Origin of the sequence: Cryobacterium sp., from assembly GCF_026786305.1 — a bacterium.
GTDB lineage: Bacteria > Actinomycetota > Actinomycetes > Actinomycetales > Microbacteriaceae > Cryobacterium.
The window spans coordinates 1-51067 of sequence record NZ_JAJAYI010000074.1; the positions used below are offsets into that span (position 1 = coordinate 1).

Consider the following 51067-nt stretch of genomic DNA (forward strand, 5'->3'; position numbering starts at 1 on the left):
CACATTCCGAACCCGGAAGCTAAGACTCTCAGCGCTGATGGTACTGCAGGGGGGACCCTGTGGGAGAGTAAGACACCGCCGGACTTAACGTCGCAACAAACAGGAAAGCCATCCCTCACGGGGTGGCTTTCTTGCGTTAACCAGCAACGCCGTTCGTCGAGCCTGCCGAGACCACCGCGGGTGCCGGAGCACGATCAAAGGCCACCCGACGTCAGCGGCGGCGAAGACCGTCCAGAGCCACGGCGAGCACGTCTTTAGCGAGCTGGGCGGTATCTTCGGTGCCCTCGGGGCGGTACCACTCGGCAATGGAGTTGACCATGCCGAAGAGCAGACGCGTGACGACCCGCGGGTCGATGTCGCTGCGCAGCGAGCCCTCGTCGCGAGCCTCGACGACGAGCGCCGAGACGGTGCGGTCGAAAGCGCGGCGGCGGGTGAGGGCGAGACGTTCAACGTCGGTGTTTCCGCGCACACGCAGAAGCAGGGTGACGTATGGCAGGCGTGACGTGAGTACGTGCACGCCGCCGCGAAGGACGTAGGCCAGGCGGTCAATCGCGCTGCCGGTCAAGGCCCCCGGTTCCAACAGCACGCCCTCGAGGCCGTTGAGGGCCTCGTCGAGGGCGAGCTGTAGCACTTCTTCCTTGGAGGAAAAGTGGTGGTAAATGGCCGCTTTCGAGAGACTCAGGCGCGTTGCGAGCACTCCCATAGACGTGGCGTCGTAGCCGAACTCGTTGAACGCGGTGACCGCGATTTCGAGAATGGCGCGCTGGTCGTAACCGGGGCGTCCGCGTTTGGGCGTATGTACGTCAGGCATAGATACTGAGTCTCTCACGCAGGCGTGCCGTCTACGACCGCCTAGCGCAGGTCGTAGACGCGCTTGTGCTTGCCGGTGCTGCGTTCCAGGGTGCCCGGTTCGACGATGAGCACGTCGACACTCGAACCGATTCGATCCTTGATCAGGGCGATGAGCAGGGCGCGGGCAGCCGCCGAAGCGGCATCGTCGGCGTGGTCGTGCCGTTCGATGCGCACGGTCAGCTCGTCCATGCGCGACGGACGGGTCAGTTCGAGCACGAAATGCGGCGAAAGGTGCTCAATGCCGAGAACGATCTCTTCGATCTGGGTCGGAAAGAGGTTCACCCCACGCAGAATGATCATGTCGTCATTGCGGCCGGTGATCTTCTCCATGCGGCGCATACCCGGCCGGGCGGTGCCGGGCAGCAGTCGGGTCAGGTCGCGCGTGCGATAACGGATGACCGGAAACGCCTCCTTGGTGAGGGAGGTGAAGACGAGCTCGCCAGTTTCACCATCGGGCAGCGTGACGCCGGTATCACCGTTGATGATTTCGGGCAGAAAATGGTCTTCCCACAGGTGCGGGCCATCTTTCGACTCGATGCACTCATTGCCGACGCCCGGGCCCATGACTTCACTGAGGCCATAGATGTCGAGCGCATCAAAGTCGAGGCGACCCTCAAGTTCGAGGCGCATCTGGTTGGTCCACGGCTCAGCTCCGAGCACACCGGCCTTGAGGCTGGAACGGCGCGGATCGAGGCCGGCAGCGACCATGGCGTCGGTGATGGTGAGCAGATAGCTCGGCGTCGACAGAATGACGTCCGGCTCGAAGTCGGTGATCATTTGCACCTGCTTGTTGGTCTGCCCGCCGGACATCGGGATGGCGCAGGCGCCGAGCGCTTCAATACCGGCGTGGGCGCCGAGCCCGCCGGTGAACAGGCCATACCCGTAGGCGTTGTGGACTTTCATACCGGGGCGCACGCCTGAGGCACGTAGGCTGCGGGCCACCAGGCCAGACCAAATCGCGAGGTCGTTCTTGGTGTACCCGACGACGGTCGGCAGCCCGGTCGTGCCCGAGGAAGTGTGAATGCGCGCTACCTGGTCCATCGGTACCGCGAACATGCCGAACGGATAGGAGACGCGCAGGTCTTCCTTGGTCGTGAAGGGCAGCAGCGCCACGTCTTCGAGCGTGCGAATATCATCGGGGTGCACACCGGCAGCATCAAACTTGCGCGTATACAGGGGAACGTTCTCGTAGGCGTGCCGCACGGTGTGCTGAAGGCGCGTGAGCTGAAGCGCACGGATCTCGTCGCGGGACATCCGCTCGGCCGCATCGAGTTCCGCGAGTGCCGGTGCGTGCAGACGGGTCTTGGTCAGCGTTGACATGATGCCTTCCGGAAGGGCTAGAGGTGGTTGCGGGCGGGGACGGACAGGTTGGTGGTGCGGCTGCGGCCGCGAAATTCGGCCACCGTCACATCGTTATCGACGGTGACGCGTACGTCATAGATGCCGCTCCGGCCGCTTTTCACGCGCAGTATCGCGGTCGCGGTGAGATTCTGGCCGCTCGTTGTCGGCTTCAAGAATGTGATGTCGGCGCCAGCAGCGAGCGTGACGTGGTGCGAATCGTTGCAGGCAATAGCGAAGGCCGTGTCGGCGAGGGCGAAGACGAAGCCGCCGTGGGTCACATCGAAACCGTTGAGCATATCGTCGCGCACGATCATCGAGACGACGGAATGGCCCGGCTCGTTACGGAGCACGATCATGCCGAGAGAAGCGGATGCCCGGTCGCGCTGCATCATGGCCTGGCTGCCGACGGGCAGTGCTTCGGTCATTCGGTTCTCCTCGTTGAGTTGCCGTGCGGTGAGCGATCAGCGTTGCGCTGATGAAGCTCATGTCCTCGGGGGTTGCCCGCCCGATAATGTGACTATATACTAACTGAACGATCGGTTGGTAATAGATTGCCGACCAGTGCGCAAAATTCTCAACGCGCATTACCGTAGCGCCGCCCGCACTCTCCACGACCACCGCAGTCAACGCAGACCAGGAGCCGATGATGACAAGCACCATCACGCCCGATACGAGCGCAACCGTCGCTATCAGCGTCGAAGAGCAGCAGTTCAACGACTTGATCGAAGCGGACTCGCGCATTGAGCCGCGCGACTGGATGCCCGAGGGGTACCGCAAGTCGCTCGTGCGCCAGATCTCACAGCACGCGCATTCCGAGATCATCGGTATGCAGCCCGAGTCGAACTGGATCACTCGCGCCCCAAGTCTCAAGCGCAAGGCCATCCTCATGGCCAAGGTGCAGGACGAAGCCGGTCACGGACTGTACCTCTACTCCGCCGCGCAAACCCTCGGTGCCACCCGCGACGACATGACGGATGCTCTCATCGCCGGCAAGGCGCGATACTCCTCGATCTTCAACTACCCGACCCCGACCTGGGCTGACATGGGCTCGATCGGTTGGCTCGTCGACGGTGCCGCCATCTGCAACCAGGTGCCGCTCTGCCGGGCCTCCTATGGTCCCTACGGCCGCGCGATGGTGCGCATCTGCAAGGAGGAGTCCTTTCACCAGCGTCAGGGCTTCGAGATTCTTCTCGAGCTCATGGCCGGCACCGAGGAGCAGCGTGAGATGGCTCAGGACTCGGTCAACCGTTGGTACTGGCCCGCGCTCATGATGTTCGGCCCACCCGATGACGACTCGCCCAACTCGGCGCAGTCGATGGCCTGGAAGATCAAGCGGCACTCCAACGACGACCTCCGTCAGCGCTTCGTGAACATGCTCGTCCCCCAGGCCGCCGTGCTCGGCGTCACCCTGCCCGACCCCGACCTGCACTTCAACGAGGTGACCCAGCAGTGGGATCTCGGTGAGATCGACTGGACCGAGTTCCACGAGGTGCTCGCCGGTCGTGGCCCGAACAATGCCCAGCGTTTGCAGCGCCGACGCGACGCCCACGAGGAAGGCCAGTGGGTGCGCGAAGCCGCCGCGGCCTACGCCCGCAAGCAGTACGCACTCACCACCACTCTCGAAATGGCAGCCTCATGACCACTCCCGGTGATTCTGCAGCAGAAATCTGGCCCCTTTGGGAGGTGTTCGTTCGATCCAACCGCGGCCTCAGCCACGTGCACGTCGGCTCGCTGCACGCTCCCGACGAGACCCTCGCCGTGCGCAATGCGCGTGACTTGTACACCCGCCGCAGTGAGGGCGTCTCGGTCTGGGTCGTTCCCGCCGCTGCCATCACCACGAGTGACCCCGACGCCAAGGGCGCCTTCTTTGAATCACCCGCTGGCAAGAACTACCGCCACGCGAGCTACTACTCCAAGAGCGAGGGAGTGAAGCACCTGTGAGTGAACGCATCAATTCTGACGCCGACAGCCATGCCGACAGCCACGCCGACGACCACGGCCACGCCGACGACCACGGCCACGTCGACGACCACGGCCACGTCGCGGTCGATGTCACCACGCTCGACGCCGAGCTTATTGAGGGCCCGTCCGTCGCCACGGCGGACGTGGCGGAATACGCCCTGTGGCTCGGCGACGACTCGCTCATTTTGGCCCAGCAGCTCGGCGCCTGGATCTCCCGCGCACCCGAGCTTGAAGAAGACGTCGCCCTCGGCAACGTCGCCCTCGACCTGATCGGGCACGCTCGTTCCCTGCTGCACTACGCCGGCACCGCATCGAACCGGACCGAGGACGACCTCGCCTACTGGCGCACCGAGCCGGATTTTCGGTCGCTGCACATCGTCGAGCAGCCCAACGGCGACTTCGCCCACACGATCGCGCGCCAGTTCATCGTGGCCCATTATCTGTTCGAGCTGTACAGCCGGCTGCGGGCATCCGCTGACGCGACCCTCGCCGCGATCGCGGCCAAAGCGGTGAAAGAGGTCGACTACCACCGCGACCACTCCACCCAATGGGTGCTGCGCCTCGCGCACGGCACCGACGAGTCGCGCCGTCGCATGATCACCGCGCTGTCCGACCTGTGGCCCTACGTGGACGAGGTCTTTCGCGACAACCCGCTCATCGACCGTCTCGAAGGAATCGCGGTTCGCCCGTCGACCCTGCGTTCGGCGTTTGACGCCGCCATCGCGCCGGTGCTGGCCGAGGCCGAGCTCGAAATTGCGCGCGGATTTGTAGCCTCCGGTGGCGGCCGCACCGGCACGCACTCCGAGCACCTCGCCTTTCTCCTCGCCGAAATGCAGGTGCTCACCCGCGCCCACCCCGGAGCATCATGGTGACCACCGACCGCCACTCGTCTGAGCTGCACGAGGCCCTGGCCCGCCCCCGTCCCCCCGACGCGGTGTCGCTCGCCGCATGGGCGGTTGCCGCCCAGGTCGTCGACCCCGAGATTCCGGTGCTCACGATCGAAGACCTCGGCGTACTGCGCTCGGTGAAAGTCAGCAGCGACGCGGTCGCTGTCACCCTGACGCCGACCTACAGTGGATGCCCCGCCATGGATGCCATGCGCGACGACGTTCTCGAGGTGCTCACGGGCGCCGGCTACGAGAATGTGTCGGTGCAGCTCGTGCTCAGCCCGGCCTGGACCACCGACTGGATGAGCGAGATCGGCAAAGCCAAGCTCCGCGAATACGGCATCGCCGCTCCTACCGGGCGTGCGACCGTGCGCGGTTCCGGCCCGGCCGGTCCGATCCGGCTACAACTGGCCGTGAAATGCCCGCGCTGTTCCTCGCTCAATACCCGCGAGCTCGCTCACTTCGGTTCCACCTCCTGCAAGTCTCTCTACGAATGCCGAGACTGCCTCGAGCCGTTCGACTACTTCAAGGTGCTCTAGTGGCTGCAACACGTCTCGAATCCGTCAACCAGAGCGCCACGACCCTGGCGTCGGTCAAGCACCGCGGGCGTTTCCACACCCTCACGGTGGCCGAAGTGCGCCCGCTCACCGCCGACAGCGTCGAGGTCACCTTCACCGTTCCGCCCAAATTGCAGGGCGCTTTCGACTATCTGCCGGGCCAGCACCTCGCCCTGCGCGCCACGGTCGATGGCCAGGAGCTGCGTCGCAGTTACTCGATCTGTCGGCCGGCGACATCGGGTTCGATCAGCGTCGCGATCAAACGTGACCTCGGTGGCGCGTTCTCCACCTGGGCCAACAGTGAACTGCACCCCGGCGACGAAATCGATGTGATGAGCCCGCAGGGCAGCTTCACCTCGACCCTGCAGAGCCTCGACCACAAGCACGTCGTCGGCGTCGCCGCCGGCTCGGGAATCACCCCACTCATGGCCCTCGCGCACACCGTGCTCTCCGCCTCGACGACATCACTGTTCACGCTCGTCTATACCAACCGCACGGCGCTTGACGTGATGTTCCTCGACGAACTGGCCGAACTCAAAGACCGGTACCCGGCCCGCCTCGCGCTTTACCACGTACTGTCCCGCGAGCAGCGCTCCTCGTCGTTGCTGTCCGGGCGCATCGACGAAGAAAAGTTTCGGCGCATGCTCGACACGATTCTGCGCCCGACCTCGGTCGACGAGTGGTTTCTGTGTGGTCCGTTCGAACTGGTGCAGCTGTGCCGCGACACGCTGGAAAGCACCGGAGTCGAGCGTGCGCGCGTGCGCTTCGAGCTGTTCACGACCGGTGAGCCCTCGGCGGCTAGCGGCGACCGCGGACGGCCGGTCATCATCGGCACGGGTGATAAGACCTTCCAGATCGAGTTCACCCTCGACGGCCAGAGCAACACCGTCACCACCCCGGTCAACGCGAATGAGAGCATCCTGAACGCTGCCCTGCGCGTGCGTTCCGATGTGCCGTTCGCCTGCGCCGGCGGAGTCTGCGGAACCTGCCGCGCCAAACTGGTCAGCGGCGACGTCACGATGACCGAGAACTACGCGCTCGAGCCCGAAGAACTCGCCCGCGGTTACGTGCTGACCTGCCAGTCGCACCCGACCACCGACACCGTGGTCGTCGACTACGACGTTTAACACCGTGACGTTTAACACCGTGACGTTTAACACCGTGACGCCTAACACCGAAGAAAGCGGATGCCGTGATTGAGCTCTCGATAAACAAGGACGTCGCGCACGTGGTGCTGAACGCGCCCGACAAGCTCAACGCCCTCGATGAGGCTGCGATCGTGGAGCTCGACTTGGCCTACCAGACCGCCGAGCGGGCCGGCGTGCGCGCGCTCGTGCTGCGCGGTGTGGGCCGGGCTTTCTGTGCCGGCCGAGACATTTCAGCGGTCGATCCGCAAACCGACGACGTGCTCGGCTACCTCGGCGACCTCGTCACCCCGCTGCTGCAACGAATGAACCGGTTTCCGGCGCCGACCTTCGCGGCCGCGCACGGCGCGTGCCTCGGAGTGGGCCTGGGCCTGCTCATCGCCACTGACGTCGTCTACGTCGCCGACTCCGCACAGATCGGCTCGCCGTTCGCGAACCTTGGCGCGACGCTTGACTCGGGCGGGCACGCCCTGTTCGTGGAACGCCTCGGCGCGCACCGCACCCTCGACCTGATCTACAGCGGGCGGCTCATGTCCGGGGCCGAAGCCGTAGCCGGCGGCCTTTTCAGCCAGGTATTTCCGGCCGTGGACCTGACCGAGGCGACCGTGCAGGCGGCCTCGCGCGCGGCATCCGGTGCAACGCAGGCATTTCTCGCGAGCAAGGCGCTCGTGCAGTCGCTGCGCGACGAACGGCTCGGACTCTGGCAGAGCATGAGCGACGAGACCGCCGCCCAGGCCGCGCTCTGCGCCACCGGCGACTACCGTGAGGGGTTTGCCGCGTTCCAACAGAAGCGCAAACCCTCCTTCACCGGCCGCGCCTGAAGCTGGGCGCCGGTCAGACGGATCCCGCTGACCTGCGCGCACGTTCACCAGGTCGCGGATTGTGGGAGCGGCAGAAGGAGTATTTGGCGGTCGACGCGACGTACTCTGGTGAGGTGGAGGTACGAAAGATATGACGACGCGGTGGGCCCGCTTCGCGCGCGGCTGGATAGTTGCCCTGTTCTCGACTTTTGTCGCCGCTCTCTCACACGCTCTCGGTGGCGCATCAGCGCCCAGCCTGCTGGCGGTCGTGATGTCGCTCGCCTTCGCTGGCATGGTGTGTGTCACCCTCGCGGGCCGCACCCTGTCATTCTGGCGCGGCGTCGCATCCGTTTTAATCAGCCAGTTCATTTTTCACGGGCTGTTCTCGCTCGGGGCATCGGGCGGCGCCCTGTCTTCTGAGGCAATCGCCGCGTCGGGCACGCACCAGCATGAGGTGCTGCCCGGCCTGATCAATGCTGCGCTCGTGCCCCCGGCCCCCCACGGTGGGCATGACGGTACCGCCATGTGGCTCGCTCACCTCGGCGCTGCGATCGTGACGGTCCTCGCCCTGCGTTTCGGGGAACGCGCGTTCTGGGGTCTCGTTGACAACCTTCACCTGGGTATCCGTACCCTGTTCAGGTCGGCCCGGTGCAGGGTATCGGTGGCGGCCCCGCTGCGCATCGCGCACGATGCCCCGGTACGGACGCCGCGAGATCTGGCTCTTGTGCTCTCTCCCATGCGCCACCGTGGTCCGCCTGCCGCCGCGCTCGTCGCCTGACCCAGCAGACCAGACCATCTTCCCCGCCGCCCCGAACGAGTACCAGAGGCTTCACTCTGCTCCGGTCGGCTCACGCCGGGCACCCCACGCCGAAGGATCATCATGAAGTTCACGACCCCCATTTTCGCTGCAACTGACCGTACCGCTGCCGCCACGCTCGCGCTCGCCTCCCCGCTCGCCGCGAGCAGTCGGTCGAATACCGTGCGCGGCAACACGACGCTTGGCAGAGTGACTCCCCGCATGGTTCGACGTGCGCATCGCCGGCCGGCCGGTCCGACGGGTCGCCGTACGGCCCGAGCCGTGTTCGCGGTCGTCGTCGTAGCCGGGGCCCTCGGCTGGGGAGCGGCTCCCGCATCGGCTCACAACTCGGCCGTTGGCTCATCTCCAACCGCCGACGCGGTCGTGACCGAGCAACCCGGAGTGTTCTCGGTCACCACCAGTGATCTGTTGCTCGATCTAGGCGGAACAGGCTCGGGCAGTGCGATCGTCATCACCGGGCCCGCCAGCGCGCCGCTGTTTTATGGTGATGGGTGCGCAACCGTCTCCGGTGCCACGGTCGAAACTGCGGCTCAACTTGGCGCGGCCGGGCTGTACACGGTGATCTGGCAAACGGTCTCCACCGACGGCCACTCGATCTCCGACGAGTTCACCTTTGACTGGCAGCCGGCTCCAGACCAGTCGCTTGCCGACGGGGCGGCTACTGCTCCGTCTTGCGGAACCGAAGCGGATGCGGCCACCTCGCCCCCCGCAGCTGCCGGAACGACCGGTTCTGGCGCTAACGACAGCACCCTTCAAACCATCGCCTGGATGGGGGGAGCCTTCGGCGCAGTGCTGCTCGTTGTGGGAGCAACCCTCGTCATACTGCGTCGCAAAACCCGCCCCTGACTCTCGCTGGTGCACACTCGCTCGGTGCGGGAACGTGTCAGGGGGCGCGGGTAAAGTTATGCAGGTGAGTTGGAACGCTGAGCTGCCATGGAACCCTGACGACGTCGAACCACCGAGCTCTACTGAACCACCGAGCTCCTCTGAACCACCGAGCGATTTCGACGCCCCCGACGACTTTGACGCACCACCCCCCGAAGCAGACCCGCAATTCAGCGGGCGGCAGCCCGCGTACGCGGGCGCAGCATCCGCTTCACACCAGACCACCGCGACCCGGCCTGCGACTCGCGCCGCGGCACCGGTTCGCGCCGCGACACGCAAATTCGCCACCGCCGCCGAAGCATTGCACACCGTCTTCGGCTACGACTCATTCCGTGGCGACCAGGCCGAGATTATCGCGCAGGTCGTCGACGGCGAGGACGCCGTCGTGCTCATGCCGACCGGCGGCGGCAAGAGCCTCTGTTATCAGATTCCCGCCCTCGTGCGTGCGGGTACCGGCATCGTGGTGTCGCCGCTCATCGCCCTGATGCAAGACCAGGTTGACGCACTCACCGCCGTCGGCGTACGTGCCGAATTTCTGAACTCCAGCCAAGATTCCGCGACCCGTAGCCAGGTCGAGCGCGACTACCTGAACGGCGACCTGGACCTGCTCTACGTCGCCCCCGAGCGACTCTCCAACGAGGCCACCAAACGGCTGCTTGACCGCGGAACCATCGCCCTGTTCGCCATCGACGAGGCCCACTGTGTATCGCAGTGGGGTCACGATTTTCGGCCGGACTACCTGGCTCTCAGTGAACTCGCTGACCGCTGGCCCGACGTGCCGCGCATCGCCCTCACCGCGACGGCGACCGATGCCACGCACCAGGAGATCACAACCCGCCTGCAGCTGGGCGACGCCAAGCACTTCGTGGCGAGCTTTGACCGACCCAATATTCAGTACCGTATCGTCGGCAAGGCCGAGGTGCGCAAGCAGCTGCTGGCATTCCTGAAGACCGAGCACCCCGGCGACGCTGGAATCGTTTACGCCCTCAGCCGCAAGACCGTCGACCAGACCGCCGAGTTTCTGCGCGCGAATGGTGTGAACGCTCTGCCGTACCACGCCGGTCTCGACGCGGGCTTGCGCGCCCGCACCCAGTCCAGGTTCCTGCGTGAGGAGGGCGTCGTTATCGTCGCCACGATCGCGTTCGGCATGGGAATCGACAAGCCCGACGTGCGTTTCGTTGCCCACATCGACCTGCCCAAATCGGTCGAGGGTTACTACCAGGAGACCGGTCGCGCTGGACGTGACGGCGCCCCGGCCACCGCCTGGCTCGCCTACGGCCTGCAAGACGTGGTGCAGCAGCGCCGCATGATCGACGAATCGCCCGGCGACCTCGGCCATCGGCGCAAACTCTCCGCCCACCTCGACGCCATGCTTGCCCTGTGCGAAACGGTGCATTGTCGCCGCGTGAACCTGCTGCGCTACTTCGGTCAGACCAGCGAATCCTGCGGCAACTGCGACACCTGCCTGGAGCCTCCCGAGGCCTGGAACGGCACCATTCCCGCCCAGAAACTGCTCTCCACCATTGTGCGCCTGCAGCGTGAACGCAACCAGAAGTTCGGCGCCGGTCACCTCATCGACATTCTCCGCGGCAAAGAAACCCCCCGCGCCACCCAATACGGACACTCTGCTCTCAGCACCTGGGGACTCGGCGCCGATCTCAGCGACCAGGCTTGGCGCGGCGTCGTCCGGCAGATGCTGGCCCAAGGCCTGCTCGCCACCTCCGGTGAATACGGCACCCTGGTGCTGACGGATGCCGCGGCCGAGGTTCTCAGCGGCGGCCGCGAGGTGCAGTTGCGGCGTGAACCCGACCGCCCCGCACGTTCAAGCGCCGCACGCCGCCCCAGCGCGGCGAAGGTTGCTGCCGCCGACCTCAGTACGGCTCAGGAAACCCTGTTCGAGGCGCTGCGCGTTTGGCGCTCGGCGGAGTCGAAGGAGCAGGGCGTGCCCGCCTACATCGTCTTCGGCGACGCGACACTGATCGCCGTCGCCGCGGCCGGCCCCACCACCCTCGCGGCCCTCGACGGCATCACCGGCATCGGCGCCAAGAAACTTGAGGCCTACGGAGAAGCCCTGCTCGAGGTCGTCGTCGCGTCCGCCTGATCGCAATTTTAGTTCCCTGGTCCCCGAACCGCCTCATCTCAGCATCTCCCGCTCGCCGAACTGTGAGTATTGATCTAAATAAATCGTTTCAACGTCTCAAGTCTCCCGGGCCGAGCCGGGTGCCAATTGGCTAGGTCCTTGTGGGGGTGCGCAGGTCTGCGCGGCTCTGAGTTGTAGTGAACCTACAAAACGGATGCCGTGGGCGGCATATATCGTTGTCGTCCGGGTACCGGGCATTTCGCGACCGTGACCTGCGGTCCTAACGTTGCGATCACCACTCTCGCGCGAACAGTTAGGACCAACCATGGTTGACACGGCCCTGCGCCTCAGCAGCCGATCGACGACGATCGACCCTCGCCTCGACGTCAGCGTTGACACCGGCCCGATCAAGTCCATCGGCGACCCGACCGCCCCGGCGGTCAATGTTGAGGTACTCGGACGTCAGCTGCTCGGCACCTGGGCCGACGTGCGCCTCGCCGCCCGTGAAGTCACCGCGCGCCCCGACATGCAGCGCATCGAGGGCCTCTCGATGGCTGACCACCGCCTGCGCGTGCTCGAGCAGCTCAAGGTGCTCGCCGCCAACGGCCACGTGCTGCGTGCCTTTCCCAAGCACCTCGGCGGGCAAGACGACCACGGCGGAAACATCGCCGGCTTCGAAGAGCTCGTCATCGCTGACCCGAGCCTGCAGATCAAGGGCGGCGTGCAGTGGGGCCTGTTCGGTGCCGCCGTGCTGCACCTCGGCACAAAGACCCACCACGACAAATACCTGCCCGGTATCATGAACCTGAGCGTTCCCGGGGCATTCGCCATGACCGAGATTGGCCACGGTTCCGACGTCGCGAGCATCGGCACCACCGCGACCTTCGACGCCGACACCGGCGAGTTCGTCATCAACACCCCGTTTCGCGCCGCGTGGAAGGACTACCTCGGCAACGCCGCGAAAGACGGCATCGCCGCCGTGCTGTTCGCGCAGCTCATCACCCAGGGCGTCAACCACGGCGTGCACGCCTTCTACCTGCCCATTCGCGACGCGAACGGCGACTTCCTGCCCGGTGTCGGCGGCGAAGACGACGGCCTCAAGGGTGGCCTCAACGGCATCGACAACGGCCGACTGCACTTCGAGAACGTGCGCATCCCGCGCGAAAACCTGCTCAACCGGTACGGCGATGTCGCCGAAGACGGCACCTACACCAGCCCGATCGGCAGCCCCGGCCGCCGCTTCTTCACCATGCTCGGCACCCTGGTGCAGGGTCGCGTGTCGCTCGACGGTGCCGCCACCGCGGCATCCGCTCTAGCTTTGACCATCGCGATCACCTACGGAAGCCAGCGCCGCCAGTTCACCGCCGGAAGCGACACCGACGAAGAGGTCATCCTCGACTACCAGCGCCACCAGCGCCGGTTGTTCCCGCGCCTCGCCACGACCTACGCGCAGACCTTCGCGCACGATGAATTCCTGGTGAAGTTCGACGAGGTGTTCAGCGGCAAGGCCGACACCGACGACGACCGGCAAGACCTGGAGACCCTCGCCGCCGCGCTCAAGCCGCTCTCCACCTGGCACGCGCTCGACACCCTGCAGGAGGCCCGCGAAGCCTGCGGCGGCGCCGGATTTCTGGCCGAGAACCGCCTCGTCGGCCTGCGCGCCGACCTCGACATCTTCGCGACCTTCGAGGGCGATAACAACGTGCTGCTGCAGCTCGTTGCCAAGCGACTGCTCACTGATTACAGTCGCAAATTCGCCAAAGCGGATGTCGGCGCCCTCGCCCGCTACGTCGTGCAGCACGCTGCTGGTCGCGCGTACCATGGCACCGGTCTGCGAACCCTCGGGCAGACGGTTTTCGATCGGGGGTCCACGGCCCGCTCCGTCGGCGCCCTTCGCGATGCCGATGTGCAGCGCGAGCTGCTCACCGATCGGGTCGAGAGCATGATCGGCGAGGTCGCCGGCAAGTTGCGCGGCGCCACCAAACTGCCCAAGAAGCAGGCCGCCGACCTGTTCAACGCGCACCAGAACGAGCTCATCGAAGCGGCCCGGGCCCACGGGGAACTACTGCAGTGGGAGTCGTTCACACGGGCACTCGAGGCGACGGCGGATTCCGGTACCAAGCAGGTGCTCACCTGGCTGCGCGACCTGTTCGGCCTCAGCCTGGTGGAGAAGAACCTGGCCTGGTACCTCATCCACGGTCGCCTTTCCGCCCAGCGCGCTCAGGCCGTCACGGCGTACATCGACCGGCTCATCGCGCGCATTCGACCGCATGCGCTCGATCTCGTCGACGCGTTCGGCTACTCGCCAGACCACCTGCGGGCGACGATCGCGAGTGGCATTGAGCGCGAGCGGCAAACCGAAGCCCGCGATTACTACGCCGCCCAACGGGCGTCTGGGACCGCGCCCGCCCCCGAGAAGCCGGTCAAGAAGTAGTCCCGCCCGTCGTACTCAGGTACGACACAGGTGGCGCACAATCATCCCCATGGTTGATGCGCCACATTGAGGGGAGACCATACCGTTTGATAGGGGGGCTTCAGAGCAGTGAAACGAGGCTCTCCCACTAACGGAATGAGGCGGTCGTGATCCAGGCACAGTCCCTGACCAAGCACTACGGAAGCAAGACCGCGGTCGACGCGGTCGACTTCGTGGTGCAACCGGGCAAGGTCACCGGTTTTCTCGGGCCGAACGGCGCGGGCAAGTCCACAACGATGCGCATGATCGTCGGCCTGGATCGTCCCAGCGCCGGCTCGGTCATCGTCAACGGCAAACCGTACCACGAGCACAAGGCTCCGCTGCGTGAGGTCGGCGTGCTGCTCGACGCCACGGCCGTGCACACCGGTCGCAGCGCCTACAACCACCTGCGCGCCATGGCCGCCACGCACAACATCCCCACCAGCCGGGTACACGAGGTCATCAATCTCACCGGCCTCGAGTCCGTCGCCCGCAAACGCGCTGGCGGATTCTCGCTCGGCATGGGCCAGCGCCTCGGCATCGCCGCGGCGTTGCTCGGCGACCCGGCCACGCTCATCCTCGACGAGCCGGTCAACGGCCTCGACCCCGAGGGCGTGCAGTGGGTGCGCAAGCTCACCAGACAGCTCGCGGCCGAGGGCCGCACCGTGCTGCTCTCCTCGCACCTCATGAGCGAGATGGCGCTCACCGCCGACCACCTCATCGTGCTCGGTCGCGGCCGGGTGATAGCGGATGCCTCGGTCGCCGATATCATCGCCTCGGCTGCCCAGAATACGGTTCGCGTACGCACCCCGCACACCGCGGCCCTCGCAACCCTGCTGGCGCAGACGGATGTGACCATCACCAACATCGAGCAGGACGTACTCGAGATCAGCGGACTGACCGTGTCCGAAATTGGTGAGTGCGCCGCCGCCGCCCAGATCTCCCTGCACGAACTCTCCGCGGTAAGCGCCTCGCTCGAGGACGCCTACATGAAACTCACCCAGAACGAAGTGGAGTATCGCACCGGCGACGCTTCCTCCCCCACCGAAGCGGAGGCGGCTCGGTGAGCACCGTAGCCCACCCCACCCCGCCATCCACTGCGCGCACATCCTTCGCGTCGACCGGCTCCGGGCTCAGCTTCACCGGCCTGCTCCGCTCCGAATCGATCAAGTTGTGGAGCCTGCGCTCCACATACTGGACCTTCTCCCTCGTTGTCGTGGCCGCGCTTGGCATTGCGGTGCTGATGTCGTTTGCCATGTCGGCCGGGTACGACCCGGCCACCGGTGCTGCCATGGGTATCGACACCGCGCAGATGTTCGTTATCGTCTCAACATCTGGGTTGAGCCTCGGACAGCTGATCGTCGCCGTGCTCGGCGTGCTCTCGATCAGTGGTGAGTATTCGAGCGGCATGATCAAGTCGACGTTCAGCGCGGTGCCGAACCGTCTGCCCGCACTCTGGGCCAAGGTCTGCGTGTTGTTCGGATTCACCTTCGTGGTGGGCCTGGTCAGCGTGATCGGGTCGTACCTCGTGGCCATCCCCATCCTGGGAGCCAAAGACATCACCGCGAACCTATTCGACGTTGACGTGATTCTGCCGTTGCTTGGAAACGTGCTGTTCCTGGCTCTGATCGCAGTCTTCGCCATCGGCATCGGCACGATCGTGCGCAGCAGCGCCGGCGGCATCGCGACGGTGCTTGGAATCATCCTGCTCCTGCCGACCGTCGTTGGCCTTTTTTCGATGCTCGTCGGGTGGGTAGCCGACATCGTGCCGTTCATGTTCACCGTGGCCGGCTCCGAGATGATCACCCCGAACACCATGGAATCCTGGCAGGCGTTCCTGGTTGTTCTCGCCTGGGTCGCTGTGAGCCTCGGTACGGCCGCCCTGCTGCTCAAGCGCCGCGACGCCTGACCCGTACCATCGAAGAATGAGAACCCACACGTCTCCCCCCGAGCGCGCACTCGCAGCGGGGGGAGACGTGCGTCTGCCCACCCCTCCCGGAGTCGTGCGGCGGTTCTGGACCCGGCATCCGCACCTGGCCGACACGCTCATCGCGTTGATCTACGTCGTGCCGATGGCGCTCACCCTTCTTGTAAACCTGCTTGACGCCGAGCCGGCCCCGCTGCGTGATATTCTCCCGAACGCCGCCATCATGCTGCTCCTGGCCGCTGCCCTGTTCTGTCGCCGACGGATGCCGCGGCTCGGTCTGGCCCTGACCTGGGTCAGCCTGCTCACCTTTGCCGACTACGGCGAAGCCCACCTCGTGGCTCAGCTCCTCGCGCTCTACGCTGTCGCGGTGTACTCCGACGTGCGCAGCGCCTGGATCGGCTTCGGTGCGTCGACGGTGCTGACGAGTCTGGCCGCGTGGCACACCGTGAATCCGGCCGAGGTGCCCTGGATCCCCGTGGCCATCCAGGTGGCGATCATGATGTTCGCCGCCACCCTGGTCGGCGTCAACATGGGCAACAGCAAACGCTATGTGGCCTCGCTGCTCGAGCTGGCAGCGCAATTGACCCGCGAACGCGACCAACAGGCGCAGTTCTCGCGTATCTCCGAGCGGTCTCGCATCGCTGCCGAAATGCACGACGTGGTCGCCCACAGTCTGTCCGTTATGGTGGCGCTCGCCGACGGTGCCCATGCCATCGCTGCCAAAGACATCGGGCGATCCCGTGCGGCGATGCTTGACGTTGCTGTCACCGGGCGCCGATCGATGACCGAGATGCGGCGCCTGCTCGGGGTGCTCGACGTCGGTACCGCGCCGGTTCCGCTCGCACCGCAGCCGGGCATCGATCAACTCGCCGACCTCGTCGAATCCTTTCGATCGACCGGGCTCCCCGTCGTGTTGGAACGCAGCGGACGCGAACCCACCAACCCGAGCGTGCAGCTGACCATCTTTCGGCTGGTGCAGGAGTCGCTCACCAACGTGCTGCGCTACGCCGATACGCCGACCCGGGTCGTGGTGCGGCTGAATTCGGCGCCCGGAAGAGCCGAGGTCACGGTCAGCGACAATGGTCGGCTGCGCCGCGAACCGAGCGCTCATGCGTTCGGCCGCGGCCTGATCGGCATGCAGGAACGGGTGTCTATCTACGGCGGAACTTTTGAAGCCGGAGCGGGACTCCACGACGGGTGGCGCGTGCACGCCGCTATGACTTTCGAGAATGAACCGCGACAACCGGCCGTCGACGAGGAGAGATGACGGGACCAGGCATGGCCCCGCTGCCCGATCCGATCCGCATCATGCTCGTCGACGACCAGGCGCTTCTGCGCGTGGGTTTTCGCATGGTGCTTGAGGCCGAAGACGACTTCAGCGTCGTCGCCGAAGCGGGCGACGGCGCTCAGGCGATTGCGCTCGCCGCGAGTGTGCGCCCGCAGGTCATCCTGATGGACGTGCGCCTGCCGGGACTCGACGGCATCGAGGCAACCCGGCAGATTATGGCGGCCCAGCCGGAAGCCCGCATCATCATCCTCACGACCTTTGACCTCGACGAGTACGCGTTCGGTGGGTTGCGCGCCGGCGCGAGCGGCTTTCTGCTGAAAAACGCCGAACCGGGGGAACTGATCGACGCCATTCGCACGGTGGTCTCGGGGGAGGCCTCCGTTTCACCGCGGGTGACCCGGCGCCTGCTCGACCTCTTCGGCACCCAGCTGCCGCAGGCCGGCGCCCATGACGCCGATACTGCGGCCGCCGTCGCGGCCCTCACCGAACGGGAGACCGAGGTCTTTCTGGCGATCGCCGAGGGACTCTCCAACTCCGAACTGGCCGAGCGGTTCTTTCTCTCCGAGTCGACCGTGAAAACCCATGTCGGCCGCATCCTGCACAAACTCGGCCTGCGGGACCGGGTGCAGGCGGTTATTCTGGCCTACGAGCAGGGTCTCGTCGGCCGCTGATCCCGGCGGCCCCATGGGCGGGGCATAGGCTCAGGGTATGCGTACCTTCTACCCCGAGTGTGAACCCTACGAAACCGGCATGCTCGATGTCGGTGACAATCAGACCATCTACTGGGAGGCCTCGGGCAATCCCGACGGCAAGCCGGCGGTATATCTGCACGGCGGCCCGGGCGGCGCATCCGGCGCGGACCAGCGGCGGGTGTTCGACCCGGCGAAGTACCGCATCATCCTGTTCGACCAGCGTGGCTGCGGCCTCAGCACGCCGCACGCGAGCGCGCCCGACGTCGACCTGAGCGTCAACACCACCTGGGCCCTCGTGGCCGACCTGGAAAAACTGCGCGAGCACCTCGGCATCGAGCGCTGGCTGGTCTGCGGAGGATCGTGGGGCAGCACCTTGGCTCTCGCCTACGCCGAGACGCACCCCGAGAAGGTCACCGAGCTCGTCGTGCGCGGCATCTTCACACTGCGACCGGTCGAGCTCGACTGGTTCTACGAGGGCGGCGCCGCCGCGATCTACCCCGACCTGTGGGAGTCGTTCCTCGCGCCCGTTCCCGAAAATGAGCGCGGTCACCTGATTCAGGCTTATGGCCGGCTGCTGCACGACCCCGACCAGTTCGTGCGCGAACGTGCCGGCGTGGCCTGGGCCACCTGGGAATCCTCGACGATCACCCTGCTGCAGGAGCCCGACAAGATCGCACACTTCTCAGACCCTGCCTTTGCGGTGGCATTCGCTCGTATCGAAAACCATTTCTTCGCCAACCGGGGCTGGTTCACCCCGAACCAGCTCATCGACAACGCGTCCCGACTCGCCGACATTCCTGGCGTCATCGTGCAGGGCCGCTATGACATGTGCACCCCCGCGTTCACCGCGTGGGACCTGCACAAGAACTGGCCGGAAGCCGAATTCCAGCTGATTCCCGACGCCGGCCATGCCTTCGACCAGCCCGGCATCCTCGACGCCATCATCGAGGCGACCGACCGCTTCGCCGCCTAGTGCGCTGAGAATTTATCAGGCAATCCTGACCGATCTGCAATACTGACCCCATGACCGACTCGATCTTCGCCTCCCTCGCCGTCGTGGTGGTGAATTTCGGGTCGTCTACGTTGCTCGAAGAGAACCTGCAACCGCTGTCCCGATCGGCACCGGGCCTGCAGGTCGTCGTCGTTGACAACTTCACCGATGCGGCCGAGCAGGCCAGAGTGACGGCGCTCGCCGAACGAGAGGGCTGGCACCACGTGCTGTCGCCAACCAACCGCGGTTTTGGCGGTGGAATGAATCTCGGCGTCGCGCGGGCGCAGCAGACCGGCCGCACCCACTTTCTTCTGTTGAATCCGGATGCCGTCATCCCCGCCGACCAGGTCGCCCGCCTGCTCGAGGTTGTCACGGCGCATCCGCTCACCCTGGTATCGCCGCGCATCCTGCGGCCGGACGGCACGGTGTGGTTTGACGGAAGCGATCTGTATCTCGCCGACGGCCGCGTGCGCGCGACTCGCAGACGTGGGGACTTTGTGAGCGCACGGGTCACGCCGTGGCTGAGCGGCGCCTGCCTCCTGATCAGTTCCGAGCTCTGGCGCCGGGTCGGCGGGTTCAGCGATGACTATTTTTTGTACTGGGAAGACGTCGAGCTCTCGCACCGGGTGTTACAGGCCGGGGGAGCCGTTACGGTCTGTGCCAACGCGCAAGCGACCCACGCACAGGGCGGCACCCAGGGCGCCGGCCAGCACAGCGCCGGCCAGGCCAAGTCGTACTCCTACTACTACTACAACGTGCGCAACCGCCTGGTCTACGCGGCCCGCAACCTCGACGACGACGACCGCCGCCGCTGGCGTCACCGCAGCGTGCAGTCGGCCTGGGAGGTCATCTCCCGCGGGGGTCGACGCCAGTTGCTCGTCTCGTTGCAGCCCCTCATTGCTGCGGCTCGGGGGCTGCGTGACGGCCTGGCCTATCGGCCGGCTCCCGCCGCCAGGCCCACGACGGCCCCGACAGGAACGACTCCGACAGGAACGACTCCGACAGGAACGAACTAGCGCCTGCGCCGCCGAGTGAACCGTTTCGCGTATTCGCGCAGGGTCACAAAGTCGGTGCGTCGCACGCCGTAGAACTGCAGAGGGTTGATGCCGAATTTGCGATACATGAACATCAGATTCAGGTTGCTCGAGATCAGGTTGCCGGCCAGGGTTGCCAGCGCGGCCCCCATCGCCCCGAGCGGTGGTGCCAGTAGAATCAGCAGTCCAATATTCACCAGGCAGGCGATCAGCAACGACATGCTGCGCAGGCCGGGGCGTCCGCGCGCGCTCAGGCCGGAACCGCCGATCGACCCCGGCGTACCGAGCACCACCGCGGTGAGCAACACGACGGCCACCGGCAGCGCCGGCCGAAAATCTTCGCCGAATAGAAACGGCAGCCACCACAGCATGCTGATGCCGAGGAACAGCGCGGCCAGGCCGCACAGCATTGTCGAAATGCGGGCCGAGGATGCGAGGCGTGCGTCGACCGAATCGGCAGCATCCGCCACGAAGGTCACGTCACGAACCGCTTGGTTAATGATCAGCGGAAGCTCGCTCACGCTCACCGCGACCACGTACAGCCCGAGCTGATAGGTGCCGGCGAACGGCGTCATGAGCACTTGGTCCAGCCGGGAGAGCAGAATTCCCGACAGCGAGCCGACCCAGATGCGCAGGCCGTAGCTGAGCAGCCCGGCCGTGCGCGCCTCCCGGGGCACCTCGAAGGCGCGCGGGTCGAGGCTGCGCATGCGCCCGATATAGACGAACAGCCCGGTCACCGGCATAGCCGCCACGGCAATCGTCGCCACGAGCGGGGTCAGGGTGCCGGTGATCCAGAACGGAATCAGCACGGCGAGCCGGAGCGACGAGGTGATGATGCGTTCCAGCGCGACCAGCCGCCAGCTTTGGGTAGCGGATGCCACCCCGCGGAACACGCCGACCAACAGGTTGGGCACAATGGCCAGGCAGGCCACCAGGATGAGCTGCTGCACCGTGGGGTCACCGCCGCTGAGCCAGGCGGCCGACAACACGACGGCGCCCATGGCGAGCAGTCCGGCAACGACCAGAATCAGCAAGCCCCGGTTCGACGCATTGCGGGCCAGGGTGGGGTTGCGGGCGATCGCCCAGGTGACAGCTTCGGGAACGCCGAAGGTCGCGACGGTAACCACGAGGGCCAGTGGTGCGGTTGCGGCGGCCACCGCGCCGCGACCGTCGACACCGAGGGCCTGGGCCAGGATCGGACCGGAGAACAGCGCGACGAGGGGGGGGAAAGCGTTTCCAATCAGCGCAATCGTCATGTTGCGCGACACCGAGTTCGACGCCGCCGCCCGACGCGTGGTCGGGCCGGCCACAGGCTCAGCAGGCCGCTGGGCCGGCGCCGGTCCGCGGGGTCGCCTAGGCACCAACGTCGCTCACCACCGGCACGGCAGACGGCTCCAGCGGAAGACTGGACAACCCACCCGAATCGCGTGGGTCATCGCGCAGTACCCGCTGTCGTTCGAGCGCGCCGACGCACGCCGCGAACTGCGCGTCGTTACCGCCCTCGGTCACGTTCAGCCGATAGAGGGTGCCGCGTTGCGAACCGGGAATCGCCGGATATTCCGCCTGGCTTTCGCCGACCTGTCGCGCGCGAATGCCGTGCCGCACTCCCACCGAGTAGACCCACAGATCGTCGGCCCGCGGGGCGACTCGCAGAAAGGCGTCTCCCTCGGCGCGCAGGGCGTCGAGCAACCCGAGCGGGTAGTAGATGCCGGAGACGCCGGTGCAGAGCGTTCGAAAACTTGCGGCAGTGCCGCGGGCGGCGACCCACTCGGAATAGGGCGCCACCCGGTCGCCGTCGAAGGTGATGGTGTGGGCGCGCTGGCCGGTGATATCCAGCGGATGCCGAGCGGCCGCTTCGAGCAGCTCGGCCAGCCACGTGCGAGGATATAACACGTCGTCGTCGGCGGCGACCAGGGGAAGCGTCGGCCCGGTCAGGGCATACGGATATTGCTTCTTGTGCGGCCCGAAGTCGGGGCAGGAACGAATCTCCAAACCCCTCCGCTGCAAGCGACGAAGCGTGGCCGGCGGGTGTGTCACGGTCGTCGTGTCATCGAGCCAGAGGATCAGCCGTCGGGGGCGAACTCGCCCGGCAGCAATGGTCTCGAGGGCGTAGAACACCAGGTCGATTCGATGGCCGAACGAGGTCAGGTTCACCACGACGGCGCCCGATCCCGTCACGGCTCGGCGGCTGAGCCGGTTGGTCAGTCGCAGGCTGGCGAGGCGTGCCCTGATACCCGCGCGCTGGGCCAAGGCGGCCGGGTCCCGGCGCAGGTCGGCGAAGAGCCGATCGAGTTTATTGATGACCACAGGCTGCTTCCGGTCGCACGATGAAAATCTCTCATGAAATCGCCACTATACAGGGCAGGCCACCCACCCCCGCGCCCCCTTCTCGGGGGGGTGATGTTCTCTCAGTTTGAGTCGGATCGCTCTTGTCGCTACTGCACGGAGCCGTCTATTCTTATGCACGATGTGGCTGCGCAACAGGAGTCGGTGCCCGTACCGTTCCTGTGCGGCCCGGGTGGTGGTGGCTAGTGTCCCCTCAGGTGCGCTCCAACGAAACAGCACTGCGCCCCGCTCCGGCGCCGCCCCCGCGTACCCGCACGGGTCGTTTCGTGTACCGGGCGCCGCCCATCGTCAACAAATTCATCGTCGTGGTTGTTCTGGTCGTCGTCGCGATGCGGCTCGACATCGACCAGGGCGTCACCGTGGGCGCCGTGGCCTGTGTGGCACTGTTTCCCGTGTGGTTTCCGGTGCTGCGCCAGTATTGGGGCGCACGACTGCTTCTGCTCGGCGGAGTGGTCGCGATCGGCTCGGGCATCTGGCTCGCCGCTCTGTCGGCACCCACGCACGACACGAGCCTCGGCCAGGCCCTCGGCGCGATCGCCGGTCTGGTTGGTTTGCTGGCCGGCGTTGGATTCGTGCTTTGGGCGCGCACGGTTCTGCCGGATTCCCAGATCGCAATTTGGTACGGCGTCGGAATTCTGCTCGGCGTCTCGCCCTCAAGTGAGCTGTACGCGGCCAACCCGTGGCGGTTCGGATACTCGGTGGCCCTGACCATTCTGCTGCTCGGAATCACCCTGCAGCTGCGCCGTCGCTGGCTGGAACTAGCCGTCGCGCTGCTGCTCACCGTCGTCGCCACCGTGACGGATGCCCGATCCACGTTCGCGTTCATGCTTCTGACGGTGCTGTTGGTCGCTTGGCAAATGCGCCCCACCCGACCCACGCGCGGCAAGTCGGCACTGCGCGCCCTGCTCGGACTCGGCGTGCTCGCCCTCATCGTTTTCAACGTGATCCAGGCGCTCATCCTCGACGGAGCGCTCGGGGAAGCCACCCGGCAGCGCACCCTCGCCCAGCTCGAGGAGACCGGTTCGCTCATCCTCGGCGGCCGTCCTGAACTCACCGCGACGATCGCGCTCATGCAGCATCAGCCGTGGGGGTTCGGCGTGGGTACCGCACCCAATCCGCAAGATATCCTGGCCGCCAAAACCGGTATGGCGGCAATCCACTACGACCCGAACAATGGGTACGTCGATAACTACATGTTCGGCGGGCACGTCGAACTGCACTCGATCATCGGCGATTTCTGGGCAGGTTTCGGCATTCCCGGGCTTCTCCTCGCCCTCATCATTCTCGTACTCATCGTGCGCAGCATCGGCAAGCACGTGTCGTCCAATACCGCCAGTGCCGTGCTGCTCTACCTCGGCATCAAGGCCGTCTGGTTCATGTTCTTCGGCCCGTTCTTCAGCTCCTCGGTCTTGCTCGTGCTCGTGCTCGGACTGCTCATCACCCGCAAGGCGCCCGCCGCAACGGATGCCGCGCTGCTGCGCCCCGCAGCCCTCCGCCCCGCGCTGGTTCGGCTCCGACGATGAGCGGCACGAGGCCGTCGACCGAACGCATCGGTTGGGTTGACACCGGTCGGGGTATCGCCATCCTGCTCGTCGCCCTGTTCCACTCCGTGAATTGGCTGCTCGGCGCCGGTTTCGATATTCCGTACTGGCGAGAAATCAACGACGGGCTGTCGTCGATGCGCATGCCCCTGTTCTTCGTCTTATCGGGCCTGTTCGCCCCTAAATGGCTTCTCAAGCCCTGGCGCGATCTGTGGACGGTCAAGGTGCGTCTCTACCTCTGGGTCTTCCTGCTCTGGGAGGTGGTCGGCTCGATCGTGTTCCTGCTCGGCCAGACCATGAAGGGCGAGGGCTTCGGCTTGCGCCAGGCAGTGCTGGGCCTCGTGATGTCGCCGGTACTGCCCCGGTTTGAGCTGTGGTTCATCTGGGCGTTGTCGATCTTCTTCGTCGTCGCCAAGCTCAGCCGCCGGGTGGATCCTCGGCTGCAACTCGTGATCGCCGGCGCCGTGTCACTCGTCGCCCTGAGCGGACTGGAGACGGCCAACGTGGGCTGGTCCGGCTCGCTCAAGTATTACTTCTTCTTTCTGGCGGGCATCTACCTGCGCAGCTGGATCATTCGCATCGGCACGGTCGACAGCCGGCTGCTGATCGGTGCGGCGATACTACTGTGGGTGGCCGTCACCGCCACCGTCGCGCTGCTCGAGCTGCGCGACGTATTCGGCCTGTACTTTCTCAACTGCCTGGTCGGTGTCATCGGCGGCATCGCGTTCAGTCGCACCCTGCGCGGCGCGCGCTGGTTCGGTGCGATCGGGCGGGTCACCCTGCCCATCTACTTGGCGCACACACCCATCGTCATCCTGATTTCCTTCGTGCTCTCCCTGCCGAACTTCTTTCCCGCCCTCGCCGGTATCGCGCCCATACTCCCGCCCATTCTCGCGGTCACGGCCGTTCTGCTCGCCCTCGCGCTCAACCGATTCGCATCGCGCAGTTGGCTGCGCTACGCCTACGAGCCGCCGCCGTTTGTCACCGAGCTCGGGCAGCGCCGCCGCCGCATTCGCCCCGCCCGATCGACCGAAGAGTCGACATGACCGGGGTGCCGGCAATAGTCCCGGGCCGAGACGCCTGGATCGACGTCGCGAAGGGAATCGCGATCACCCTGGTCGTGCTCTATCACTCCATCATGTACTTGGACGAGGTTGGGCTGGCCGGCGCACTCGCCCCGCTCAATCCGCTGTTCGACACGTTTCGCATGCCCCTGTTTTTCTTCATGTCTGGAATTCTGGCCGCGTCGGCCATCCGCTTGCCGTACTGGCAGTTGTTTCGCAAGCGTATGTCGCTGCTCCTGTATCTCTACGGTGCGTGGGTCACCATGCAGACGCTTTTTCTGCTCGCTCTGCCGCCGATCAGCCCGTCGGGAACGCCGAACGCCACGTGGGCCAGCCTTGTCACCCTGTTCCTTCGGCCCAGTTCCAATCTGTGGTTCATCTACGCGTTGCCCCTGTTTTTCACCCTGTCCTGGCTGATGCGGCGGTGGCCTCCGCTCCTGCAGGTCGCGCTCACCATGGTCATCGCGGTGCTGTTCGGTGCGCAGCTGCTGCACACCGGCTCGCCCTGGGACAAGATGGGCAAATACCTCGTGTTTTTCATCGCCGCCATCTACGTGGGGCCGCTCGTACGTCGCCTCGTGCCATCCGTACGGTGGTGGCATGTTGCGATGTTGTGCCTCGGGTACGCCGCACTCGTCGTCATCACCACGAAACTGACGCTGACCCGGGTTCCGTTCGTGCTGCTGGTGCTGAGCACGCTCGCTGTCATCGTCGGCATCACCGTGGCCGTGCTGCTCGCCAGGATGCCCGCTTTCGATTTCGTGCGCTCACTCGGCTCCCGCACCCTGCCGATTTATCTCCTGCACACCTTTCCGATGACGGCGCTCGCGGCTATTTTGGTCGCCTTCGACGTGCGCGTTCCGGCGATGATTGCGACAGCGTTGCCGCCGCTGCTCTGCGCCGGAGCGATAGTGGTTGCTCTGGCGCTGCACCGGCGGTTCCACGCGGTTCCGGGTGTCTTCACGGTGCCGGTCGCATCCTGGGTCATTACGCCGCAGCGCGCCGTGATTTCGACGAGCCCGCCAGGTTGATTTGACGTAATTTCATTTTTGGGTAACACTCTAAACACTATCGGTGACTCCCTGCGGTTGCCTCAACCGCATACCCGAACGTGCACCACCCGAAATGAATTCATGACCGATCGTATCTCGCGTACCCATCGTCGACCCTCAAGCCTCAGTCACCGCAGTACCCATCCCACCAATGTGCACCACCCGGACGTCCACCGTTTTGATCCACCTCGTCCCCGCCTCAACCGCTCCGAGTTGCCCCACCCGGTTCGCCCTGAGCGCACACGAACGTGGCGCTTCACGAGCACGCGGAGCCCGAGCTTCGTGGCCGCCGTCACCCTCGCCCTGCTCATCCCCCTGGCCGGCCTGGCCGCTCCGGCTCAGGCTGCAACCGGAGGCGTCGTGCGTATCGCCACCGCGAGCGACAGCACCACCGGAGTTCCTTCTGGTACGGTCCTGAAGGTGCACACTGGCGATCTCAATATCACCCAGGCCGGCACCGTCATCAGCGGACTGGACATTCGCGGCCTGGTCAAGATCAACGCGATCAACGTGACGATCAAAAACTCGATCATTCGCGGACGGAGTGTCAGTGCTCCCGCTGCGCTGGTCAACAACCTCGGTGGGCGCTCCGGCCTGAGGATCATCGACTCGGAGCTGTACCCGTCGACGCCGTCACCCGATATCAATGGGATCTACGGCTACAACTTTGCCCTGACCCGCGTCGACATCCACGGCGTCATTGACGGTGCTCACCTCACCGGCAGTAACGTCACTATCGCCAATTCCTGGCTGCACGGCAACCTGCACTACGCCAGTGACCCGAATCAGGGCGGCAAACCGAGCCATGATGACTCCATCCAGATTCAAAAGGGCAGCAACATCACGGTGTATGGAAGTACCCTGAGCGGCTCCCACAATGCCGGGGTACAGATCACCCAGGACACCGGAGACGTGTCGAACTTCTCCTTCAAGAACAACTTCGCTGATGGCGGAGCCTGCACCATCAATGTGGCCCAGAAATCGTACGGCCCCGTCTACGGCACCGTGATCACCGACAATAAGTTCGGCCGCAATACCAAGGTCGCCAACTGCGCCATTATTTCGCCCAGTACGACCAAGATCAGCACGGCACGCAATTACTACACACCCGACAGCACAATCGTCTCGGTGCATGCCGGGTAGCCCGCCCTTCGGCTGCCACATGATCAGCACTGTGCCCAATGGCACTGTGCGGTAACCGATGCTCCCGTGTCGGGGCAGCCCGTAGCGCGCTCGCGCGCCTCAAGGTATTCACAACTTTCCGTTTGACCAACTCTTTCTGATACGGAAAGCTGTACCAACGACCGGCGGCTCCCTTCAGCTGCCCCGCCCAACACGTCCCGAAACGTGTGCAGGACACGAAATTACATTTATGAAACTCAACTCGAAACTAATCCACGGCTTACCCGCCCCCAGGAACGTTCGTTCCCGGTTTAGTCGTGCGCGCACGACGGCCATCGCCACTGTCGCCCTGGGACTGACCGGTGCATTCATTGGGATCGCGCCCGCCCAAGCCACGGAACCGTCGGAGGCGAACTACACGATCTCCTCGTGGGTCGCCGACCCGGTGGTGACCCCCGCGGCCGACACCGCGTCGAAAACGGGCCTGACCCCGGCCCAGTTGCGCTGGCTCCTGGCGCAGCTGTTTCCGCCGGTGGCTCCAGCGCCGGTTGTGGCGCCCGCGCCGCAGCCGGCGCCAGCGCCAGCTCCTACTCCCGTTCCTGCTCCGGCCCCGGCGCCGGTGCCGGCCCCCGCGCCCGCCCCCGTGCCGGTTCCGGTTCCGGTTCCGGTTCCGGCTCCCGTTCCGGTGCCGACTCCACCATCGACGGGAGGCACACCGAACGCCAGCAATACCGGAGTGCCTGCCGGCACCGCGCTGACGGTGCATAACGGTGACCTGACAATCACGAAGGCCGGAACCGTCATTGACGGCCTGGACATTCGCGGCATGGTCAAGATCGAAGCGCCCAATGTCACCATTAGAAACTCGATCGTGCGTGGACGGGACCTGAGCGGTCCGATGGCCCTCATTGGTAATCTCGGAGGCTTCGAAAATCTGCGCATCATCGACACCGAACTGTTTCCCTCCACGCCGTCACCCGACGTGCAAGGCATCTACGGCTATAACTTTGAGGCAACCCGCCTCAACATTCACGGTGTGATTGATGGCATTCACCTGACCGGTGGAAACGTCGCGATCACGGACTCGTGGGTGCACGACAACCTACACTACGACCGGGACCCGAATCAGGGCGGAACGCCGAGCCATGACGATTCCATTCAGATTCAGGAAGGGTCGAACATTCGCATCGACGGCAATCGGCTAACCGATGCGTGGAACGCCTCCGTGCAGGTCACCCAGGACCGCGGTGACGTGTCCAATCTCACCATCACGAATAACCTCGCCGATGGCGGTGGATGCTCGATCAACCTCGCTGAAAAAGCGTACGGCCCCCTGCAGGGCGTGGTCATCAGTGACAACACGTTTGGCCGTAACACTCGGGTCGATGATTGCGCGGTGATTGCCCAGTCGTCCACGAAGGTGAAGATGGCGCACAACTATTACACGCCCGACGACACCCTGGTCGTAGTTCACCCGGGGTAACCGGCGCACCCGCCCTTTGGTCGATGCGGTGGCGGGGGCGGTGGCTGGCTCTAGGAGGTGCCCTCAATCGTTTTCGCCTGCCAGCGTGCCGTGGCATCCGGTCGCGTCAGCGCGTCGAGCGCTCGGCGTAGCATCGTGCTGGAGGTGTTGACCGTGTACGGAAAATACACGACTTCCACGCCGACAGTCGCAAATTCATGCTCGAGGCGTGTACCCCGTAGTGTGCCACGCCAATCGTCACCCTTGAAAAAGACATCGAATCGCAGCTGGCGCCAGGTCTCCATTTTGTCTTCTACGACCTCGGCAACAGCCTCATCGACGAATGAGATGTGTCGCACGATCTCGAGACGTTCGACCAAGGGCACCACCGGGGTGACGCCCTTCGTCAGCTCCAGCATTTCATCGGACACCACGCCGGCGATCAGGTAGTCGCACTGACTCTTGGCGTGCTTGAGAATATTGAGATGGCCCACGTGAAAGAGATCGAACCCGCCAGCGGCGTAGCCGATGAGAAGAGGTTTCGCCCCGTCGGCGTCTGGCTGGTGGGGGAGGGGGTATTCTGCGGCCATAAAGTGCTCAGATTTCTCTCAGGCTGCCCCGCGTGCGCGGCAGGATTCGGGTAGGAGAATTATGTGGAAGTAGTGAGGAATCCTAACGTCTATCCAGCGACGTGACTAGGGTGCAATGCGGCGCGTCACTGTGGCCGGTCACCGGTCACCGGTCACAGTGGCTGGCGCAGCATCCGGTGCGGTTCTTTCATAATTGCGCCAATTTTTGGCCCTGCAAATTTCGATTATGCGGCTTGGGAAAAAAAGGAAACTGAGTATAATTCCCACACACCGGGGGTCGTTTCGAGGCCACCGACCAAAAGAAATTGAGGCTCTCCTATGTTGTGGCGTTTTCGCTCTCCCGTGACAGCCTTGGTCGCACCGGCAGTTCTTGTCGGCGCTATATTTACCGGGACGGGAGCGGCCCAGGCCGACACGTCACCGCCCAGCGCTTCCACCCCGAAGACCGTTGCAGCGGATGCCCTGCCCACGGCGCAGATCAACGGCGTCGTGTGGTCGCAGGTGATCGTGGGAAACACGGTCTACGTCGGCGGCGAATTTACCAGGGCGCGTCCGGCAGGAGCATCAGCCGGCACGAGCGAGGTGTCGCGCAACAATCTCATGGCCTACAACCTGTCGACCGGAGTGATGACATCGTTCAACCCCAGTTTGAACGGCGTCGTGCGGGCGATTACCGCCTCCCCTGACGGATCGCGCATCTACGTTGGTGGTGGCTTCAGCACCGTCGGCGGGGTAGCGCGCACGCGGCTCGCGGCCTTCAGCACGGCGACCGGGGCGCTGCTGACGGACTGGAAGCCCACAGCGAACGGAACGGTGCGCGCCCTCGGCGTCTTCGGCAGCACGGTATACGCCGGTGGAAGTTTCACCTCGGCCAGCGGACAAAGTCGACAAAAGGCGGCGTCCTTCAACAGTTCCACCGGTGCTCTGGGCGCTTGGAAGGGCACCATTCCCGATGGCGCCGTGAACGCGCTGACGGTCTCACCGAACGGCGATCGGGTCGTCATTGGCGGCTCTTTCACCTCGTACAACGGCGCGACGACTCCCGGCTACGGCATGGCTGCGACAGACTCAAGCACCGGAGCCGGCATGACCTGGAATATCGGGAAGCTCATCAAGAATGCCGGGCCCAACGGTGCCATCCTGTCGCTCACCTCCGATGCCGATGGCGTCTATGGCACCGGGTATGACTATGGTCCCGGCGCGATGTTCGAGGGCACATTCCGGGCCAGTTGGAGCAGTGGCAACACCGTCTGGATCGAAGACTGTCACGGTGATACCTACTCGGCCGTGCCGGTCGGAGACGTGGTGTACACCACCGCCCACGCCCACTTCTGCGGCAATATTGGCGGGTTCGGGGAGACGAACCCGCGCAGCTACCACCGCACCCTGACCTTCACCAAGGCTCCCACCGGCACTATCACCCGGAACGTGACCGGCGGCAGCTACTTCAACTTCGAGGGGAAGCCGAGGCCGACCCTGCTGGCGTTCTATCCGGACATCAACACGGGAACGTACACCGGCCAGGGGCAGGGCCCATGGAATCTCGCGGCAAACTCCCAATACGTTCTCTACGGTGGTGAGTTCACGATCGTGAACAACAAACGGCAGCAAGGCCTCGTGCGCTTCGCGGTGTCGTCGATCGCGCCCAACAAGGAGGGTCCGAAGGCCACGGGTAGCAACTTTCAGCCCACGCTCAGCACCCCGAGTGCGAACTCGGTGAAGGTCACCTGGAAGTCCAACTATGATCGCGACAACGAACAGCTCACGTACCAGGTGTTGCGAAACGGTGTCGTGGTGCGCACACAAACCGGGCTGTCGGTGGACTGGAAGCGGCCAACCATCAGTTGGACTGACACCGGGCGATCGGGTGGAACGACGTATACCTATCAACTGCGGGCCACCGATCCGTTCGGCAACACGGTGACTGGAACCTCGGCTGGTATCAAGGCGACCGGCGCCGCGAACAAGACGGCTCCCGACGCGACCATCACGCCGGATGTGCCGACAAATGCCCCCGATCAAACGCTGACGCCGGAGGTCGCGCCGGTCCCCGACGTCGTACCCGCACCCGCACCCGCACCCGCACCCGTCCCGGAGGTGAAGCCTGAGCCGGTACTGCCCCAAGATCCGCGGGCGCCGGAGCTGAAGCCGGCCCCGGACGACACTCTCCTGCCGATCCCAGAGGTGCCCGCCGCCTAGCTCTGCGTCACGACCTGAGCGATGAGGTTGCGGCGGCGGTCCTGAGAGAAGAGCGGGTTGACCTGGGCCGGTTCGGGCAGGCGCGAATGCGCCTTCACCGCCACGGCCAGGTCGACGAGGGCGGCGGTGATATCGCGGTCGGGGGAGTCGGTGCGGCGCACCCCGAGGCCGCCGACGACCGGAAGAACTTCTCCGGCGCCGCCGTCCGCAAAGCCGACCGAACGCACGCCGACCCGCCAGGCTTCGATCGGCACCAACCCGAACGGTTCCGGTGTTGATGGAAAACAGGCCACGGCATCGATTTGATCGGCGATGGCTGCCACGGAGGCCGCTTCACCGCGGTATTCGATGCGCGGGTCACGTTTCACGAGCGCCAGGACGGCACGCAAGGCGTCATCCTGTCCGGGGTACGGCGCACCAAAAAGAAGAAGCCGCCAGCCGCAACCGGACAGCGCCGACGATTGGAGTGCCTGGGCGACCTCGAGGTGTCCTTTGTGTCCGTTGACCCGCCCCACGACGGCGAGCGTCAGCGGATCATGCACGGTGCGGTCCGGGACCGCCTCGACGGCACTGAACACCGGAGAGGTGACCGTCAGGCGATCACGGCCAACACCGTGGTCGTTCAACCACGCTGCAGTGGCTTCGCTGCACGCGCACACCGGAAAGTTGCCGGAGGCCAACAGGATGCGCACGAGCAGGCCGCCAACTCGACCCAAGAGCAGTTCGTGCACCGAAACATAGAATCGTCGACGTCGCAACCGCAGCAGGGGAATGTACGCGCTCAATGCCAATGTCCATAGCACCACCACATCTGCGCGGGCCACGTCATGACGCAGGGTCAGCGGATGCAGCAGGTCGGTCAATTTGCTGCGACGCAACACCACGAGCGACGGGTCAACGACGACCGACACTGCAGCACCGAAATGCGCCAAATGGGTGGCCAGCGGGCCGGTGTGCGGAACCACGACGAGCACGTCGTGCCCGAGGCTCACCAGGCATTCCACTTCCTGGCACAGCACCTTGGAGGCACCGTAGGCATCATTGCTGCCGTGCAGAATGGCAATTTTCATGTCTGTCGCCTCGTTGTTCGAATGCTGATCGGGTGTCAGTTTTTCACACTGTACAGCGTGAGCGGATACCCCCGTACGGGGCTCGCGAACCCCCTAGGAATCAAGGTGAACCCCGTGTATTAATAACTGCAACGTATTAAACAGCTGCACGACGGTTCTCCCCGATTGTGTGACTACCCGAGCAACTTGGAGATCCACCATGTCAGTGCGCCACCCCGTCGATAACAGCTCCGGCCCCACCATGGGCGGGAAGCCGAACAATCGACAGCGCGTCTGGTGGATCGTTGCATCCGCTGGGCTGGCGGTGCTCATCGTCGTGCTCGTCGTCGCCGGCGTCGCCGCGTCGAACGGGGCCGCCCCGAACGCGGCGGAAACCAGCGAAAGCCCTACGCCGAGCCAGCGGTCAACCGCCACGCCGAGCGCGGCGCCGTCGCCCACCCCGCCGCCCATCCCGTCACTCACTCCGTCTCCAACGGCGCCTCCGGCTGCCGCTCCCGCGCCGACCGAGGGCGCCGTGGCCGAACCGGCCCCGCCTGCCGCGCAGGCTCCCGTTCCGCTCACCGACTCCGCCGCGGCCCTACCTGGCGTGGTTTTCAGCATCGGCACACTCGAGGCGGTCGACGGAGTTGCACGCGGGCCGGGCGAGGTGGGCGGTCCTTCCTTGCGTTTTAGCGTGACCGTGCGCAATGACACGCGAGACACCGTGTCTTTGACCTCCACGGTCGTCAACCTGTTTTTCGGCGCCGGGCAGAGTCCCGCCACCGAATTGACGGCTTCGGGCGGGGCCCCGTTCCCCGACTCGGTCGCGCCCGGCGCGACCCAGCAGGGAGTCTTCGTTTTCACCGTGCCGAGCGACCAACGCGACCAGGTGCGCATCGCCGTGGACTACTCCGTGGGCGTGCCGATCGTGCTTTTCGAGGGCGCAGCCCCGCGCTGATCACGACTCCTGACGGCCGCGTTGGGCGTGCGGGGGATGTACCCCCGGAAAGGGGGCATCCATCAGTGAAAGATTCTCACTATACTCCGAGAAATGCTCCGGCTACCCGACTGCCCGGCAGCTGCTCCCGAGTAAGGAATCTTCGTGCGAACTCTCCCCGCGTCTCGCCTGCATGACAACCCGCCCATGTTCTCATTGCGCGACGGGACCCACTCACGTGCGGGAGGTGCTCGGCCGACGCGTGCCCACTGGCTACGCGCGCTGACCAGCATGACCGCGCTCGTGACCGTACTCGTGACCGTGCTGGCGGGTGGCGTGACTGCACCACTCATGGCACAGGCCGACACCAGCCCGGTGGATTCCCGTACACCCGTCACCGTTGCCGCCGATGCACTGCCCACGACCCAGATCAACGGGGTCGTCTGGTCCCAGGTGATTATCGGCAACACGGTCTACGCCGGAGGCGAGTTCACCAAGGCCCGGCCCGCCGGCTCGGCCGCCGGAGTCAACGAGGTCGTGCGCAACAATTTGCTCGCGTACAACCTCACGCCCGGCGTACTCAACATGAGCTTCAATCCCGACCTCAACGGTGCCGTTCGATCGCTCGCGGCATCCGCCGATGGCACCCGACTCTATGCCGGTGGATTCTTCACCACGGTCGGAGGGGTGACCCGGTATCGTCTGGCAGCGTTCGACACCGCCAGCGGCACCCTCGTCTCGTCGTGGGCCCCAACGGTCAACGCGTCGGTGAAAAGTCTGGCCAGCTATGGCGACACCGTCTATGTGGGCGGTGTATTCACCTCGGCGAGCGGGGTCGCCCGCAATCAAACCGCCGCGTTTGACGCGTCAAACGGTGCAATTCGGGGCTGGACTGGTAATCCGGTCGGTGGGTCGGTCAACGCCATGGCGATTTCGCCGGACGGCACCAAGGTTCTCATCGGTGGTTCCTTCACTTCGTACAACAACAGCGATACTCCCGGCTACGGTATGGCCGCGACGGACTCGGTTACCGGAGCTTCCCTGCCCTGGGCCGTAAACGCTCTGATTCGTAATGGTGGCGTCAACGGAGCCATCACGAGCCTGACCTCATCGGCTGACGGCGCCTTCGGCACCGGATACGACTACGGAAGCGGCGCGAACTTCGAGGGCACCTTTCGGGTCAACTGGAGCGACGGATCGCTGGTCTGGATGGAAGACTGCCACGGTGACACCTACTCCGCGGTGCCGTTTGGTAACGTCGTTTACACCACCGGTCACGTTCACTACTGCGGCAACATGGGTGGACCGGTCGAGACCGCGCCGCGCTCCTATCACCGCACGCTGACCTTTTCGATGGCGGCAACCGGTACTCTCACGCCCAACGCCGTCGGCAGCTATGCCAGCTTCACCGGCAAGCCCAGCCCGAGCATCCTGACGTTCTACCCCGAAATCAATTCGGGCACGTTCACCGGCCAGGGCCAGGGGCCTTGGACGATAACCGGGAATGGGCAGTACCTGCTCTACGGGGGCGAGTTCACCAACGTCAACAACAAGGGTCAGCAGGGCCTGGTTCGCTTCGCCAGCACGGCGATCGCCCCCAACAAGGAAGGCCCGCGCGTGGCCAACGCAGCCTTCGCGGCATCTGCTTTCGTACCCACGGTAGATTCCCTGTCGGCCGGCACCGCCCGCATTGGTTGGAAAGCCGCGTTCGATCGGGACAACGAACGGCTCACCTACGAGGTGCTGCGCGACGGAGTCTCCGTCGGCACGGTGGCGGGCTTGTCGACCGACTGGTCTCGGCCGCCCATGGGATTCACCGACACCGGGCTGACACCGGGGCAGAGCTACGCCTACCGGGTGCGGGTGCGGGACTCCTTCGGCAATGTGAGAACCGGCAACCCCACTAGCGTCACCGCCGCCGGCTCGGGCGAGTACAACGCCTACGCCAAGACCGTGCAGAGCGACTCGCCGACGTCATACTGGCCGCTCGGCGAACCGGGCGGAACGACGGCCTACGACTGGGCTGCCGCCTCAAATGAAACCACCGGTACTGGCGTCACCCGAAATGTCGCGGGCGCGCTCGCGGCGGACTCGGGCACCGCCTCGCAGTTCAGTGGAACCACAGCGGGAACCGCCGCCTCCTCGGCCTTCGAGACGCCCCGAGACGCCTTCACTGTCGAAGCATGGGTGAAGACCACCACCACCCGTGGTGGAAAAATCATCGGGCTGGGCAGCGCTGTGACCGGCGCTTCCGCAGCCTACGACCGCCACGTCTACATGGATAACGCCGGGCGCCTCTGGTTCGGCGTGAAGCCCGGCGTTCTGCGCACGGTCAACACGACCGCGTCGTACAACAACGGCCAGTGGCACCACATCGTCGCATCGGTCGGTGCGAACGGAATGTCTTTGTACGTCGATGGGGTGCTGGCCGCCCAGCGCACCGACACAACCACGGCCGCGCCGATTCAGGGGTACTGGCGCATTGGCGGTGACAACCTCAGCGGCTGGACCAACCGACCAGCGAGTGACTACATCGCCGCCGACATCGACGAAGTTGCCGTCTACAATACGGCCCTCAGTGCCAGTGCGATCGCCCGGCATAACTCGATCGGTCGATCCGGTCCGCTGGCCAACGTGCCGCCGACCGCCTCATTCAGCAGCGCGATCACCTATCGCGGTCTGAGCGTGGACGCGGCGGGGTCCGCCGACTCCGACGGCACCATCACGAGCTACGCCTGGAACTTCGGTGATGGCAGCACCGCAACCGGAGCCACAACAACGCACTCCTACGCGGCCGCCGGCAGCTACCTCGTCACCCTCACCGTCACCGACAATGCCGGGGCCAGCACGGTCACGAGCCGCACGGTCGATGCCACAGACCCGCCGGCCAATGTGGCACCGACTGCGGCGTTCAGCTATCAGGTAACACCGCTTGCGATTGCAACGGATGCCTCCGCCTCCACCGACAGTGACGGAACCATCACCGGCTACAGCTGGGACTTCGGTGACGGTAGTACCGGTACCGGTGTGGGGGCGTCACACACCTACGCGTCCCCCGGCAGCTACAACGTGATCCTCACGGTGACCGATAACTCCACGGCCACCGCGCAGACAACGCAAACGGTCGTGGTGCCGAACGTGGATCCAAACATTCCGCTGGCCACCGACGCGTTCACGCGCACCGTGGCAACCGGTCTGGGTACCGCCGACACCGGCGGAGCCTGGACCACCACCGGTACGGCATCGAACTACTCGGTGAGCGGGGGCGTCGGCCGTCTCAGGGCCGCCGCCGGAGCCACCGTCAACGCCTATCTCTCCGGCGTGTCCTTGCTCGACACCGACATGATCGTCACGACGACTCTTCAGCAGGATGCGACCGGATCCGGCACGTACACCTCGCTGATCGGCCGCCGGGTCGGTACGGACGACTATCGGGTGCGCATGAAGAACCTGTCAACCGGAGTGGTGCAGCTGCAGCTCATGCGCGGTGCGACCAGCCTGAAAGCCCTGAACATCGCCGGCCTCACGTACACGACCGGAAGTGCAGTGCAGCTGCGGATGCAGGTCACCGGGTCGGCGCCGACCACGATTCGAGCTAAGGTCTGGGCGCTCGGCACTCCAGAGCCGGCGGCCTGGCAGATTACGGTAACGGATTCAACCGCCGCTATGCAGACATCCGGTGCCGTCGGTCTGGCCTTCTATCTCGGGTCGACCGCCACGGTGACGCCCGTCACCGCCACCTTTGACGATCTGATCGTGACGCGAGCCAATTGATTCCGGCCTCGTTCACGAGCGCACCGTTTCGTTTCTGCAGGATCTGCACCGATCGCACCATTACAGAAGGGGTTGGTCATGTCACGTGTCAACCGATCCACCACTGACCAGTGCGTCGTGATTGCCGTGCTGACCTATCGTCGCCCGTCCGACCTCGAAAAGCTCTTGCCGGCGCTGCTCGACCAGGCCGACATGGTGCTCGCGCCGGTGGAGATCGTCGTCATCGACAACGATCCCGACGCCGGAGCTCGCGCCCTAGTGGCCGAGACCAGCTGGTTGGAGGCGGCGGAGCCCGCATCGACTCGTCGGGCGTCCATCCGCTACGTGCACGAACCGACCCCCGGTATCGCCTCGGCGCGCAACCGTGCGCTGCAGGAAGGCCGCGACGCCGACCTCCTCATCTTCATCGACGACGACGAACGGCCCAGCAGCCACTGGCTCGTGCAACTGCTCGACACCTATTCGACTTACCGGCCCGCAGCCGTCGTTGGCCCGGTGCTCTCGCAGTTCGACACCGAACCCGACCAGTGGATTCGGGCCGGCGGCTTCTTCGAGCGCCGACGGTTCACCACCGGCACGCCGGTCTCGCTCGCCGCAACAAACAATCTGCTGCTCGACCTTGCCCAGGTGCGTCGATTGGGGCTGAGCTTTGACGAACGGTTCGGGCTCTCCGGCGGGTCGGATTCGCTGTTTACCCGGCAGCTGCACCAACGCGGCGGGCAGATGATTTGGTGCGACGAAGCCATCGTCATCGATGTGGTGCCGGTGGACCGCCTCACCCGAGAATGGGTGCTGCAACGGGCGTTTCGCATGGGCAACACCTGGAGTCGCATTAATCTCGACGAAACCGAAAACGGCAGGCGCATCCTCGTGCGCTTGAACCTGCAAGCGCGCGGTGTCGCACGAGTCTGCGGCGGGATCGTGCGCTACCTCGCCGGATCGGTCGTCGGCCAGGTGCCGTTGCGTGCCCGCGGCCTGCGTACGGCCGCCCGCGGCGCGGGCATGCTGGCCGGTTCGGTGGGGTCGGTGTACCACGAGTACAAGCGTGGCTAGCAGCCGCATTCGGACCGACCGGGCACGGCTGTACCGCACCCTGCGCAGCGCCCACCTCGAACGAGCGCATGAACTGCCGCCGGCCGTCATTCTGTTCCGTATTAAAAGGTATGACTTTCACGAGGAGCTCGCCCGGGGCCTCGTTGTCGTGCAGGCTCACCCGCTGCGCGCTGCCTGGCTTCTGGCTCGTTCCCCGGTCACGACGCTCGAAATTGGCGAACCGCTCATGCTCTCGAGCGTGTGGGCCAGCGCGTTGGCGATCAGCGCCCTCCGACTCCGGGCCCTGCTCGGCGGTCGCCGAGCGATCATCGAGAGTTACGCGCTGGAAAACGCCGACCCGTTCGAACGCGAGCTCGGCGCACGGGCACGACTGCGCCGTGGCCTCAACGGAGTCGCCGCCCGCTTTGTCTGGCGGCAGACCGACCGCATCGTTTTCGGAACGGATGCTTCCCGGGTCACCTACCGCACAGCCCTGCCCGAACCCACCCGGGATGCCATCTCTGCCGTTATTCCGGCCTTGCCGGCCCGGTGCACCTGCACGCCTGACGGTGACGTCGATGGCAGCCGGGTCGTGGTTCTCGGGGCGTTCGCCCCCCGCAAGGGGCTGCCGAACATTCTCGCAGCATGGCCGCTCGTGACCGCGGCGCTTCCCCAGGCACGGCTCACCCTCATCGGCAAGGGCGCCCTGGAAAATCGGGCGCGGCAGGCCGTCGCGGGGGACCCGACGATCGAGCTGCTGATCGACCCGCCGCGCGGCGAGATTCATCGCCAGTTGCGGCGCGCCCGCGTGCTGACCTTACCCAGCCAGCCGACCGCCACCTGGCGCGAACAGGTCGGCCTGCCGATTGTCGAGGGACTCGCGCACGGCTGCCACATCGTGACCACGACCGAAACCGGGCTTGCGACCTGGCTTACTGAGCACGGCCACGACGTGGTCGCGCCGGGTTGCACCCCGCAGCAGCTGGCAGATGCCGTGGTGCACGCACTGCAGGCCCCCCGCCCCGCCGCCGACGATCTGCCGGCCGTTGACGGTCGCCTCGCTGCCGACGCCTGGCTGTTCGCCGGCGCTTGAGCCAGGGGCCCGACTATCGGGTGCGGTCAGCGTGAGCGCAGAGCCTGAACGGCTCGGCCATACGCTTCAACGTGGTCGGCTGCCCCGACGGTCCAGCGGCGCTGCGAGAGGGCGGGTGCACGCGTGCTGCGCGGCCGCCGGGCACCCGCGATGGCATCGGCCAGAACCCGAGCCGACAGCGGTACGGAATAGGTGAGCACCCACTCGGCACCGACCTCCTCAGCCAGTGCGTTGGTCACCGCGTTCCGGGGTACCAATACCGGCCGGTCGAGCGAGAGTGCCAGCAGGGCGGCGCCGGAGTTGTGCATATCGGCATACGGCAATACCACCAGTTCGGCGGCACCGATGGCGTCGGCCAGCTCGGCATCGCTCGCGTGGCGCAGCACGAACTCGATGCGTGGGTCGCCGGCCGCGGCGAGCTGCAGGCGCTGGGCCAGCTCGCTCGATTGGGGAGACCCCACGATGCGCAGGGTCGGCGTGACGGCCGACGTGGAGTCGCCAGGAGCGCCGGCGCCGAGCTGGCGAAAAGTATCGATGAGGACGTCTACGCCCTTATACGGGCGAATGAGCCCGAAGTAGAGCAGTCGACCCGGCACTGGAGCGCCTGGCGTCTGGGCCGAGTACCAGTCCCGGTAATCGCCATGCGGAATTGTGCGCTCCAACGCGCCCGCCGGCACCGGGGTGAAGGGGTTGAGCCGAATCCACAGTGTGGTGCGTTGGTCGAAGCGTCGGAGCAACCGTTGATCGCGCCGGGGCGCTGATTCGTGGCTGCGCACGTTGTGCACGGTGCGCACAACCGCGGTACGACGCAGCCGCAGCCGCGCCAAGAACAGGCGGAACAGCATCCGTCTGGCTCGTGCCCGCACCGGCGTACGACCCTGCAACAGAATCTCGGGCCAGTGCACGTGGAACACGTCGTACCGGGCCGTGAGCGCACGGCGCCAGGTGAAGCCGAGCACCTCCACGTGCGGGCCCAGTGACCGGCTCAATTGCAGCAGGTAGGGGTTCGTCGTAACGCGGCCCTCCGGAAACGACTGGAGGACCCGCACTACGACGACCGCGTCGATTCCGACGTGCGGGAGCTGCGGCGGCCCGTCTCATCAAAGGTGGTGCGAGGTGTCCTCGTGGCCGTGACCCGGTTGGCCGTACCCGGAGTCAGTGGGGCGACGCCGGTTACCGGAGCGAGCGGCCCGTAGTACACCTCGGCGCGGCGTTCACGCACCTGGTTGAGCACGATGCCGAGGATGCGGGCATTGACCGCTTCGAGTGATTCCAGAGTGGTCGCCAACTGTTGGCGGGTGGTCGACTTGTAGCGGGCCACAACGATGGCGCCGTCGGTGAGGTGCGATAGGCCGAGGGCATCCGTGGCCGGCAGCAGGGGCGGCGAATCAACGACGATGAAGTCGTAGTCCAGCAGCAGGCGTTGCATCAGGGTCTTCATCGCCGCCGAACCGAGCAACTGCCCGGGGTTGGGCGGTACGGCGCCGGACGGCAGCACGTCGAGCCCGTCCGACCAGCGCACGATGGCATCGTCGGGCCCGACATCGCCGAGCAACACGGTGGTGAGGCCCACGTCGCCTTCGAGGTCGCACAGCTCGGCGATCGACGGGCGCCGCAGGTCGGCATCGATCAGCAGCACCCGCAAGGACCGTTCCGCCATGGCGAGGGCCAGGTTGATCGCGGTCGTCGACTTGCCGTCGCGCGTGACCGCCGATGTGACCACGGTGCTGCGCGGGGGGCTGTCCACGTCGATGAACTCCAGGTTGGCCCGCACCCTGCGGTAGGCCTCGGCTAGAGCGCTGTGCGGCATCACCCGCATCACCAGGCCGGCCGGGTCGGTGCGCTTCTTGCGACCGACAATCCCGAGCAGGGGATCGGACGAGACCCGGTCGAGGTCTTTTTCCGTGCTCACGCGGGTGTCGAGCACCTCGCGGGCCAGGGCGTAGAGGACGCCGAGAACGAGCCCGAGCAACAATCCGGTGATGATGATGAGCTGTGTGTTCGGTGCAAACGGGCTACCGGGGAGCTGCGCGGGAGAAACCGTTTTGACCGTAATCGACGGCAGTTTGTCGGGTCCCTTCGGCGCCAGATTCTCCACCGTGGTGGCGAGGGAACTAGAGACGGCATCGGATAGGGCCACGGCCTGCTCCGCAGATCGGCTGGTGACGGTGATGTTGATGAACACGGTGTTGATGGGAGTAACCGCGGTGACGCGGGAAGCGAGGGCCTGGGCGGAAATGTTCAATCCGAGCTGGCTGATCACCGGCTCCAGAACGGTCGGCGTCGTGGCGAGTTGCGCGTACGACTGCACGAGGTTTTGCGTGAACGTTGACGTTTGCAGAAGCTCGCTGGTGGTCTCACCCCGGTCGCTCGTGACGAAGACGCTGTTGGTAGCCTGGTACTGCGCGGGGAGGGTGGCCGCATAACCCCACGCCACCGCACCGCCGAGAAGGCCCACGATGACGATGAGCAGCCACCGTCTCGTGATGGTTCTCAAATAGTCGATTGGTTCCACAGCTATCTCCGTCCGGTTGGCCCCACACTACAATCACGTTGACTAATACTCACCTCTGAACGCACGAGAGAGCATCCCCAGAAGGGGTTACACGGCAGGCTCACGCGCTGAGAACAGCGAATGCCGGGCTACGGTCGGGCCACTCCGGCGCGACCCAGCGCGGTCATGTCCCGAAACCATTTGCCGAGCGCGAGCGCGAGATAAAGCGCATTGGCGACGAAGAGCAGGGCGTACAGGCCGAGGAAGGCCAGCGGAGCCCCGAGCAGCACGAAGGCCAGGCAGAGCACGCCGTAGTCGGTTGGCACACCGAGAAGGGACCGCACTACGGTGCGGGGGGCCGCGGAGAGCGGCGCTGAGGGCGCATGTTTGGCCTTGAGCAGGTCATTCAGAATCATTGCAAAGAATGACACTGCGGCCACGGCCGTGAACCCTATCGGCACGAGCAGCCAGGCCGAATTCGATAGCGGAAAGTGCGAGAACATCGTGATGAGCACCGCCAGGTGCAAAGTGGAGATCTTGATGGAGTCAACGACATGATCGAGCCATTCACCCGAGGGCGACCCACCACCGCGCAATCGCGCGACCTGGCCGTCGGCCGAGTCGAAGGCATACCCGGTGGCGAGCAACAGCCACACGACGATTCCGAGCCACCAACTCGGCTCACCGATCGCGAGCAGGCCGATGGCGCAGAAGGTGAAGCCAGCGCTGATCGCTGTGACGTTGTTCGGGGTCAGGCCCAGACGGAATGCGCCGGCCGCGAGGTACCGGCCAACCCGGCGGTTCACGTAGACGGAATACGCCGGCGCCCCACGGGCAGCGGTCTTTTGCGCGGAGGACAATCGGCGCACGGTGTCGAAGTAGGTTTCGGTCACCCTCGTGGCCTGAGCTGGAGAGCTGGTCATAATGTGATCCCCCTGGTCGGTGCGGTTGACGGTTGTGGGCTCATGCTGTCGGAAAGGCTCCAGGCCGAGACTCCGGCGCGGCCGTTGCTTTGGCGGCGGGTGCTGTAGCCCACGGCCACGCGCCGGGCGAGTTGTTCGTAGCTGGCCGTGACGCTGTCCCAGTTGTAGAGCTGCTCGGCGCGCTGTTGCAGTGCCGCCGCAACCTCCGCGACTCGCTCGGGGCTGACCTCGGCGTCTTCGATCAGGGCGCTGAGGGAGTCCGCCCGCGAGAAGTAGGCACCATTGGCGCCGAGTACCTCGCGATTGAAGACGACGTCCCACGCGATGACTTTGGTGCCGGCACCCATCGCCCGCAAGAGGGACGGGTTGGTGCCGCCGACCGAATGACCATGCAGGTAGGTGCTGGCGTGCGTGTAGAGCTGGTCGAGCTGGTCCTGGTCCCAGACGCTGCCGAGCATGTGAATGCGGGAATCGGATGCGGCCAGGTCGCTGATGCGGGTGGTGTGATCGGCCGCATACGGTGCCGAGCCGACGACGACGAGAGGCAGCAGCGCGCCGCTTGCGCGGTATCCCTCGACGATGACGTCGACGTGGTTCTCTGGCTCGAAACGGGCGACGACGAGGTGGTAGCCGCCGGGGCGGAGTCCGAGTTCAAAGAGTCGATCGGTCGGGGTGTCGTGCAAAATTCGGGTGCCGTACGAGATCAGCTCCGTCGGAATGGAAAACTCGTCCCGGTAGTAGTCGACGATTCCCTGAGCATCGGCGATGAGGGCATCCGCTTCACGTACCGAGACTTCCTCGGCCCAGCGATAGTATCGCCGACCGGCGCCGCCCCATTTATCGCGCTTCCATTCGAGCCCATCGACGTGCACGACACTGGGAATTCCGCGCAGCCGCAACAAGGGAACGAAGGGGGCGTTGGCGGCGTTGAACACGAAAGCGACATCGGCCGGGCGATGCAGGGTCGCGTGAAGCACCGACAGCCCGGTGTGGCTCAAGGTCTCGAGGATCTTGTGGCGCAGCGCCGGCAGTTCAACGAGCTTCATGCCGAGGTATTCTTTTGGCACCGGCTGGGCCGTGCGGCGACAGTAGACGGTCACGTCGTGGCCGCGGTCGACGAGTCGTCGACCGATCTCCTCGATGGCAGTTTCAAAGCCACCATAGGCTGCGGGTACTCCGCGGGTACCGATCATTGCGATACTCAGACGCCGGTGTCTGGTCGGCGCCGTGCGTTCGGTCCCCGCGGTCATGTCAATACGCCCCAACTGGTTGGATGACGGTTTTAAAGGTGCGCCAAATGATCATCAGGTCGCCAGCGAGTGACCAGTTCTCGACGTAGTACAGGTCGAGCCGAACGCTGTCTTCCCAGCTGAGATTGGAGCGGCCATTGACCTGCCACATACCGGTCAGTCCGGGCTTGATGTATAGACGGCGGTGCACGTGGGTCTCGTAGACCTGAACTTCCTCGGGTAGTGGCGGGCGCGGTCCGACCAGGCTCATCTCGCCGACAAAAATGTTCCACAATTGGGGCAGCTCGTCGAGGGAGTACTTGCGCAGCACTCGACCGATCTTGGTAATGCGAGGGTCGTTGCGAATCTTGAACAGCACCCCCGCGGCCTCGTTTTGGTCGAGCAGGCCGGCCAGGTCGTCTTCCGCCGTCCGCACCATGGAACGAAACTTGATCATGCGGAACGTTTGTCCGTTGCGGCCGCACCGTTCCTGCCGAAACAGCACGGGTCCCGGGCTGTCCAGTTTGATGAGCACGGCGATCACGGCGAGCACGGGCAGCAAGAACAACAGGGCGAGGGCCGTTGTGACGATGTCCAGGGTGCGCTTGAGGGCATGGCGCCCCCCTTCGAACCGGGGAATTTCGACGTGGATCAGCGGGAGGCCGTCAACCGGACGAAAGTGGATGCGGGGACCAGCGACATCCGTCAACCGGCTGGAGAGAACCAGCTCCGCAGACGTTCCCTCGAGGTCCCAGCCGAGGTTACGAATGTAGGAACTGCCGCCGCTGGGCTGCCCGGCCACGATGACCGTGTCGACGCCCATAGCGGCCGCCGCAGCGGCGACATGCTCGAAATCGGACACGATCGGCACCATGCGCTCGCCCGCCGAGATCTCGTCTCCGATGCCGTCTTCGAGAGCGGCACCGACGATGTAGTAGGCAGCGCCAGCCTTCGTGTCGATCTGACTGACCACGTATTCAACGTCATCGCGGTTTCCGACGACGATCACGCGCGAGAGGTAGTGGCCGAACTTGCGCTGGTGCAGCAGCCATTTGCGCCACAGCCACCGTTCCAGAACCAATGCGAGAATGCCGAGCGGAAGCGCCAGAACAAAATAGAGCCGGGCGATGTCGATGTGAAAGATCAGGAAGACGATGGCGAGCATGCCGAAGGTCACGGCGCTAGCGTTGATGACCTGTTTGTACTCGCTCGCTCCGACACCGACGACGCGGGAGTCTCGGGTGTGAAAGAGCTCGAGGGTCGTGAGCCAGGTCACCACGATCAGGAGCGACACGAGCCAGTAGTTGGCGCTGAACGATCCCGGCACTGCCGGAATACCGTCCACGCCGAACCGAGAGACCAGCGCAACACCGACTGCGAGCACAATGAAGGTGACATCGGTCAGTCTCAGCTTGGTGCGATACCGCCGCGCCCAGATCAGCCCGGAGGAGGGGGTATCGACCGCAATATCGGTGTGCGCCGATACCACCTGGTCAACGAGCCGAAGCTTGGGGGTGCGGCGCAGGGGCAGCGACTGCGCGAAGGCCGCGGGTGAATCTGATTCACTCATAAGTCATTCCCCCTATGGTCGAACGTGAAAGCGGTGCCACGTGTAGCCGGTGTAGTGCGGTGGAGCAAATACTCGTGAAGGTGATTCTGGGGGTGGATCCGCGGGGTGGTGTGGATGTCACGTTTTCATTCCCTGCAGTCGGGTTTACAGGAACAGGTGGTCGTAATGACAAGTTGACAATGCTGGCACTTGTCGTTCGATGGAGCGCGGCGTAGGAAGATGATTCTTTCTCAGCAACTTACTGGCAGACACTACCCCGATTCAAGTAGGCGGCGCTGTAACCTCTACGGGGGTCAAAATCCCCTGTCTGGGGGAGCCTGCGGGGTCTGTGTGCCTGCAGAGCGGCTACTGCCGTCTCAATGCCCGGTATTGCGGGCTGAAATCAGGTTCGCTGCGCCGGAGTGCCTTCTGCCCGAGTACACGAAATGCCCGATGAAAGGGGTCCTAGGCTGGTCGGAGCGCATCGATTGCCGGGAAGAGTTCACATGACCGTAAGAATTCCGAAATTTGCCGTTATTGACGGGCACAACGACCTCGCCTGGGCCTGCCGCGAGCATCGTGACTATTCCGTTACCGGGCTGGACTCTGAGCACGATTCGAGGGGCAGTCAGTTGCAAACGGATGTCCCCAAGTTGCGTCGAGGAGGGGTGCAGGGCCAGTTCTGGTCGGTGTGGGTGCACACCGATCTTGAGGGCACCGATTCGGTGCAGGCGACGCTGGAGCAGATCGACTTCATTCACCGTCTGATTGCGGCTTATCCCGCTGACTTTGAACGGGCCGTCACCGCCGACGACGTCGAGCGAGCCCAGCACGGCGGAAGAGTTGCGTCGCTCCTCGGGGTCGAGGGCGGTAATCAGATGAACAACTCACTCGCTGTGCTCCGCGAGTACGCGCGACTGGGCGTGCGCTATATGACGCTGACCTGGAACTCGTCGACGGAGTGGGCTGACGCTGCTGTCGGCGATGTGACCCATAACGGCCTCAACGAGCGCGGACGGGCCATCATTGCGGAAATGAACCGCATCGGCATGATGGTCGACCTGTCGCACGTCTCCGCTGCCACCATGCAGGACGCCCTCGACGCCACAGCGCTTCCCCTTCTCTTCAGCCACTCCTCGTGTTTTGCCCTCAATCCACACCCGCGCAACGTGCCGGATGTGATTCTCACCCAGCTCGCCGCCAACGACGGTGTGCAGATGATCACCTTCGTACCGGCTTTCATCTCGGCCGACTACCGGAGCTGGGAAGATAATGGTTCGGTGGGTGACAAGCCGGTGGTCACCGTGGCGCACGTTGCCGACCACGTGGAGCACGCCCGCAGCTTGGCCGGCGTCGATCACATCGGTCTCGGCGGCGACTTCGACGGCTGCCCCGACATGCCGGTCGGCCTGGCCAACGTGTCGGAATACCCGAACCTGTTCGCGGAGCTCGAGCGTCGGGGGTGGAGCGAGGCCGACCTCGCCAAGCTTGGCCACCAGAACGTGCTGCGCGTGCTTCGCGCCAACGACCCCGCCTACCGGGCCTTCATGGCCTAAGCCCCTCGGCGCTTCACTGCTACACAGGCGTTGCCCAGTCGGCGTGCCTACGGTCGAAGCAGGTCGTGGAACGCGGCCCCGGACGACGGATCAGTACCCGGAACGCGACAAGACTGGCCGAGGAGTATCAGCCATGTTGTGGATTGTGCTTATTGCGTCCGGGGTTCTCGAAGCCGTCTGGGCGACGGCGCTCGGAAAGTCCGCGGGCTTCACCAAGTTGTGGCCGACCGTCATTTTCGGTGGTGCGCTCGCGCTCAGCATGGCCGGTCTGGCCTGGGCGATGCGGGAGATTCCGATCGGAACGGCTTACGCCGTGTGGGTCGGGGTCGGCGCGGCGCTCACCGTGATCTGGGCGATGATCAGCGGTGATGCGAGCGTGTCGTGGTTGAAGATCGCCCTGTTGCTCGGCCTGATCAGCTGCATAGTCGGCCTCAAACTCGTCGATGGTGCGCCCTGAACCCTGACGTGGCACGGTGCCGGAGCAGAAGTGGGCGCTCAAACCGTCAGGCCAGGTCACTCGTGCGGCCGTCGCTCGAAAACGCGTCGGTACCCTCGCTGAAAATCGTCGGCGTGCCCGCGCAGGGGAGCGTCGCAGGCTTCTCGTGCAAAGTTAGGAGCCGGTGCCCAATGGTTGCGCCGGGCAAAACCGCCTCGGCGAGAGCGATCTGAGCGCTGTCACCGGTCCGGGTCCTTGGAGACTGCGCGTCAGCGCGACGTCGCGCAGCGCCCCACGCAGAATCTTCGAACCGATCGGCGAGAATTTCGCGCTTCCACCCGCGGCAGCGAGGGCGAACCCGTCCCGCAGCAGCGCGGCGAACCAGACCCGGGCCAGATAGGCCGGAGCGGCGGTCTCCATGAACCGGGCGTGAAGGGCAGACATAGGGGAGAGGGTCTCGTTGCCGTCGAACATGATCACTGACGGCGTACTGTTCATGGCTCGTTCCCTTGGTTGGTTCGGATAAAAACGCACGCCGGCGCGGAACGGCGATGGCCTCGAGGTCTGAGGGCAGGCCGAGATTTTTCGTCGGGTGAAACGTGAGCGTGGGAGACCAGGTAGTCGCCCACGCGATGGATTCGAGGGCCACGAGCTGCTGCACAAATTCCGCATGCACCCGAGAAAACTCGCGAATCGACATTGCTCCAGCTCTCGAATCACGACGGGTACGCTCAAACAGCTCTACTCTCGATCTCAGTTGCCGACCCGCTCTCTTTTCGCCCTGGGAGGCGAGTGAAGCGTGCCGCAAATGTGGGCAAAGTGTGGGTTTGGGACGAAAAACACCGAAACCTGACGGGCGGTTAAACAGAAAAACTCCCGTGTGAACGGGAGCTTTAGTGGTGGCCCCGACCGGCGTCGATCCGGTGACCTTTCGATTTTCAGTCGAACGCTCTACCAACTGAGCTACAGGGCCCCAAAGACGCGTCAAAACGCCTCTTCTAAGGAAAAAAGCCCTTCCTTTCGAAAGGGCTATTGCCTTTGCGACCCTGACCGGACTTGAACCGGCGACCTCCGCCGTGACAGGGCGGCGCGCTAACCAACTGCGCTACAGGGCCTCGTTGCAAAACTGCGAATCTGTGTGCGAGGCACGTGGTAAGACTATTCTATTTTTTTTGCGACTTCGTGCACGTGCTGTTTGCGTAGCCCCAACGGGATTCGAACCCGTGTTAACGCCGTGAAAGGGCGCCGTCCTAGGCCGCTAAACGATGGGGCCGTGAGCCATAGACGTCATGGCTGCCGAAGAGTAAGCATACGGTCTTGTGGGGCTGAGGCCAAATCGGCGCGCGCAACATCCGCTGGAATATTGATCAATTTGCGACGTTCGTTCACAGCGCGCCCGCAAATAGCCGGGCCAGCGAGCATTTCGCGGGTTAGATTCACCAGTAGGACTGGGCGAACCGTGCCCACCTTGTTACTCTGAGGAGTCCGCTCCGGCGCACGTTGCGACTGCCAAAAGCCTGTTGGGAAACAATGATTCATATGAGAACCGTGATTGGCCGTGGTACGTACACACCTGCTCGCCGCTTGCGTGTGGCCAATCGGTGGCCACGACACACCCTGGCGCTGACCAGCATCGTGGCGGCCATGACCCTTCTAGTGACCTTGGTGAGCCCGGTATCCTCGGCCCGCGCCGTCGATTACCCCTCGTGGCAGGACCTGCAGAATGCCAAGGCGAACACCGCCTCGGCCGCCGCGCAGGTGACCGCTATCGAGAATCTCATCGCCGGCCTGCAGGAGCGGGTGCAAGAGACTCAGGCCTCCGCCGAGAAGAGCGCCAACGAGCTCGAGGTCGCCCAGCAAGATTTCGACGACGCCACCCGCCGTGCCGAAGACATTCAGTTGCAGGCGGACGCCAGCAAGGCCACAGCGGATGCCGCCACCAAGCAGGCTGGCCAGCTCGCCGCCCAGCTCTACCGCACCGGCGGCACCGATCTGAGCGTGAATCTGTTCCTCGAGGGGCAGGGTGACGGCGCCGATGCCGACCTGCTGCTGGCGAAACTGGGCAACATGAGCAAGCTCGTCGAGCGCAGCTCAGATGTGTACGACGAGGCGCAGTCCGCCACCAACAATGCGCAGTCCCTGGGCGACCAGGCCAAGCTCGCACAAGCCGAGCGCGAAACCCTCCGCCTCGCCGCTGAGACGGCGCTCGCGGCTGCCCAGGCCGCGGCCGAGTCTGCAGCGAACGCCCTCGCCGAGTCCCAAGCCAAGAGCGTCGAGCTGGAACAACAACTGCAGTTCATGCGCGACGCCCAGGCCACGACTACAGCCGGGTATGAAGCCGGTGTGGCCGAGCGCGCCCGCCTGGAAGCCATTCGTGTCGCGGCAGCAGCAGCGGCAGCCAGAGCAGCGGCGGCAGCGGCGGCGGCGGCGGCCGCGAGTAGTGGTGGCTCCGGCGGGTCGGTGAGCATGTCCGGCTGGGGTGTTCCGGCCAGCGGACGTATCACCGCCGGCTACGGACCCCGATCGGTCATCTGTAATGGTGGCGAGTGCAGCGGCAGCTTCCACTACGCGACCGACCTCGGCACCGGCTGTGGCGCGCCCATCTACGCCGCCCACGCCGGCGTTGTCACCTGGGCCGGACGCCTCGGCACCTACGGCAACTTTGTGAAGATCAGCCACGGCGACAACGTGTCGACCGGGTACGCCCACATTCGGGACGGCGGCTTCAGCGTGAGCGTCGGCCAGACGGTCTCGGCCGGGCAGCTCATCGCCAGTTCCGGTGACACCGGAGCCGCCAACGGCTGCCACCTGCACTTCGAAGTGTGGATTGGTGGAAACCGCATCAATCCCGTTCCATTCATGGCCGACCGGGGAGCATCACTTGGCTAAGAGCACCACCGCACAGAACACCGCAACCGCACGCGCAGGAGTTCGCTCAAAGTCGAAACGGCTGCTCTCCGCCGTGGCCATCGGTGCGGTCTCGGCGGTCACGGCCACCGTTGCCGCAGCCGGCAGCGCCGCTTTCGCCGCCCCCGACTACCCGAGCTGGAACGACGTCGAAAAGGCCAAGCAGAACGAGTCGACCAAGCAGGCGGAGATCGCGACTCTCGGCGAATTGCTCGATGGCCTGGCGGCCCAGGCCGCGAAGGCCGTGACGACCGCCCTGATTGCGGCCGAGGCTTACCGTGTGACGCAAGACGCTCTGGATGCCGCCAGCGCGCGGGAAACCAGCCTCAGCGAGCAGGCTGAAACGGCCGAAGCCAGCGCGGCGACATCGAAGATGCGCGCCGGCCTGATCGCCGCGCACCTCGCCAAATCCGGCGCAAACGGTCTGTCGCTCAATCTGTTTCTGAACGGCAACAGTGCTGACGACCTGCTCAACCAGCTCGGCACGGCCAGCAAACTCAGCGAACAGTCGGAGCGGATCTACACCGAGGCCATGCAGGACAAGAACGCGGCCGAGTCCCTCGGGGAGCAGGCCGCATCGGCGACCAAGGAACGTGAACGTCTCACCGAAGAGTCCAAGACCACCTTCAATGCGGCCACCACCAGTTCCGCCGCCGCCCAGACCGCGTATGACACCCAGCAGCGCAAGTCGAGCCAGCTGTTCGAACAGCTCGCCCTGCTCAAAGACACCACGGTCGAGGCCGAGCGCAGCTTCCACGCAGGCGAGGACGCGGCAGCTGCGGCCACCGCGTTCGCGCGGGCGCAAGCCTCCGCTGCTGCGATAGCGGAGGCCGCGGCGGCGCAAGCAGCGCGGGACGCGACCGCAGTCGGTTCTGGTTCTGGTTCTCGTTCTGGCTCATCAGGTTCAGGTTCCGGGCTACGTTCCGGGTCGGTCACCCCGGTCGCGCCCACCGCACCGGTCGCGTCGGCCGCACCGGTCGCGTCGGCCGCACCGGTCGCGCC

Annotated in this window: 43 protein-coding genes, 3 tRNA genes, 1 rRNA gene and 1 riboswitch; of the genes, 31 read left to right on the forward strand and 16 right to left on the reverse strand. The window is 65.1% G+C overall.

Translation table 11 applies throughout. The features are described from left to right. Positions 1 to 84: ribosomal RNA gene (rrf, locus tag LH475_RS09400) — 5S ribosomal RNA — on the forward strand; the annotation flags it as partial. A gap of 127 nt (positions 85 to 211) precedes the next feature. Here rrf and LH475_RS09405 read toward each other — a convergent pair. The 3 genes from LH475_RS09405 to paaI are packed head-to-tail and all read right to left on the reverse strand — an operon-like array spanning position 212 to position 2618. Next, positions 212 to 811, reverse strand: a complete 600-nt coding sequence (locus LH475_RS09405; protein ID WP_196844766.1) for a TetR/AcrR family transcriptional regulator — start codon at positions 809 to 811, stop codon at positions 212 to 214. A 41-nt stretch (positions 812 to 852) separates the two neighbouring features. Beyond that, positions 853 to 2172 (reverse strand): phenylacetate--CoA ligase PaaK, encoded by a 1320-nt coding sequence (gene paaK, locus LH475_RS09410; RefSeq protein ID WP_196844765.1) that lies wholly within the window; start codon positions 2170 to 2172, stop codon positions 853 to 855. Between the two features lie 17 nt (positions 2173 to 2189). Continuing rightward, positions 2190 to 2618 carry a hydroxyphenylacetyl-CoA thioesterase PaaI gene (gene paaI, locus LH475_RS09415; protein WP_297413624.1) on the reverse strand — a complete coding sequence of 143 codons (429 nt, stop codon included), beginning with the start codon at positions 2616 to 2618 and terminating at the stop codon, positions 2190 to 2192. Positions 2619 to 2836: 218 nt separating this feature from the next. On the opposite strand from paaI, the gene paaA reads away from it, so the two are divergent. From paaA to LH475_RS09495, 16 genes are all read left to right on the forward strand, one after another. Beyond that, on the forward strand, positions 2837 to 3832 hold the full coding sequence (gene paaA / locus LH475_RS09420) for a 1,2-phenylacetyl-CoA epoxidase subunit PaaA (protein WP_196844763.1): 996 nt from the start codon (positions 2837 to 2839) through the stop codon (positions 3830 to 3832). Then, a complete protein-coding gene (paaB, locus tag LH475_RS09425) occupies positions 3829 to 4134 on the forward strand; it encodes a 1,2-phenylacetyl-CoA epoxidase subunit PaaB (protein WP_092106867.1) in 306 nt (101 codons plus the stop codon). The genes paaA and paaB overlap by 4 nt, the downstream gene beginning before the upstream one ends. Before the next feature lie 134 nt (positions 4135 to 4268). Continuing rightward, positions 4269 to 5027, forward strand: a complete 759-nt coding sequence (paaC, locus tag LH475_RS09430) for a 1,2-phenylacetyl-CoA epoxidase subunit PaaC (RefSeq protein ID WP_297413670.1) — start codon at positions 4269 to 4271, stop codon at positions 5025 to 5027. After that, complete coding sequence (gene paaD, locus LH475_RS09435; RefSeq protein WP_297413635.1) at positions 5021 to 5581, forward strand: 1,2-phenylacetyl-CoA epoxidase subunit PaaD; 561 nt, start codon at positions 5021 to 5023, stop codon at positions 5579 to 5581. Before paaC ends, paaD begins: the two co-directional genes overlap by 7 nt. Before the next feature lie 44 nt (positions 5582 to 5625). Further along, positions 5626 to 6726: a 1,2-phenylacetyl-CoA epoxidase subunit PaaE gene (gene paaE, locus LH475_RS09440; protein ID WP_297413672.1), complete on the forward strand. Its 1101-nt coding sequence runs from the start codon at positions 5626 to 5628 to the stop codon at positions 6724 to 6726. 65 nt (positions 6727 to 6791) lie between these two features. Beyond that, positions 6792 to 7565, forward strand: a complete 774-nt coding sequence (locus LH475_RS09445) for an enoyl-CoA hydratase/isomerase family protein (protein WP_196844760.1) — start codon at positions 6792 to 6794, stop codon at positions 7563 to 7565. Positions 7566 to 7695: 130 nt separating this feature from the next. After that, entirely contained in the window at positions 7696 to 8322 is a 627-nt protein-coding gene (locus LH475_RS09450; RefSeq protein WP_297413638.1) for a hypothetical protein, read from the forward strand. 102 nt (positions 8323 to 8424) lie between these two features. Beyond that, positions 8425 to 9207, forward strand: a complete 783-nt coding sequence (locus LH475_RS09455; protein ID WP_196844758.1) for a copper resistance CopC family protein — start codon at positions 8425 to 8427, stop codon at positions 9205 to 9207. A gap of 340 nt (positions 9208 to 9547) precedes the next feature. Beyond that, a complete protein-coding gene (gene recQ / locus LH475_RS09460; protein ID WP_297413674.1) occupies positions 9548 to 11347 on the forward strand; it encodes a DNA helicase RecQ in 1800 nt (599 codons plus the stop codon). A gap of 304 nt (positions 11348 to 11651) precedes the next feature. Continuing rightward, positions 11652 to 13760, forward strand: a complete 2109-nt coding sequence (locus tag LH475_RS09465; RefSeq protein ID WP_196844756.1) for an acyl-CoA dehydrogenase — start codon at positions 11652 to 11654, stop codon at positions 13758 to 13760. Between the two features lie 146 nt (positions 13761 to 13906). Then, positions 13907 to 14845: an ATP-binding cassette domain-containing protein gene (locus tag LH475_RS09470; protein WP_196844755.1), complete on the forward strand. Its 939-nt coding sequence runs from the start codon at positions 13907 to 13909 to the stop codon at positions 14843 to 14845. After that, complete coding sequence (locus LH475_RS09475) at positions 14842 to 15687, forward strand: ABC transporter permease (RefSeq protein WP_196844754.1); 846 nt, start codon at positions 14842 to 14844, stop codon at positions 15685 to 15687. Before LH475_RS09470 ends, LH475_RS09475 begins: the two co-directional genes overlap by 4 nt. A 16-nt stretch (positions 15688 to 15703) precedes the next feature. Continuing rightward, complete coding sequence (locus LH475_RS09480) at positions 15704 to 16972, forward strand: histidine kinase (protein WP_196844753.1); 1269 nt, start codon at positions 15704 to 15706, stop codon at positions 16970 to 16972. Beyond that, on the forward strand, positions 16969 to 17664 hold the full coding sequence (locus LH475_RS09485) for a response regulator transcription factor (protein ID WP_297413642.1): 696 nt from the start codon (positions 16969 to 16971) through the stop codon (positions 17662 to 17664). The genes LH475_RS09480 and LH475_RS09485 overlap by 4 nt, the downstream gene beginning before the upstream one ends. Before the next feature lie 37 nt (positions 17665 to 17701). Beyond that, a complete protein-coding gene (gene pip, locus LH475_RS09490; RefSeq protein WP_196844752.1) occupies positions 17702 to 18658 on the forward strand; it encodes a prolyl aminopeptidase in 957 nt (318 codons plus the stop codon). A 50-nt stretch (positions 18659 to 18708) separates the two neighbouring features. Further along, complete coding sequence (locus LH475_RS09495) at positions 18709 to 19692, forward strand: glycosyltransferase family 2 protein (RefSeq protein WP_196844751.1); 984 nt, start codon at positions 18709 to 18711, stop codon at positions 19690 to 19692. On the opposite strand, the gene LH475_RS09500 is transcribed toward LH475_RS09495, so the two are convergent. Both LH475_RS09500 and LH475_RS09505 read right to left on the reverse strand, forming a co-directional pair. Then, on the reverse strand, positions 19689 to 21020 hold the full coding sequence (locus LH475_RS09500) for an oligosaccharide flippase family protein (RefSeq protein WP_196844750.1): 1332 nt from the start codon (positions 21018 to 21020) through the stop codon (positions 19689 to 19691). The genes LH475_RS09495 and LH475_RS09500 overlap by 4 nt on opposite strands. Positions 21021 to 21063: 43 nt before the next feature. Next, complete coding sequence (locus tag LH475_RS09505; RefSeq protein WP_196844749.1) at positions 21064 to 22017, reverse strand: hypothetical protein; 954 nt, start codon at positions 22015 to 22017, stop codon at positions 21064 to 21066. Between the two features lie 224 nt (positions 22018 to 22241). On the opposite strand from LH475_RS09505, the gene LH475_RS09510 reads away from it, so the two are divergent. The 5 genes from LH475_RS09510 to LH475_RS09530 all read left to right on the forward strand — a co-directional run bounded on the left by LH475_RS09510 (position 22242) and on the right by LH475_RS09530 (position 28318). After that, positions 22242 to 23579, forward strand: coding sequence for an O-antigen ligase family protein (locus LH475_RS09510; RefSeq protein WP_196844748.1), 1338 nt, complete (start codon positions 22242 to 22244; stop codon positions 23577 to 23579). Then, positions 23576 to 24643: an acyltransferase family protein gene (locus LH475_RS09515; RefSeq protein ID WP_196844747.1), complete on the forward strand. Its 1068-nt coding sequence runs from the start codon at positions 23576 to 23578 to the stop codon at positions 24641 to 24643. The genes LH475_RS09510 and LH475_RS09515 overlap by 4 nt, the downstream gene beginning before the upstream one ends. After that, positions 24640 to 25692: an acyltransferase family protein gene (locus tag LH475_RS09520; protein ID WP_196844746.1), complete on the forward strand. Its 1053-nt coding sequence runs from the start codon at positions 24640 to 24642 to the stop codon at positions 25690 to 25692. Before LH475_RS09515 ends, LH475_RS09520 begins: the two co-directional genes overlap by 4 nt. A 303-nt stretch (positions 25693 to 25995) precedes the next feature. Continuing rightward, the gene (locus LH475_RS09525) at positions 25996 to 26856 is read left to right on the forward strand and encodes a hypothetical protein (RefSeq protein WP_196844745.1); all 861 of its coding nucleotides are present in this window, start codon (positions 25996 to 25998) and stop codon (positions 26854 to 26856) included. 229 nt (positions 26857 to 27085) lie between these two features. Next, positions 27086 to 28318 (forward strand): right-handed parallel beta-helix repeat-containing protein, encoded by a 1233-nt coding sequence (locus tag LH475_RS09530; protein ID WP_196844744.1) that lies wholly within the window; start codon positions 27086 to 27088, stop codon positions 28316 to 28318. 50 nt (positions 28319 to 28368) lie between these two features. Here the strand turns inward: LH475_RS09530 and LH475_RS09535 are convergent, their stop codons facing one another. After that, positions 28369 to 28887: an adenylyltransferase/cytidyltransferase family protein gene (locus tag LH475_RS09535; RefSeq protein WP_196844743.1), complete on the reverse strand. Its 519-nt coding sequence runs from the start codon at positions 28885 to 28887 to the stop codon at positions 28369 to 28371. Between the two features lie 318 nt (positions 28888 to 29205). On the opposite strand from LH475_RS09535, the gene LH475_RS09540 reads away from it, so the two are divergent. Further along, positions 29206 to 31086, forward strand: coding sequence for a hypothetical protein (locus LH475_RS09540; RefSeq protein WP_297413651.1), 1881 nt, complete (start codon positions 29206 to 29208; stop codon positions 31084 to 31086). On the opposite strand, the gene LH475_RS09545 is transcribed toward LH475_RS09540, so the two are convergent. Further along, positions 31083 to 32156, reverse strand: a complete 1074-nt coding sequence (locus LH475_RS09545) for a glycosyltransferase family 4 protein (protein WP_297413653.1) — start codon at positions 32154 to 32156, stop codon at positions 31083 to 31085. The genes LH475_RS09540 and LH475_RS09545 overlap by 4 nt on opposite strands. A gap of 199 nt (positions 32157 to 32355) precedes the next feature. Here LH475_RS09545 and LH475_RS09550 point away from each other — a divergent pair, with 199 nt between their 5' ends. The 4 genes from LH475_RS09550 to LH475_RS09565 all read left to right on the forward strand — a co-directional run bounded on the left by LH475_RS09550 (position 32356) and on the right by LH475_RS09565 (position 38971). After that, on the forward strand, positions 32356 to 33093 hold the full coding sequence (locus tag LH475_RS09550; RefSeq protein ID WP_196844740.1) for a hypothetical protein: 738 nt from the start codon (positions 32356 to 32358) through the stop codon (positions 33091 to 33093). 270 nt (positions 33094 to 33363) lie between these two features. Further along, positions 33364 to 36846, forward strand: coding sequence for a PKD domain-containing protein (locus LH475_RS09555; RefSeq protein WP_297413655.1), 3483 nt, complete (start codon positions 33364 to 33366; stop codon positions 36844 to 36846). Between the two features lie 78 nt (positions 36847 to 36924). Next, positions 36925 to 37899 (forward strand): glycosyltransferase family A protein, encoded by a 975-nt coding sequence (locus LH475_RS09560; protein ID WP_196844738.1) that lies wholly within the window; start codon positions 36925 to 36927, stop codon positions 37897 to 37899. Further along, positions 37892 to 38971 (forward strand): glycosyltransferase, encoded by a 1080-nt coding sequence (locus LH475_RS09565; protein ID WP_297413658.1) that lies wholly within the window; start codon positions 37892 to 37894, stop codon positions 38969 to 38971. The genes LH475_RS09560 and LH475_RS09565 overlap by 8 nt, the downstream gene beginning before the upstream one ends. A 26-nt stretch (positions 38972 to 38997) precedes the next feature. On the opposite strand, the gene LH475_RS09570 is transcribed toward LH475_RS09565, so the two are convergent. From LH475_RS09570 to LH475_RS09590, 5 genes are all read right to left on the reverse strand, one after another. Further along, on the reverse strand, positions 38998 to 40020 hold the full coding sequence (locus LH475_RS09570) for a glycosyltransferase (RefSeq protein WP_297413660.1): 1023 nt from the start codon (positions 40018 to 40020) through the stop codon (positions 38998 to 39000). Beyond that, a complete protein-coding gene (locus LH475_RS09575; protein ID WP_196844735.1) occupies positions 40020 to 41486 on the reverse strand; it encodes a polysaccharide biosynthesis tyrosine autokinase in 1467 nt (488 codons plus the stop codon). The genes LH475_RS09570 and LH475_RS09575 overlap by 1 nt, the downstream gene beginning before the upstream one ends. Positions 41487 to 41614: 128 nt before the next feature. Beyond that, positions 41615 to 42388, reverse strand: coding sequence for a CDP-alcohol phosphatidyltransferase family protein (locus LH475_RS09580; RefSeq protein ID WP_196844734.1), 774 nt, complete (start codon positions 42386 to 42388; stop codon positions 41615 to 41617). Next, positions 42385 to 43638 carry a DUF1972 domain-containing protein gene (locus LH475_RS09585; RefSeq protein WP_196844733.1) on the reverse strand — a complete coding sequence of 418 codons (1254 nt, stop codon included), beginning with the start codon at positions 43636 to 43638 and terminating at the stop codon, positions 42385 to 42387. The genes LH475_RS09580 and LH475_RS09585 overlap by 4 nt, the downstream gene beginning before the upstream one ends. 1 nt (position 43639) lies before the next feature. Continuing rightward, positions 43640 to 45187, reverse strand: a complete 1548-nt coding sequence (locus tag LH475_RS09590; protein WP_196844732.1) for a sugar transferase — start codon at positions 45185 to 45187, stop codon at positions 43640 to 43642. Between the two features lie 485 nt (positions 45188 to 45672). Between LH475_RS09590 and LH475_RS09595 the strand changes: the two genes are divergently transcribed. Continuing rightward, a complete protein-coding gene (locus LH475_RS09595; protein WP_297413663.1) occupies positions 45673 to 46722 on the forward strand; it encodes a dipeptidase in 1050 nt (349 codons plus the stop codon). Between the two features lie 58 nt (positions 46723 to 46780). After that, a riboswitch (guanidine-III (ykkC-III) riboswitch) is annotated at positions 46781 to 46844 on the forward strand. A gap of 11 nt (positions 46845 to 46855) precedes the next feature. Beyond that, positions 46856 to 47179 carry a multidrug efflux SMR transporter gene (locus LH475_RS09600; protein WP_196844730.1) on the forward strand — a complete coding sequence of 108 codons (324 nt, stop codon included), beginning with the start codon at positions 46856 to 46858 and terminating at the stop codon, positions 47177 to 47179. A gap of 153 nt (positions 47180 to 47332) precedes the next feature. Here LH475_RS09600 and LH475_RS09605 read toward each other — a convergent pair whose 3' ends face one another. From LH475_RS09605 to LH475_RS09620, 4 genes are all read right to left on the reverse strand, one after another. Further along, complete coding sequence (locus LH475_RS09605) at positions 47333 to 47656, reverse strand: hypothetical protein (protein ID WP_196844729.1); 324 nt, start codon at positions 47654 to 47656, stop codon at positions 47333 to 47335. Between the two features lie 399 nt (positions 47657 to 48055). Beyond that, positions 48056 to 48131: transfer RNA gene (locus LH475_RS09610), tRNA-Phe, on the reverse strand. Between the two features lie 68 nt (positions 48132 to 48199). Further along, positions 48200 to 48273, reverse strand: a tRNA-Asp gene (locus LH475_RS09615). Between the two features lie 85 nt (positions 48274 to 48358). Next, positions 48359 to 48431: transfer RNA gene (locus LH475_RS09620), tRNA-Glu, on the reverse strand. A gap of 371 nt (positions 48432 to 48802) precedes the next feature. Between LH475_RS09620 and LH475_RS09625 the strand changes: the two genes are divergently transcribed. Together LH475_RS09625 and LH475_RS09630 are read left to right on the forward strand one after the other, a co-directional pair. After that, on the forward strand, positions 48803 to 50047 hold the full coding sequence (locus LH475_RS09625; protein WP_297413666.1) for a M23 family metallopeptidase: 1245 nt from the start codon (positions 48803 to 48805) through the stop codon (positions 50045 to 50047). Beyond that, positions 50040 to 51067: hypothetical protein (locus tag LH475_RS09630; RefSeq protein WP_297413668.1), on the forward strand; the 1028-nt coding region annotated here is incomplete at its 3' end. The genes LH475_RS09625 and LH475_RS09630, both read left to right, overlap by 8 nt.

What these genes read in the sequence shown, in the direction of transcription:
- LH475_RS09405 (WP_196844766.1), bottom strand. Translation starts at nt 811, where the DNA reads ATGCCTGACGTACATACGCCCAAACGCGGACGCCCCGGTTACGACCAG.
- paaK (WP_196844765.1), bottom strand. Translation starts at nt 2,172, where the DNA reads ATGTCAACGCTGACCAAGACCCGTCTGCACGCACCGGCACTCGCGGAA.
- paaI (WP_297413624.1), bottom strand. Translation starts at nt 2,618, where the DNA reads ATGACCGAAGCACTGCCCGTCGGCAGCCAGGCCATGATGCAGCGCGAC.
- paaA (WP_196844763.1), top strand. Translation starts at nt 2,837, where the DNA reads ATGATGACAAGCACCATCACGCCCGATACGAGCGCAACCGTCGCTATC.
- paaB (WP_092106867.1), top strand. Translation starts at nt 3,829, where the DNA reads ATGACCACTCCCGGTGATTCTGCAGCAGAAATCTGGCCCCTTTGGGAG.
- paaD (WP_297413635.1), top strand. Translation starts at nt 5,021, where the DNA reads ATGGTGACCACCGACCGCCACTCGTCTGAGCTGCACGAGGCCCTGGCC.
- LH475_RS09450 (WP_297413638.1), top strand. Translation starts at nt 7,696, where the DNA reads ATGACGACGCGGTGGGCCCGCTTCGCGCGCGGCTGGATAGTTGCCCTG.
- LH475_RS09455 (WP_196844758.1), top strand. Translation starts at nt 8,425, where the DNA reads ATGAAGTTCACGACCCCCATTTTCGCTGCAACTGACCGTACCGCTGCC.
- LH475_RS09465 (WP_196844756.1), top strand. Translation starts at nt 11,652, where the DNA reads ATGGTTGACACGGCCCTGCGCCTCAGCAGCCGATCGACGACGATCGAC.
- LH475_RS09480 (WP_196844753.1), top strand. Translation starts at nt 15,704, where the DNA reads ATGAGAACCCACACGTCTCCCCCCGAGCGCGCACTCGCAGCGGGGGGA.
- LH475_RS09485 (WP_297413642.1), top strand. Translation starts at nt 16,969, where the DNA reads ATGACGGGACCAGGCATGGCCCCGCTGCCCGATCCGATCCGCATCATG.
- pip (WP_196844752.1), top strand. Translation starts at nt 17,702, where the DNA reads ATGCGTACCTTCTACCCCGAGTGTGAACCCTACGAAACCGGCATGCTC.
- LH475_RS09495 (WP_196844751.1), top strand. Translation starts at nt 18,709, where the DNA reads ATGACCGACTCGATCTTCGCCTCCCTCGCCGTCGTGGTGGTGAATTTC.
- LH475_RS09515 (WP_196844747.1), top strand. Translation starts at nt 23,576, where the DNA reads ATGAGCGGCACGAGGCCGTCGACCGAACGCATCGGTTGGGTTGACACC.
- LH475_RS09520 (WP_196844746.1), top strand. Translation starts at nt 24,640, where the DNA reads ATGACCGGGGTGCCGGCAATAGTCCCGGGCCGAGACGCCTGGATCGAC.
- LH475_RS09530 (WP_196844744.1), top strand. Translation starts at nt 27,086, where the DNA reads ATGAAACTCAACTCGAAACTAATCCACGGCTTACCCGCCCCCAGGAAC.
- LH475_RS09535 (WP_196844743.1), bottom strand. Translation starts at nt 28,887, where the DNA reads ATGGCCGCAGAATACCCCCTCCCCCACCAGCCAGACGCCGACGGGGCG.
- LH475_RS09540 (WP_297413651.1), top strand. Translation starts at nt 29,206, where the DNA reads ATGTTGTGGCGTTTTCGCTCTCCCGTGACAGCCTTGGTCGCACCGGCA.
- LH475_RS09545 (WP_297413653.1), bottom strand. Translation starts at nt 32,156, where the DNA reads ATGAAAATTGCCATTCTGCACGGCAGCAATGATGCCTACGGTGCCTCC.
- LH475_RS09550 (WP_196844740.1), top strand. Translation starts at nt 32,356, where the DNA reads ATGTCAGTGCGCCACCCCGTCGATAACAGCTCCGGCCCCACCATGGGC.
- LH475_RS09555 (WP_297413655.1), top strand. Translation starts at nt 33,364, where the DNA reads ATGACCGCGCTCGTGACCGTACTCGTGACCGTGCTGGCGGGTGGCGTG.
- LH475_RS09560 (WP_196844738.1), top strand. Translation starts at nt 36,925, where the DNA reads ATGTCACGTGTCAACCGATCCACCACTGACCAGTGCGTCGTGATTGCC.
- LH475_RS09580 (WP_196844734.1), bottom strand. Translation starts at nt 42,388, where the DNA reads ATGACCAGCTCTCCAGCTCAGGCCACGAGGGTGACCGAAACCTACTTC.
- LH475_RS09585 (WP_196844733.1), bottom strand. Translation starts at nt 43,638, where the DNA reads ATGACCGCGGGGACCGAACGCACGGCGCCGACCAGACACCGGCGTCTG.
- LH475_RS09590 (WP_196844732.1), bottom strand. Translation starts at nt 45,187, where the DNA reads ATGAGTGAATCAGATTCACCCGCGGCCTTCGCGCAGTCGCTGCCCCTG.
- LH475_RS09595 (WP_297413663.1), top strand. Translation starts at nt 45,673, where the DNA reads ATGACCGTAAGAATTCCGAAATTTGCCGTTATTGACGGGCACAACGAC.
- LH475_RS09600 (WP_196844730.1), top strand. Translation starts at nt 46,856, where the DNA reads ATGTTGTGGATTGTGCTTATTGCGTCCGGGGTTCTCGAAGCCGTCTGG.
- LH475_RS09605 (WP_196844729.1), bottom strand. Translation starts at nt 47,656, where the DNA reads ATGAACAGTACGCCGTCAGTGATCATGTTCGACGGCAACGAGACCCTC.
- LH475_RS09625 (WP_297413666.1), top strand. Translation starts at nt 48,803, where the DNA reads ATGACCCTTCTAGTGACCTTGGTGAGCCCGGTATCCTCGGCCCGCGCC.